At 64.0% G+C, this 57,671-nt stretch carries 45 protein-coding genes (2 of these 45 cut by a window edge); 22 read left to right on the top strand and 23 right to left on the bottom strand.

Annotated features, from left to right (window positions below):
* On the top strand, positions 1-579 hold the final stretch of the coding sequence (locus tag H6718_07165; GenBank protein MCB9585160.1) for a hypothetical protein. 753 nt of this gene lie to the left of the window's left edge; only the last 579 of its 1,332 coding nucleotides appear in the window; its start codon lies off the left edge, out of view; its stop codon occupies positions 577-579.
* Positions 580-674: 95 nt separating this feature from the next.
* Here the strand turns inward: H6718_07165 and H6718_07160 are convergent, their stop codons facing one another.
* From H6718_07160 to H6718_07150, 3 genes are read right to left on the bottom strand one after another with little or no spacing between them, the layout of a single operon-like run.
* Positions 675-1,865 (bottom strand): hypothetical protein, encoded by a 1,191-nt coding sequence (locus H6718_07160; GenBank protein ID MCB9585159.1) that lies wholly within the window; start codon positions 1,863-1,865, stop codon positions 675-677.
* Positions 1,866-1,913: 48 nt separating this feature from the next.
* Positions 1,914-2,912 (bottom strand): diguanylate cyclase, encoded by a 999-nt coding sequence (locus H6718_07155; GenBank protein MCB9585158.1) that lies wholly within the window; start codon positions 2,910-2,912, stop codon positions 1,914-1,916.
* Positions 2,909-3,295 carry an Hpt domain-containing protein gene (locus H6718_07150; protein MCB9585157.1) on the bottom strand — a complete coding sequence of 129 codons (387 nt, stop codon included), beginning with the start codon at positions 3,293-3,295 and terminating at the stop codon, positions 2,909-2,911. Before H6718_07150 ends, H6718_07155 begins: the two co-directional genes overlap by 4 nt.
* Positions 3,296-3,445: 150 nt before the next feature.
* Between H6718_07150 and H6718_07145 the strand changes: the two genes are divergently transcribed.
* From H6718_07145 to H6718_07135, 3 genes are read left to right on the top strand one after another with little or no spacing between them, the layout of a single operon-like run.
* Positions 3,446-4,792, top strand: a complete 1,347-nt coding sequence (locus H6718_07145; protein MCB9585156.1) for an AarF/ABC1/UbiB kinase family protein — start codon at positions 3,446-3,448, stop codon at positions 4,790-4,792.
* Positions 4,793-4,799: 7 nt separating this feature from the next.
* On the top strand, positions 4,800-6,341 hold the full coding sequence (locus H6718_07140; GenBank protein ID MCB9585155.1) for a hypothetical protein: 1,542 nt from the start codon (positions 4,800-4,802) through the stop codon (positions 6,339-6,341).
* Between the two features lie 39 nt (positions 6,342-6,380).
* On the top strand, positions 6,381-6,887 hold the full coding sequence (locus H6718_07135) for an asparaginase (protein ID MCB9585154.1): 507 nt from the start codon (positions 6,381-6,383) through the stop codon (positions 6,885-6,887).
* A 46-nt stretch (positions 6,888-6,933) separates the two neighbouring features.
* On the opposite strand, the gene H6718_07130 is transcribed toward H6718_07135, so the two are convergent.
* The 6 genes from H6718_07130 to H6718_07105 all read right to left on the bottom strand — a co-directional run bounded on the left by H6718_07130 (position 6,934) and on the right by H6718_07105 (position 12,672).
* Positions 6,934-7,944 (bottom strand): LLM class flavin-dependent oxidoreductase, encoded by a 1,011-nt coding sequence (locus H6718_07130; protein ID MCB9585153.1) that lies wholly within the window; start codon positions 7,942-7,944, stop codon positions 6,934-6,936.
* Between the two features lie 260 nt (positions 7,945-8,204).
* A complete protein-coding gene (locus H6718_07125; protein MCB9585152.1) occupies positions 8,205-8,624 on the bottom strand; it encodes a hypothetical protein in 420 nt (139 codons plus the stop codon).
* Positions 8,599-9,249 (bottom strand): hypothetical protein, encoded by a 651-nt coding sequence (locus H6718_07120; GenBank protein ID MCB9585151.1) that lies wholly within the window; start codon positions 9,247-9,249, stop codon positions 8,599-8,601. The genes H6718_07125 and H6718_07120 overlap by 26 nt, the downstream gene beginning before the upstream one ends.
* On the bottom strand, positions 9,246-10,481 hold the full coding sequence (locus H6718_07115; GenBank protein MCB9585150.1) for a hypothetical protein: 1,236 nt from the start codon (positions 10,479-10,481) through the stop codon (positions 9,246-9,248). The genes H6718_07120 and H6718_07115 overlap by 4 nt, the downstream gene beginning before the upstream one ends.
* Positions 10,478-11,728 (bottom strand): VWA domain-containing protein, encoded by a 1,251-nt coding sequence (locus tag H6718_07110; protein MCB9585149.1) that lies wholly within the window; start codon positions 11,726-11,728, stop codon positions 10,478-10,480. Before H6718_07110 ends, H6718_07115 begins: the two co-directional genes overlap by 4 nt.
* 5 nt (positions 11,729-11,733) lie before the next feature.
* On the bottom strand, positions 11,734-12,672 hold the full coding sequence (locus H6718_07105) for an HD domain-containing protein (protein MCB9585148.1): 939 nt from the start codon (positions 12,670-12,672) through the stop codon (positions 11,734-11,736).
* Between the two features lie 204 nt (positions 12,673-12,876).
* Here H6718_07105 and H6718_07100 point away from each other — a divergent pair, with 204 nt between their 5' ends.
* From H6718_07100 to H6718_07080, 5 genes are all read left to right on the top strand, one after another.
* The gene (locus H6718_07100) at positions 12,877-13,599 is read left to right on the top strand and encodes a hypothetical protein (GenBank protein MCB9585147.1); all 723 of its coding nucleotides are present in this window, start codon (positions 12,877-12,879) and stop codon (positions 13,597-13,599) included.
* Positions 13,600-13,755: 156 nt separating this feature from the next.
* Positions 13,756-18,228 (top strand): translocation/assembly module TamB domain-containing protein, encoded by a 4,473-nt coding sequence (locus H6718_07095; GenBank protein ID MCB9585146.1) that lies wholly within the window; start codon positions 13,756-13,758, stop codon positions 18,226-18,228.
* Positions 18,207-18,923, top strand: coding sequence for a TetR/AcrR family transcriptional regulator (locus H6718_07090; GenBank protein MCB9585145.1), 717 nt, complete (start codon positions 18,207-18,209; stop codon positions 18,921-18,923). Before H6718_07095 ends, H6718_07090 begins: the two co-directional genes overlap by 22 nt.
* Positions 18,924-19,076: 153 nt before the next feature.
* Complete coding sequence (locus H6718_07085) at positions 19,077-21,083, top strand: hypothetical protein (protein ID MCB9585144.1); 2,007 nt, start codon at positions 19,077-19,079, stop codon at positions 21,081-21,083.
* A 32-nt stretch (positions 21,084-21,115) separates the two neighbouring features.
* Positions 21,116-22,735: an FAD-binding oxidoreductase gene (locus H6718_07080; protein MCB9585143.1), complete on the top strand. Its 1,620-nt coding sequence runs from the start codon at positions 21,116-21,118 to the stop codon at positions 22,733-22,735.
* Between the two features lie 5 nt (positions 22,736-22,740).
* On the opposite strand, the gene H6718_07075 is transcribed toward H6718_07080, so the two are convergent.
* Entirely contained in the window at positions 22,741-23,004 is a 264-nt protein-coding gene (locus tag H6718_07075; protein MCB9585142.1) for a (2Fe-2S)-binding protein, read from the bottom strand.
* Between the two features lie 59 nt (positions 23,005-23,063).
* Positions 23,064-23,885: an acyl-CoA desaturase gene (locus H6718_07070; protein ID MCB9585141.1), complete on the bottom strand. Its 822-nt coding sequence runs from the start codon at positions 23,883-23,885 to the stop codon at positions 23,064-23,066.
* A 368-nt stretch (positions 23,886-24,253) separates the two neighbouring features.
* Here H6718_07070 and H6718_07065 point away from each other — a divergent pair, with 368 nt between their 5' ends.
* Complete coding sequence (locus tag H6718_07065; protein MCB9585140.1) at positions 24,254-25,135, top strand: hypothetical protein; 882 nt, start codon at positions 24,254-24,256, stop codon at positions 25,133-25,135.
* Positions 25,136-25,314: 179 nt separating this feature from the next.
* Here H6718_07065 and H6718_07060 read toward each other — a convergent pair whose 3' ends face one another.
* Positions 25,315-25,947, bottom strand: coding sequence for a hypothetical protein (locus H6718_07060; protein MCB9585139.1), 633 nt, complete (start codon positions 25,945-25,947; stop codon positions 25,315-25,317).
* 94 nt (positions 25,948-26,041) lie between these two features.
* On the opposite strand from H6718_07060, the gene H6718_07055 reads away from it, so the two are divergent.
* Complete coding sequence (locus H6718_07055; protein MCB9585138.1) at positions 26,042-26,707, top strand: TlpA family protein disulfide reductase; 666 nt, start codon at positions 26,042-26,044, stop codon at positions 26,705-26,707.
* A gap of 4 nt (positions 26,708-26,711) precedes the next feature.
* Here the strand turns inward: H6718_07055 and H6718_07050 are convergent, their stop codons facing one another.
* On the bottom strand, positions 26,712-27,668 hold the full coding sequence (locus tag H6718_07050) for an alpha/beta hydrolase (GenBank protein ID MCB9585137.1): 957 nt from the start codon (positions 27,666-27,668) through the stop codon (positions 26,712-26,714).
* Between H6718_07050 and ttcA the strand changes: the two genes are divergently transcribed.
* A complete protein-coding gene (ttcA, locus tag H6718_07045; protein MCB9585136.1) occupies positions 27,667-28,695 on the top strand; it encodes a tRNA 2-thiocytidine(32) synthetase TtcA in 1,029 nt (342 codons plus the stop codon). The genes H6718_07050 and ttcA overlap by 2 nt on opposite strands.
* Before the next feature lie 10 nt (positions 28,696-28,705).
* Here the strand turns inward: ttcA and H6718_07040 are convergent, their stop codons facing one another.
* Together H6718_07040 and H6718_07035 are read right to left on the bottom strand one after the other, a co-directional pair.
* Entirely contained in the window at positions 28,706-29,227 is a 522-nt protein-coding gene (locus H6718_07040) for a hypothetical protein (protein ID MCB9585135.1), read from the bottom strand.
* Between the two features lie 498 nt (positions 29,228-29,725).
* Positions 29,726-30,295 (bottom strand): hypothetical protein, encoded by a 570-nt coding sequence (locus tag H6718_07035; protein ID MCB9585134.1) that lies wholly within the window; start codon positions 30,293-30,295, stop codon positions 29,726-29,728.
* A 154-nt stretch (positions 30,296-30,449) separates the two neighbouring features.
* Between H6718_07035 and H6718_07030 the strand changes: the two genes are divergently transcribed.
* Positions 30,450-30,854 (top strand): hypothetical protein, encoded by a 405-nt coding sequence (locus H6718_07030; GenBank protein ID MCB9585133.1) that lies wholly within the window; start codon positions 30,450-30,452, stop codon positions 30,852-30,854.
* Positions 30,855-30,872: 18 nt separating this feature from the next.
* On the opposite strand, the gene H6718_07025 is transcribed toward H6718_07030, so the two are convergent.
* Genes H6718_07025 through H6718_07015 form a run of 3 tightly spaced genes read right to left on the bottom strand, consistent with a single transcriptional unit; the run spans position 30,873 to position 40,047 of the window.
* On the bottom strand, positions 30,873-33,146 hold the full coding sequence (locus H6718_07025) for an ATP-dependent Clp protease ATP-binding subunit (protein ID MCB9585132.1): 2,274 nt from the start codon (positions 33,144-33,146) through the stop codon (positions 30,873-30,875).
* Entirely contained in the window at positions 33,143-36,622 is a 3,480-nt protein-coding gene (locus tag H6718_07020; GenBank protein ID MCB9585131.1) for an ATP-dependent Clp protease ATP-binding subunit, read from the bottom strand. The genes H6718_07025 and H6718_07020 overlap by 4 nt, the downstream gene beginning before the upstream one ends.
* Positions 36,622-40,047, bottom strand: a complete 3,426-nt coding sequence (locus H6718_07015) for an ATP-dependent Clp protease ATP-binding subunit (protein ID MCB9585130.1) — start codon at positions 40,045-40,047, stop codon at positions 36,622-36,624. Before H6718_07015 ends, H6718_07020 begins: the two co-directional genes overlap by 1 nt.
* 57 nt (positions 40,048-40,104) lie before the next feature.
* Between H6718_07015 and H6718_07010 the strand changes: the two genes are divergently transcribed.
* Positions 40,105-41,175: a hypothetical protein gene (locus H6718_07010; GenBank protein ID MCB9585129.1), complete on the top strand. Its 1,071-nt coding sequence runs from the start codon at positions 40,105-40,107 to the stop codon at positions 41,173-41,175.
* Positions 41,176-41,265: 90 nt separating this feature from the next.
* On the opposite strand, the gene H6718_07005 is transcribed toward H6718_07010, so the two are convergent.
* Complete coding sequence (locus tag H6718_07005; protein ID MCB9585128.1) at positions 41,266-41,619, bottom strand: hypothetical protein; 354 nt, start codon at positions 41,617-41,619, stop codon at positions 41,266-41,268.
* A 1,182-nt stretch (positions 41,620-42,801) separates the two neighbouring features.
* Between H6718_07005 and H6718_07000 the strand changes: the two genes are divergently transcribed.
* From H6718_07000 to H6718_06990, 3 genes are all read left to right on the top strand, one after another.
* A complete protein-coding gene (locus H6718_07000) occupies positions 42,802-43,278 on the top strand; it encodes a winged helix-turn-helix transcriptional regulator (GenBank protein ID MCB9585127.1) in 477 nt (158 codons plus the stop codon).
* A gap of 162 nt (positions 43,279-43,440) precedes the next feature.
* On the top strand, positions 43,441-44,280 hold the full coding sequence (locus tag H6718_06995) for a hypothetical protein (GenBank protein ID MCB9585126.1): 840 nt from the start codon (positions 43,441-43,443) through the stop codon (positions 44,278-44,280).
* A 237-nt stretch (positions 44,281-44,517) separates the two neighbouring features.
* Positions 44,518-45,654 carry a hypothetical protein gene (locus H6718_06990; GenBank protein MCB9585125.1) on the top strand — a complete coding sequence of 379 codons (1,137 nt, stop codon included), beginning with the start codon at positions 44,518-44,520 and terminating at the stop codon, positions 45,652-45,654.
* 62 nt (positions 45,655-45,716) lie between these two features.
* Here the strand turns inward: H6718_06990 and H6718_06985 are convergent, their stop codons facing one another.
* From H6718_06985 to H6718_06975, 3 genes are all read right to left on the bottom strand, one after another.
* Complete coding sequence (locus tag H6718_06985; GenBank protein ID MCB9585124.1) at positions 45,717-47,231, bottom strand: radical SAM protein; 1,515 nt, start codon at positions 47,229-47,231, stop codon at positions 45,717-45,719.
* Between the two features lie 145 nt (positions 47,232-47,376).
* Entirely contained in the window at positions 47,377-48,459 is a 1,083-nt protein-coding gene (locus H6718_06980) for a hypothetical protein (GenBank protein MCB9585123.1), read from the bottom strand.
* Positions 48,459-49,211 (bottom strand): hypothetical protein, encoded by a 753-nt coding sequence (locus H6718_06975; GenBank protein MCB9585122.1) that lies wholly within the window; start codon positions 49,209-49,211, stop codon positions 48,459-48,461. Before H6718_06975 ends, H6718_06980 begins: the two co-directional genes overlap by 1 nt.
* Positions 49,212-49,404: 193 nt before the next feature.
* Here H6718_06975 and H6718_06970 point away from each other — a divergent pair, with 193 nt between their 5' ends.
* The 5 genes from H6718_06970 to H6718_06950 all read left to right on the top strand — a co-directional run bounded on the left by H6718_06970 (position 49,405) and on the right by H6718_06950 (position 57,242).
* Complete coding sequence (locus tag H6718_06970; GenBank protein ID MCB9585121.1) at positions 49,405-50,655, top strand: 2-isopropylmalate synthase; 1,251 nt, start codon at positions 49,405-49,407, stop codon at positions 50,653-50,655.
* Between the two features lie 428 nt (positions 50,656-51,083).
* On the top strand, positions 51,084-52,319 hold the full coding sequence (locus H6718_06965) for a glutamate dehydrogenase (protein ID MCB9585120.1): 1,236 nt from the start codon (positions 51,084-51,086) through the stop codon (positions 52,317-52,319).
* Between the two features lie 223 nt (positions 52,320-52,542).
* Complete coding sequence (locus H6718_06960; GenBank protein ID MCB9585119.1) at positions 52,543-53,562, top strand: hypothetical protein; 1,020 nt, start codon at positions 52,543-52,545, stop codon at positions 53,560-53,562.
* 70 nt (positions 53,563-53,632) lie between these two features.
* A complete protein-coding gene (locus H6718_06955) occupies positions 53,633-55,282 on the top strand; it encodes a hypothetical protein (GenBank protein ID MCB9585118.1) in 1,650 nt (549 codons plus the stop codon).
* Between the two features lie 163 nt (positions 55,283-55,445).
* Positions 55,446-57,242: a DUF4114 domain-containing protein gene (locus H6718_06950; GenBank protein ID MCB9585117.1), complete on the top strand. Its 1,797-nt coding sequence runs from the start codon at positions 55,446-55,448 to the stop codon at positions 57,240-57,242.
* Between the two features lie 17 nt (positions 57,243-57,259).
* Here H6718_06950 and H6718_06945 read toward each other — a convergent pair whose 3' ends face one another.
* On the bottom strand, positions 57,260-57,671 hold the 3' portion of the coding sequence (locus H6718_06945) for a hypothetical protein (protein MCB9585116.1). Its footprint extends 197 nt past the window's final position; only the last 412 of its 609 coding nucleotides appear in the window; its start codon lies beyond the right edge, outside the window — the gene reads right to left on this strand; it ends in the stop codon at positions 57,260-57,262.

Here is a 57,671-nt window from a genome sequence, read left to right as displayed (position 1 = left end):
TTCAGCTCAGTCGTCGCCTACCCGAATGGGGAGGCGCTCGTGGTCACGCAGGTCGTCGAGGATGAGGGGAACGTAAAGTACCTCGAAATCACCAAGCTCGACGCGGTCGGTCAGCAGGCTTGGAAGCAGAAATGGGACACGCCTGCCGAGCAGGGCGCCGCGGACGTCGTGCGTGACGGACAAGGGGGCGCCTACATCATGAACTTCGAAGGCAGGGCGCTGATCCGCCACCTGGATGCGCAGGGCGCCGTGCTGTGGGAACGCGACTTCGGGGACCAGCTAACCGGCTACGGAAAGCTGCTGGTGGACGACGCGGCGAGTCCGCTGCTGATAGGTCGTGGCCACACTTCTGAGGGCCCGGCGCTCTCGAACGCCATCTTTCTGCGCCTGGACGGCCAAGGTCAGGTGACGCGGCGGAGCGAGTTCGGCTCCGGCCGCGCGGACAGCGTCGCCGACGCCGTCTACACGGAGGCGGGCGACATCTTGCTCCTGATCCATGAATGGTCCACGGACGCTGAAATCAAGGACTACGAGCAGGGGCCCGAAGGGACCGTGTTGAAGGTCCACCTGGACGGCTGAGATCGTTGCGACGCAGTTCGTCGATGGTGAGTTGCCTTGGGATGTAGCGCGGTATTCTGCGCTGGCGGCGCTCACCCCCAAACCATGAGGAAACGCTATTGGCGGCTATGCGGGTGGGTTTTGAGCCACGGGAGCACGCGTTGTTCGAGGGCGTCTTGCAGCAGCACGAGTTGGGCGCAGTGGCCGCGCTCTTCGCTGCCGTGGTGGGCCCACAGGGTGAAGCCGCCTTGCTGGACGTAGGAGAAGCGGCCGAACTCGTCTGCGCCGGGGTCGAAGGGTTGACGCTCGAGGTCGAGGGCCTGAAGTAGGCGATCGGCAGTGACGCGGGTCGGCGCGTAGCCTTCCGTCGGGACTTCGGAGTGGGTGATGACGAGGCGCTTCTCGCCCGCCAACGCCTGCTTGGCGAAGGCGACCACCGGGCTCAAGTAGCGCGGTTCGACAGAGCTCGCGCTGCCGTCAGTCGGCTTGTCGAGCTTCCACCCTGCGTGTAGGCCGTCGAGGAGGATCAGCGCATCTATATCCGCAGAGAAACGCTTGAGCAGCGTTGGTACGGCGCCGACACCGGCGCTCCAGCCGCTGATGGTGAGCGTGCGAATGTGCGCCTTTTCCTTGCCGGAGTGCTTTTGCAAGGCCAATCGCAGGGAATGCTGCAGATCGAGGAACTTTTCTTCGTTGCTGAGGGGTTTGCTGTAGTCGCCGGTTAGCGTGCCGAGGTCGATGCCGACGTAGACCAGGCGATCCGAGAACGGCTGAACGATTTTCCGTGCGGGTTTATGACCGTGGAAGTGGATCAGTACGTCGTAGCCGAAGTCGGTGTCGTGGCCGCCTTCCTTTGGGATCCAGGCGCGGCCGAGCGAGAGCTCTCGCGGTTCTGCGAAATGATCCTCGGCAGTGGGGTCAAGCGGGCCGCAGCGGCCGACGCGTTGATCGAGGCGCTGGGCCGCTTTGGCGGGAGCTTCCTTCGCGGGAGCTTGTGAAGGCGGCGGTGCGGGCGCTTCCGCGACGGATGGAGTGGGTGCTTCTTGTGCTTTCGCGATGGAGCGCCCGCGGATACCGACCATTGCCGCGAGGATCACCACGCCCAGGCCAAGCACCAGCAGCGCGCGTCGGTACACCTCGGCGTCGCTCGCGAGGGGGACCTCGGAGGCGCTGGCTGGACGCTCGCTCGCCGGCTTTTGGGAGTCCGGCTGCGGCTCCTGATTCGGCTGCCGCTCCTGATCCGGCTCCTGATCCCGCTGTGGCTCCTGCTGCGGTGCCTCGCTGGTTTCCTCGTCGGGCTTGCTCACCTGAAGGAGGATGTATCTTCGCTTGGGCGCTGGTGCAAACGCGCGGCGTCAGGTGCCGGTGAGTCTCACGGGTGAACTGCGGGTGAGCGGGCCAGCGCTTGCGGGGCGCAGGGTGGCTCCGAGCTTGGGCCAGTCGGTCCCAATCACGATCTGGACGCGGTTGCGACCTTCGCGTTTCGCGCGATAGAGGGCGGAGTCTGCGGCCGCAAGCAATGCCTCGGGGATGCGATCAACCGTCTGCTCCGTGGAACACGCCCCGATGCTCGCGGTGACGCTCAGCGTGGTCTTGCCGGCGATGATGGGTTCGGAACGAATCGCGTTGAGCACCCGCACGGCCAAGAGTCTCGATTGTTCGGTGCTGCACTGGGGTAACAGCACCCCGAACTCCTCACCACCGAGGCGCCCAACGGCGTCATAGCTGCGCAGCACACCGCTCACGCGCTTCGCGACTTCTTTGAGCACCGCGTCCCCGGCGCCGTGACCATTGGTGTCGTTGATCTGCTTGAAGTGATCGAGATCGATCATCAGCACGCCCAGGGGCAGCCCTTCGCGCTCGCTGCGGGACAGCTCGCCTTTCATGCGCTCCAGGAACGCGGTCCGGTTCAGGAGGCCGGTCATGCCATCGTGCATGGCCTCGACCCGCAGCGCCTCGCGCGCCGCGACCAGCGCTTGTTGAAGCTCGATGATGCGCCGACCGACACGCAGCCGCACATTGAGTTCGTGGCGGTTGCACGGCTTGGTGAGGTAGTCGTCGGCGCCCGCTTCCAGGCCCGTAACCACGTCCTCAGAGCCATTCCGCGCGGTAATAAGCATCAGGTAGACGTATTCGTCGCTCTTGCGCGAGCGCACGTGGCGGCACACTTCGGGCCCGTCGACCTCAGGCATTTCCCAGTCGATGATCGCCAGGCGGAGCTCTGGGTCACTCTCCAAAGCTGCGATGGCTTCGCGCCCGTTGGTTGCCATCAAGACCTGGTAGCCCCAGTTGCGGAGCCACGCGCCGAGCATGGTGCGGGTGACCGGATCGTCGTCGGCGAGTAAGACCTTCATGCTCGTCCCTCGGCAGTCACGGCGGTCCCCAAGGTGGCGGCTAGTCGTTGGAGCTCGGCATAGCCCGCGGGCGCGAGCGCTTCAGCCTGTTCGATCTCACGGCGCTTGCCGGCTTCTTCGATGGCGCTCAGCGCCTGACGCGCCGGCTCCGCTCCCAGCTGGGCGCAGGCGCCCTTGATGGGATGAGCCGCCCGGCGCACGCGTTCCGGATCCCGAGAACCAATCGCCTGTTCCAGTTCACTCACGCGCCCCGGCAAGTCGTCCAGGAACAGCCGGACCAAGATCTGCAACATTTCCCTATCGCCCATGACCTGCTCCAGCAGCTCGTCGAGCACGACGGACGGCGTGGAGTGGTCCACGGGATTGAGACTGGGAGTGCCCATGTGAAGGGCTACGGCTGTGCGTGGAAGACCTGAAACCGCTTTCGCGCTTTCCCGACAATTCTGCGCACGGCAGACCACAAGAGCTGGGACTGGCGCATGGCCTGCTGATTGTGCGTTCGGTGTCCGCAGCTTCCGCTAACCTCGACGATCGTGTGGCGCTCCCTGCGTGTGCTGTGGCTGTTCTGGAGCATCTTCTTCTCCTACGGCTGGCAGTGGATCTTGAGCAAGCTGCCGCTCCCCACTGGGCTACGCCAGCGTGTCGAGGCGCGCTGGGAAGCAGTGCACCAAAAGAACGCCGCGCGACTGGCATCAGGCTTCACGCGGCTACGCGGGATCTTCATCAAGCTCGGTCAGGTGTTGAGCGTGCTGGGTGGCTTCTTGCCGCGAGCGTACGGGCGCGCTCTGGAGAAGCTGCAAGACGAAGTTCCGCCGCGACCCTTCAGTGAGGTGAAGGAGCGCCTGACCGAAGCGCTGGGGGACAACCCACTGGCGGAGTTCAAGAGCTTCTCAGAGGAGCCCCTGGCTGCGGCTTCGCTAGCTCAAGTCCACGAAGCGGTCACCAAGGACGGTCGGCGCGTGGCAGTGAAGCTGCTCTACCCGGGGATCCAGACGCTGATCCGCCGGGATCTAGCGACGATTCGCACGTTGCTACCGGTGATCCGGCGACTGATCCTGGTCTCACGCGTCGACCGTGTGCTCGATCAGCTATCCGCGATGCTGAACCGGGAAACGGACTACGCGAACGAGCGCAAGAACATCGCGCGCATGCACCAGGTCTTCGACGGCATGCCCAACGTGGTGATCCCTGAGGTGGTGGACGAGCTAAGCGCAGCCAGCGTGCTGACCATGAGCTTTGAAGTCGGCTCGAAGATCACGGACTTGAAGGCCTACGAGAGCATGCAGCTCGAGCCCAAGGCGGTGGCCTCGCTGCTGGTCGAGTGCTACTTCCGTATGCTATTTACCGCGCGGATATTTCACGCGGATCCTCATCCTGGCAACTTCCTGGTGCGGGTCCCTGAAGGTCAGGCGGCGCCGACGCTGGTGATCCTGGATCACGGCGCCGTGGAAGAGGTCACTGACGCGCTGGCCCAAGGCATGCAAACGGTGGTGCTCGGCGCGCTCACCCGCAGCGACGACCAGATCATCGATGGTCTGGAGAAGATGGGTTTCGTCGCTCCTGGCGGAGATCGCGAGCTGCTCGCCGGCGTCGCGAAGGAGTACCTGAAGGTGCTCGCCAACGTGCAAATCGACGACTTCTCGAAGCTCGATCGGGACACCGTGGAGAAGCTCGCTGGCTTCGACCAGACCCGCGGTCGCTTGCGGGAGATCATGCGCAACATCGAGTACCCAGAGGGCTACTTCTACGTGGAACGTACGCTGGTCCTGCTGTTCGGCTTGGTGGGGCAACTCGCACCAAAGGAGGGGTTGCCGGGTTTGATCGCGCCTTTCGCGTCTCAAGCCTTCCTTGCCATGGCGACCACGACGCCCCAGGCTTAACCGAGCCATGGGGTGGAGGCAGACTCTCGCGTGTGGTGCCTTCGTCAGCCTGGCGAGCTGCGCAGGTCCAGCTCGCGTGCCCGAGGCGACGGACCAGTGCCACTACCGCGTGACTCTGCGGGAGGGTACGGGTGCCGTCCTCGACGTCGATGCCCGTTGCAGTGGACCCGAGATCGCGAGCTTCGCGTTGGACTCCCCGGGCACCGCACCGTTCGTCCGCGTGTGGGAAGGCGACACGCTGCTGCGAGCGAAGGATCGCTCCTTCCAGCTGGAGCACGCCGGTCGCGACGTGCGCATTCGCTACGAAGTCGATCTCGGCGAGATGGGGGATGAGTATCAGGACTTCGACATCGCTCTGCACCAGTCGGATGCGGCGGGCGCCGCGGTGGTGTCTCCGGCCTCCACTTGGCTGTTGCTCCCAGAGCCGCTGCCTGCTGGGCTGCCGGTTCGTGTCAGCGTGTCGGTTCCCCAGGGAAGTAGATTTCGCACGGGGTTGACTCCCAACGGCGCGCGCTCGGACTCTGGAGCAGGAGAGTACGCGCTCTTGGCCCAGGAGATCCCGGTTGCTACGTACTCCGCCTTCGGTGACCTGAAGGTGGACACGCTGGAGTTTCCGCCGCCAATCAGCTGCGGTGGCGCGCGCCAGGCGGGGTGTGAACATGGCACCCTCGAGGTGGTCAGCCTGCCACGTCTCGAGCAGAGCCCGGAGGCTCATCGTGAATACTTGGCCTGGGTGCAACGCTCGGCCAGCTCTGTGAGCAAGTTCTGGCAGGGATTTCCTGTGCCGCACGCGGCCTTGTTTCTCATTCCCGTGCGGAACCGAGACGATGTGATCTTTGGCAAGGTGTTGCCCGCCAGCGCTCCGGCCATCGCGCTCCTGGTGGGGGAAGAAGCCACCCAAGCAGAGCTCGATGACGACTGGATCTTGGTCCACGAGCTATTTCATCTCGGCGTTCCCTCCTTCAGCGGTGAAGGCAAATGGTTCGACGAAGGGCTCGCCACCTACTACGAGCCGGTGATCCGCGCGCGCGTCGGTAACAAGAGCGAACAAGAGGTGTGGAACGAGTTTGCTCACCAGATGTGGAAGGGCCTCGATGCCATGCGCAGCACGGGGCTCGAGGGCACGCAAGACTACGACGCGGTTTACTGGGGCGGCGCTCTGGTCTGCCTGCTCGCTGACATCGAGGCGCGGCGTCAGAGCGCTGGTCGCTTTGGACTCGAGGACGGCTTGCGCGAAGTCTTGCGTCAGGGCGGCCAAGCTTCCGACGTCTGGGCATTGTCAGATGTGGTGAAGGTGGTGGACCGGCACCTTGGCGCGCCGATCTTGAAACGCCTCAATGCGCGCTATGCCACCCGTGGCAGCGCCGTCGATCTGCGGCGACTCCTGCGGGACTTGGGAGTTTCCCGCAGTCGCTCGGGCATTGCCTTGATCGACGCACCGGACGCCCAGCTCCGGCAGTGGCTGGTGTATCCGGAGCGCGCGGGGAGAGGCTCGCTATCCAAGGCGCCTGGAGGCGCAAGCGGGCTGAAGCTCTCCCCTGCGAGATAGCTCTTTCGAGGGACTGGCTCAGGCGCTAGTGAGGTGGCCATGCGCCGCATCGCCTTGATCTCCACCGGTGGCACCATCGAGAAGACCTATGACGAGCTGCGCGGCGTGCTCGAGAACAAAGTCAGCGTGCTCGACGTGATGCTCGGGTCGCTCGAGCTGCGCGGCGTGTCCATCTCCCGCGTGGCGCTGATGAACAAGGACAGCTTGGACATGCACGAGGCGGATCACGAGCTGATTCGGGACAGCGCGTGGAACCTCTGCAAGAGCCAGGACGGCGTGGTGATCGTCCACGGCACGGATCGCCTGGCCCACACGGGTGAGGTGCTGTGTCGCCCGGGCACGCCCCCGGTGCCGATCGTGCTGACCGGCGCGATGCGCCCGTATCAGCTGCGCTCGACGGACGCGCTACAAAACCTGACGGAAGCGCTGCTCGCGGTGCAGCTGGTCAAGCCAGGTGTCTACGTGGCGATGCACAACCAGGTGCATCAGTTCCCAGGGGTGATCAAAGACCGCGCCCTGGGAAGCTTCGTCAAACCTCAAGCTTGATTATCCCTGAGGAAATATCCTGAGGAAATATCTCAGGGAAAGCTACTCACGGAAAGCGGCGCGGCGCCATGGTGACGATGAACGCCTTCAGCGCCCAGCCCGGCAGGTTCGGCGGTAGGGTGATGATCGGCAAGTCCAAGCCGTAGTCGCGGCGGCGGCGCAGCTCACGCACGCAGTGCAGCGGATTGCCGCTCACGGTGAGCGCCTCGATCATCTCATCGGTCACGGCGTCTTCCGCTTGGCTGCGGGTGGCCTTGTCCTTGTAGAGCTCGGCGATGCGCTCGCACTCTTCGCCGTAGCCAAAGTTCGTGAGCAGCTCCTTGTAGTAGTCACCCATGCCGCCGACGTAGAAGGCGATCAGCTCGCGCGCCTTCTTTGCGGCTTGGCGCCCTGGCAGCGGGATCGCCGTGGTGAACGGCGCCGTCACGATGGTGTTTGGATTGCGTCCAGCCTTCTTGGCGCCTTCAGCGATCCACTTGCGACCTTCTTCGAGCTTTTCGTAGGGCCAAAACACCGGCATCCAGCCGTCGGCCATCTCACCAATGCTCTCGATCGCCTTGGGCTTCAGCGCAGCCACGTAGATCGGCACCGGCTTCTTCGGCGGCTTCACTTCCAGGGTGAACGGGCGGTAATTCCACAGCTTCGCGTCGGCCTCGTTCAAGGGCCGACCATCCAGCAGCGTGCGCACGACACGGATCACGTCCCGCACCTGGGTCAGCGGCTTCTCGAAGGGGCGACCGTGGAAGCCCTCCACGACGTTCTTGCCGCTGCTGCCCACACCCAGCATCAGGCGTCCGCCGCTGATCTCCTGCAGCGTCGCCGCCTGCATCGCGATCAACGCGGGGCTCCGGCTGTACACGTTGACGATGCCGGTGCCGAGCTTGATGCGCTTGGTGTTCAGCGCTATTTCCGTGAGGAGACTAAACACTTCGTAGCCCCACACCTCGGGCAGCCAGAAGGAATCGTACCCAAGCTTATCCGCGAGGATCGCTGCCTCGAGATAGGTCTTACGGTCGTAGTTCTTCCAGAACGCGAGCAGTCCAGTCGGCTGATGCATGGTCACTCTCAGTTCGTTCAGCCCCAGCAGGGCCTTGCTTGTTTGGGGGAGAGGCACGCCGCACAGTCAGCCGCGCTCCGCTCGAGTCACGTTGGAAGGTGGGGCGCACCGCGTGGTTGGGTGGCCCAGGCGTAATGACGCACCGCGGCGAGCGACGCAACTGGAACCACAAACCAGCCCATTTCAAGGCGTGTGCATACGAGCGGCTGCGCGTAGTCAGCATCGTGAGTGGAAGATCCACTCCAGACTCTGCGGGAGGACTACCGGCTGCGCAGCGGGGCCGTGAACGCCGTGGGTCCGGTCCAGAACAGCAGGTGATGGTCGTCGGTCAGATTAGCCTCGAGGGCGATGTGGTTCCCGATGCAGCTGAGGCGGTTCGGGAAGGGCGGGAGCGCCGTGCCCTGGAGCGTGTAGCGCGGGATGTCGACCACCTGAAAGCGCCACGCACCTTCTCGCACGGGGACCTGCCAGAAGCCGCTGTCATCGCTCACCGTTCCTGGTTCGGGGTTCGCGTGGAACACGCTTGCTTCGTCCTGGGCCCATACATTTCCATCGTCCGTGAGGCAGAAGTCACGTAAATCCTCAGGGAAACGTAGTTCCTCCCAGTGTCCGGTCGTGACATCAAGGTGAACCACGTCCTGATGCCGCCGGCCCTCACCCCGCCAGCTCTCTGCGACCATGTAGAACGATGTTGCAGAGCTTGGCCCCGCCCAGGATTTCTTGGTAGAGATCCGACTCGCAGTCGTCACCGATTTCCACGCGGGAACCATTTGAGAGCTGGAGCACTTCGTGCAGGTGGGCCAAGCGCGCTGGGCAGTTGGAGAGCTTGCTGGTTGCGGGAGCATAGCCGTCTGGTCGCTCCCTGGAGGGGGCGTAGGGATCGGATTCCGCTTGCAAGGGGATCCAGTGGCCGCGCTCGAAGCGAGCAACCGCGTAGTCTTCCCTGTTGCTTACTACGGCTACAAGTGCCGTAGGGAAATGACCACCGACAAACCCTTCAACGCTCTCCGCCGCGACCAACTCGTGCGCGACGCGTGCCCCGCCGGGAGCGAGAAGTAGGGGCGCGTTGTGAGTTCCGACAGACGGCGGAAGGGCTACCAACGCCGCGTTTTGGACTTGATCCACACGCAGGTCGTTCGCCAAATCCAGGATCAACCGCAGGCCTTCGCGGGGCGTTGGCTCCGCGTCGCGAAGCGTTTCGGTTGCCGGCGCCGCCTTGGGGGCTCGTGGAGAGATCGGGGGCTCGGGACCCGGCTGCGGGTGACAGCCCAGCGCAAGCAACGCCGCCACGACGGCTCGCCTCACTTCATCTCCTCGACACCTTCGGGCAGCTCATCGAGGAAGCCAGCGCGCATCACCCCTTGATGCTTTCCAGACCAGAAGACGAGACCGGTGGCTACCTCGAACAGCTTGGACTCTCCGGCGCGGGCAATCACCGCGATGTCCTCGCCCAGGCAGGCGACCTGCTCTGGGCGGGTGGTCGCGCCGGCGAAGTCGGGCAGCCTCAGCTCAATCCATTTCCCTGCGGAATAATTCCACAGCGACCCGCTGCCCGCAGCCCAGAGCTCGCCACCGCGCACGCTGCAGAGCGACGAGATCCCCTTCGGCACATCCGGGATATCCACCTTACGCTGCGCCTCGGTGTCCCAGTAGAAGATCTCCGCGTCGTCTCCATTGCGGTAGCCAAACACCAGCGTGCTACCCGCCATGCCGCCGCCGATGGGAGCGGAGCCCGCGGGTACTGGCAGCTCCTGGATCTGACTCTTCGCTCCCGCCTTTGCCCACAGCTCGATGGCGAAAGGTCCGTTGCTCGCCTCCGACTCGTCGCTGCAGCGCTTGCCGATGCTGGCTCGGGGACCCACTGGGACCTTCGGCGGAGCGCCCTGCACCTTGATCACCAGTTGCTCGCTCCACAGCACATCCGTGAGCTCGTAGTCACACTCGCTGCGGACCGCTGAGGGTGCGGGCTGCTTCTTGTACCCGGGAGGAGACCAGAGCGGAGAGCGCAGCAAGTTCAGCTTGGTGGCCATGGGGCGCCACTGCTTTCCGACCAAATGCGCGGCAGTGCTCTTGGTCTCGGGTTTGGTGGAGTCGCTGATGCGGGCGTAAATGTCGCTCGGGTAGCGCCCTTCGAAGCCCCACAAGCCCCGGGAAGTGTCTGCGTCGAACTCCTTGCCGCCAAGCAACGCATCGAAACGCTTCGCTGTCCCAGCGTGCAACAACAGCGGAGACGCCACGTCGTCGTCGTTGCCAGTCGCCAGAAACACCACCAGAGCGTTCTCCAACCGCAAGAAGCTCTGGGGAGATCCAATCCCCACCACGTCGAGGGGCGCCGCCGGGAGCAGCGCCTTTGGCGGATCCGCAGGCGGGCTCTCGAGAGGCTCCGGTTCTGGCGTGCTGGTCGGTTCTGGCGCCGCTGGCTGAACGGGATCGCTGCTCGGAGTGTTTCCGGGAGGTACTGCTGTTCCAGGCGTACCGCCGCACCCGCCGGCGCAGATCAAGCACAGCGCCCAGCCAGCAGCGCGAGCCGGACTCATTTCACGACCGTGTCGCAGCCGAGCAGGTACTCGACTTTGTCCACGCTCCCACTCTTCAGCTGATCGCACACGGCGGGGCAAGCGGTGATGCCCGTCGGCATGGAGGGATCCCCAGTGTAGTACCACCCGGCTTCGTTTCCGCACTGATTTGCGTCGGACACCCGCGGCACCTGGCTCTCCTGACCCCCAGAGTAGACGCTGAAGTTGATCTTGCCGTAGTCGAGGGTCTGCCCGGGAGGCCCTTCCGGTAGCAAGAAGTCGCAGCCCAAGGCTTCGATGCGCACGCTGCGGAGCGCGTCAGTCAGGTTTTGTGAGGCGTTGCTGCCGACATCGGCGAACACCACGCCGACGTCGGGTTCGGTACCAGCCGCGGCGATTTGCTGCAGCGGGCTGCTGTTGATGCCGACGCCAAGCACGAAGGTGGAGACGCTTGGCGACCCTGCCAGGCCATCTGCCGCGATCTGTGCGATGCTGTTTGCATCCGTGGGGAGACAGTCCGTGGGGTCCCCGTCCGTCGCCAGGATCACCGCCAGGTGGTGATCGGTGTGATCCGCACCCCAGCTGCGGAGGCTATCGATGGCCGCGAGCAAGGCGGCTGAAGTGGGTGTGTTCCCCGCGGGCGTGACGCCGGCAATGCTGCTGGTGATGCCGCTTGCGACGCTCGTCGCTGGGCCGATCGCCACGGTGGGCGCGTAGTCTACGGCCTCGCAGGAAACGTAGGGCGCGCTACCCAGGGCCGCGAAGCATTGATCGAAGCTACCGAGGTCCTGACACGGGCCGTACGCGCCACAGTCGTTGTCATCGACGCAAGAGCTCGGCGGACTGCCGCTCAAGAACTCCGGGAACAGCACCAGCCCGAGCTGCAGAGCCTCCGTATCCGTATCCGCAAGGAACGAAGTCAGCGCGCTGTTGAGCGCCTGCCAACGCGTCCCGCCGCCAGTGGCGACGTCCATGCTCTTCGAGCGGTCCACCACGAGCAGGCTGCCCAATGGCTTGTGCTCAGGTTTGACCGAGGTGCCTACGCACGCGGCGTCGAGATCGAAGTGGTTGTCGGGCACGTCAGCGTCGAGGAAGCCTGCGCTGCCCCCTTGGGCGCTGGACCCAGCACTGCCACCCTGACCCGAGCTACCACTAGCGCCACCCGTGCCAGCAGCGCCACCGGTTGCCGCGGGGTCGCCTTCGCTCGCGGAGCACGCGGCGTAGACAACCAGACTTGCGAAGATGCTCCCGAGTCGCCATGCCCTCATGCGGGCTATTTTAGACCGAAACGCTCCGGGTGCTCCGCTACGAACTGCACGTAGTAGCCCGACTCTTGATTTGCCTTGAGTTCGCCTGCCTCGCAGGCGGCCTCAAGGGCTCGCTTGATGTCGCCGAGCAAGCGCGAAGGCGGCAACTTGAAGTGGGTCATCAGCTCGTTGCCCACACCCTTCGGTAACGGCGGCACCCGCGCATCGAGCTCCGCGAGCTCCTTGATGCGCGTACCGAGCTCGTTGATCTTGGCGATGCCCTTCTTCTTCTTCAGTGCGCGCTTGGTGGTGATGTCGGCGCGGGAGAGGCAGAGCAAGTCGTCGAGGTTTTCGCCAATTTCCTTGTGGAAGCGGCGGACGGCGCTGTCAGTCCAGTGGCTGTCGTACTGACCGGCGCGCAGGTGATTCAGCACCAAGAAGCGGATCGAGTCGCGCAGCGTCTCCTCGCTGGAGAAGAAGCGCTGGCGCTTCTCGAGCTTGTCGAACATGCGGGCGCCCACCACCTCGTGCCCGAAGAAGTGCACCTCGCCGTTGTCTCCGAAGGACCGCGTGCGCACCTTGCCGATGTCGTGAAACAGCGCCGCCCAGCGGATGTTCAGGCGCGGCACGGCTTGAGTCACGACCTGCTTCGTGTGCTTCCACACGTCCTTGTGGCGCCACTCCCCATCACCAAAACCGACCATCGCTTGCACCTCGGGCAGCAAGCGGTCGAGCACGCCAGCGAGCAGCAGCGCGTCGAGGCCGAGGTCGGCGTGCTTTGCCACGATCATGCGATCGAGCAGCGGTCGAAGATCCGTGCCTTTGAGGCCCTCGAGGTCGAGGTCGCTGATGGCGACGACCTCGATGTTGGACTCACCGTCCTCAGCAAGCTCCACGGCTCGGGCCACCGCTTGGATGGCGCGTGTCTTGTTGCTCTGGTCGGGGGCTAGCGTCATTTGCGGCATCTGGGTCGCGAGTGGCGTGAGCGATGGGGTGAGCGGCGGAGCGCGCTCGGCGCCCGCAGTAATGCGGGGTTTCGCGAGAGTCCCTGGAACCACCCAGGGCAACGTCACGCGGGTCGCCGCGTCTAGCACAAAAATAGCGTAGCACCCCCCGATTCAGCACTCCGCGGGAGCAAACCTGGAGGCAATTCCCGTATCGTTTGTCCCATGGGATGGCGACTTGGCTGGGTTTGGGGGTTAGGAGCACTGCTGCTCGTCGGATGCTCGAGCGACGAAAGCGGCGGCTCTGGCGCGGGCGGTAGCGCCGGGCAGGCGGGCAGCAGTGGCGCTGGGGGCACGACTGGAGCGACTGGGGGCAGCGCTGGCAGCTCCGGCGCTGCGGGCGCCGCAGGCACGGCGGGCAGCGGCGGCACTGGAGGTGCCCCGCTGTGTGAACAGGCCAGCGTTTCTCTGCAAAACGACGGATTCAGCGAGATGGGACAGGTCTTCTTCCAGCAGGGCTTCGCCCAGGACGAATGCTGGGGCGTGACGTACGAGGTGGGTGCCCCCGGTTGCTCTTACGCCTTCGATAAGCTCGAAGTCGTGGTGGGTGGCGCCACTGATACGAAAATTTTCCGCGTAGAAATCTGGAGTGTCGATGACCAAGGCAAGCCGGACCAGCGCTTGAAGTCGTTGGACGCGCAAATCCAGGGTTCAGATTCGGCGATCAACCAGATCGATATTTCGGATCTATCGCTACCGCTCTTCCAGGATCCCGGGTTCGCCGTCGCGATGTGCTTCACCGAGCACTCGGGCCTCCCGGCGATTGGACGAGACGATGACGGCATCACGTCTGGGAAGAACTGGATCTTCGACGGCGCATGGAAAGACGCCGCCAGCCTGGGAGTTCAGGGAGACTGGATTCAGCGGGTGACGGTGACGCCCAAGTGAGGGTTTTGCGCTGGCCGGCGGTTCAGGCGGCTTCCGTCCCCCCACGCTGACTCGCGATCCGGCTTTTTTTGCTCGATTTACGTCCTCGAAGGCGGTTTCGCAGTAGCTTTCCCAGGGTTGGCGCTCGTGAGCGGTCGCCAGCGACCAAACCCCCCGATGTCCGACCGAAAGAGCCCCGCCCCCGCTGCGCCCGCTGAGCGTCGGCGTCGACGCGTCGGGCGTCGTGGATCGTGGGGAAAGCGCATCGCGCAGCTGTTCTGTGTGCTCTTCGCGTTGATCGGACTGCTCCCCGTGGTGCTCGGGATCTTGCTGCGTACCGATGCAGCCCGCACCCGACTCGCGGCGGAGACGGCGCGGGTGCTGGACGAGGAGCTCGGCGTCAAGGCGAGCTATGAGGTGCGGGTCGAGCTGCTGCCCTTGCGCCTCAGCCTCGAGAATGTGGTGGTGCCGGCGAACGACGGTGGCTCGCCGCTGCTGACGGCGCGCAGCGTGCGCGTGGCGCCTCGCTTGTTCGCGCTGATCTCCGGCAGGCTGGATGCGGGGGATATCGAGATCGAGTCCCCGCGCGGTCGCATCGTACTCCAGGATGGCAAGCTTCAGAACCTCGACTATCGGTTGCCAAAACCGAGCGGAAAATCGAAGCCGCTCGACCGAGCCCCGTTTGCTTCCATCGCGATCTCCGACGCGGCCGTCGATCTGAAGATCGACTCCGATACACGGGTCACGACTCAGGGCGTGGATGTTGATGTCTACGCCGAGGACCGCCTCGCCTTCGAGGTGGCTGTGCGCGCTGGGGAGACCCGAGTGGAGCGCGAGCGCGAGCGAGTCCTGCGCCACGCTCCCGATGCCAGCGGGGATGAGCCGGATCGCACGCAGGTCGAGCCGGCCTACGACGAGGATGTGGTGTGTCAGCTCGATCTGCGCGCCCGCTACGACGAGGGTGCGGTTTTGGTGCGCCGACTCGCCTTGCTTGGCGCGGCGGACGACGACGAACGCAAGGGGACGGCGGCGAGCTGTCGCATCGACGAGCTGACAAAGAACCCGAATCGCGTTGCCGTGCGGCTCAGCAGCGTGCGGGTGACGCCCCGCCCGGATGAGCTGCCGCTTCTTGATGGTCACCTCTTCGTGCGCGCGCCCATCGAACCGGTGAATCGCTACGCGGGGACTCACCTCAAGGGTTGGGTGGGTTTGAGCGGTGGCGTCAGGTTCGATGGTACCGGAAAGTTGCCTAGCTTCAGCGGCCGGCTCAAGGGCGGGAAGATCGGCATGGGTGGGTACTCCTTCGCAAAGTACCTCGACGCCCAGGTGGAGGTCGCCAAGGACGTAGTCGAGCTTCCGAAGATCAAGGTTGGCTACGCGAACGGCGACCTGGAGATCACGGATGTGCGCATCGAGCCGCTGGCGAAAGAGCCCCGAATCTCCATGGCCAAGCTCGACGGGAAGGGCATGAACTTCCCGGGGCTGATGCGTGATCTCGATGTCACCGAGAACACCGTTTGCCAGTGGGATCTCGACCGTACGCTGATCACCGACCTCAAGGGCACGCTCGCGCCGTTGAAGCTCGACGCTCAGATGTACACCGAGGCGAGCCGCTTCGAGATCTTCGACCGCGCGTACCATGATTCCGCGCGAAAACACATGATCGGTGTGCGCGCTCCGCAGGTGGTCCGTGCTCGCATCGGGGTTCGACCCAAGGCCTTCGAATTCTACGATGTGCGTGGGCAGTTCGGGCACAGCCGGCTGCTGGCGAGCGTCGTTTCCTTGGGCTTCAACAACCAGTTCAAGCTTGGTGTCTCTGAAGGCACGAAGATCGAGCTCGCGGATATCGGACCGCTGGTGGACATCCCGATCGCCGGCCTCGCCGAGCTAGACGCCAATATGGTCGGCACCTTTGGTGACCCCGTGCTCGAGGGTCATATGAAGGTGAAGGGCTTCGAGTTCGGTGGCTTCCCGTTGGGAGATATCGAGCGCGCCAACACGCGCTTTCGCCCGTTGGTGCTCGAGCTCTCGAACGTCCGCGGCAAGAAGGGCAGCAGCCACTTCGATGTCTCCAGCGCGAAGCTCGACTTCGATAGCGACGCCACGGTGTTGGTGGACGCGGAGGTTGCCAGCAGTGATCTCGACATTCGCGACTTCTTCGCGATGTGGCACTTCGACGAAGATCCGCGTTTCGCGCCGATCAAAGGTCGCGGTGCCGTGCAAGCGAGCGTGCACTTCGATTTCGGCGGGAAGTCCGACAAGTGCGGCGGTGGCTTCCTTCAAGTGCGGGGCGAGGGCCGATTCGGGGAGATGGAACTCTTCGAAGAGCACTACGACAAGGGGAGCGCCAGCTTCGACTTCCGTTGGCTGGACCGCGACGCGAGCTACCTTGGGTTCGAGCTCGACCTGCCTAGCTTCAGTTTGAGCAAGGGTGGCGGAGTGTTTCTCGGTGCTTTGTCCATGCAGCGCGGAGGGATCTTGCGCGGCCATGGGGTGGGAACGCGTGTTCCGCTGCCGGCGTTTCAGTCCATGGGTTCGCTTGCGGACTACGTCTCCGGCTACGCCAGCGCGACGGCGGAGGTCTACGGAACCGTGGACCAGCTGAGCTTCGACGCCAGCGTGGTGCTCAGCGGCATGCACGTGGGGACGTCAAAGTTGCCAGCATCTACCCTCGACGTAGCGCTGCGCCCGGTTGAGAAGAAAAAGCCGGTGGTCGTCGGTCGTACGCGCTGTGGCGCGCCAATCACCGCGCCATTCAACCGAGCGCGCTGGGAACAAGACGAGGCGGATGGCATTTTCCACGTGGATGGAGAGCTGTTCGGGGGTCAAGTCAAGTTGAGCGACTTGCAGGTGACCCGTCAAAGGTCGAAGACCGCGAAGGGTAGCGTTACCCTGCAGGATCTCGACGTGGGTGCTTTCGCGGAGATCTCGCCGACGCTGGCGCTCGCGAACGCGCCGAAGGGACGCCTGAGCGCAACCATTGACATAGCCGAGCTGCCCTTGGATCGACCGCGCGATGCTCGCGCTACCGTGCAGCTTAAGGGCCTGGACATGAGCCGCGGTGGTGCCCAGGTCGAGTTGGTGGACGCGAAGCCCATCGTGATCAAGGACCAGAGCGTCAGCGCTGGACACCTCGCGCTTGGCCTCCGGAGCCTGGGCACTGCCCAAGCTGTGTTCGATTTGTCGGGCGGCGTGACTCAGCTTGGCAGCGACCCCAAAGTCGATTTTCGTATGGAATTGCGCCCGCTCGATCTCTCGACGCTTGCCCGCGCGCTGCCGAGCGTCGATCGCGCGAAGGGCCAAGTGCAGGGCAACCTGTCGATCAAAGGACCGCTCAAGCAGCTCAGCTACTCGGGTGGTTTCCAGCTCACTGGCGGCGAGTTGGCCCTGGCTGGTGTTGGCAATACGTTGTCGGATGTCGAATTCGAGATCAGCGTGGATTCAGACCAAATCGCGGTGCGGCGCGGCAGTGCGAAGGTCGGCAGTGGCACCGTGAAGATCACCGGTGATGCGCGTCTTAGCGGGACCGAGCTTGGAAAGGCGCGCTTTGTGATCACTGCCGATGACATCAGCTTGCCGCTGACTTCCGGCGTCGAAACAACTGCCGATGCGCTCCTAATCGCCAGTTGGGATCCTCAGGCCCAAGGGCCTGGAGGCGAGGCGGCGCTGCCGCGCGTGACCGGCGACGTGACGATTCAGTCATTCCGCTATACGCGACCGGTGACCATGGCCGTGGACATCTCCACGCTGGCATCGAGAGGAAAGCGTACTGAGTTCGACGCCTATGATCCGGTAGATGATCGAGTCGAGTTCGACATCACCGTCAAGGCGAGCCGCGCCCTCACATTGAGCAACAACCTGATCGACGCGGAGCTCGTAGTTGGCCGACAAGGGCTCTTGCTCTCGGGTACGAACCAGCGCTTTGGGATGCGCGGATCGCTCAAGCTGAAGCCGGGAGGGCGCATTCGACTGCGGCAGAGCGAGTTCGAAATTCAGCAAGGATCCGTGCGTTTTGATGACCTTACGCGGATCGCTCCCCGTGTCGATGTCACTGCTAGCACTGAGTATCGTCGGTACTCCGACGCAGCTGCAGCGACCAGCGGCAGCGCTGAAGGCAGCGCTGGTGGGAGCAGCGCGGCGAGTGCCACGGGCGGAAGATGGAACATCACGCTCCACGCCTATGGCGACACCGAGCAGCTCAAGATCGATCTCACGAGCAATCCTGCGCTCTCCCAGGACGACATCGTACTCTTGCTGACCATCGGCCTAACGCGAGCCGAACTCGACCAAGCACAGTCGGCTAGTGTCGGTGAAAGTGTTGCGTTGGAAGCGCTGGGCACACTCACTGGCGCGGACCAAGCGGTAACCAAAGCCGTGCCAGTTATCGACGAGTTCAACTTCGGTAGCAGCTACTCATCCCGTACAGGCCGTACTGAGCCAACGGTTACCATCGGAAAAAGACTTGCTGATCGCATCCGAGCGAACGTTACCAGCGGCATATCGGACTCACGTGAGGTACGCTCTAACCTAGAGTGGCGGCTCAATCGCAGAGTGAGCGTGGAGGGCTCGTACGACAACGTGAACGACCTGGGGAGCTCAAGTCTGGGCAATCTGGGTGCAGACCTGCGGTGGCGTCTCGAGTTCCAGTAAACGAAACCGACGAAGAGGAGGCTCCCGACTCTTCGGTTACGGAAGTGCCAGAGGACCGTGCGCCTCGACGGCTTACCCGTGCGGAAAAGAAGGAGCGTACACGTAGTCAGTTGATCCAGGCAGCGGCTGAGCTCGCGCGCACTGGTGGGGTGGCTGCCGTTACAACAACTGCAGTCACTGCACGGGTTGGCGTGACGCAACCGGCCTTCTACGTCCACTTCAAGAATGTGGATGAGATATTGGCCGTCGCCGCAGAAGAAATTTCTAACCGCATCACCCAAATTCTGCGCGAAGTTCGCGCGGCGGGTCGTGAACGCGGTCCCATCGAGAACAGCGAGAACACGGTGCGCCAGAGCCTGGAGGCGCTGATCTCTGAGCCTGCGATGATCGATATCTTCCTGCGCTACCGTAGGGATACGACCTCAGCGCTGGGCAACGCGATCATGGCGTGTGAAGCGCGTGCGCGGCGTGAGCTGGCTGAGGACTTGGCTCAAGGCGCTGCCAAGGTCGGCTTCGATATGACGAAGTTGCCACCGCTCACACTCGTCGCCGACACCTTCGTCTCGCTCTTCATTGGTGCTCTGGAGAGCATTCGTGACGAGCGCGCCGAGCTCGAGGACGCGGTGAAGATGCTGCAGTCGGTGATTCGCGGGACCGTTGGGTACTCGCTGATGCGTCAGAGCCAGGCCGGCTAGTCCAGCCGGGGCCCCACGTCGTGTGCGGGGCTCCTGCTGGAGGTCCCTTCCCCGCGCGCGTGATCTCTACCCCGAGGGTGCTGGAGCGTTCCATCCAGCGCCTGCTTCGCGTCTCCGCTCCCGAGCGGCCAGCCGGTCTGTTACCATCCGCTGATGGCTTCGCGGATTGGGGGACTGGGGTTAGTGATCGCCGGCCTGGGGTTGGCTGGATGTGGGGGCGACGAGTCGAGTGCAGGTGGTGCGCAGCCTCCGGCTTGGGAACCCGGATCCAGCAATGTCTTGTACGGGCCGCTCGGAGAGAGCGACACCGAGCTCTTTCCCTCGAACCGCTACTCCCACCCTGATGCCGCCAGCGCCACGGGTCTTCGGGTGGAGATCAGCCCGCGAACCGTCGTGAGCTCGAGCCAGTTGTACGGTTTCCAGACCAGCGTCGACGAGCTGAACGAGCTCGACGGTTTCAGCCCGGTGGGCGGTGTGATCGCGAAGTTCGACGGACCCATCGACTACGCCGGCTACCAGGCGGAAGTCGAAGGCGAGAAGATCCACGGCGAGATCTCCGACGCTGCGAGGTTCAGCTCGGGTGGGTCCCCTTTGTACCTGGTGGACCTCACCCCCGAATCCCCTGACTACGGCAAGCCGCTTGGCCTCGTCCCTTACTACTTTGCCCAGCCCGGGGACGACTATTGGCAGTTCGACGACTACACGTTGATCGCCCACCCTGCGGTGCCACTAAATCCCCGCGGAACCTATCTCTTCCTGGTGACCGATGAGCAAAAGGCGGCGGACGGCACGCCGATTGGGCGCTCGGAGTTCATGCACGAGACGCTCACCGGACAGGTGAGTGGTGACTACGAGGCGCAGCTAAGCGACGCGTTGGATACCGCGCTGCCGCTCTTGGAGCTCTCCCGTGAAGAAATCAGCGCGGCGACACTGTTCACCGTGGGCGACGTGCAGCGCGGAATGATCGACTTGGCGCAGGCGCGGCGCCAGGCACCGCTGCCCGAAGCGCAGGACAGCTGGAGTGTGAACGACGAAGACACAAACCGAGTGCGCTTCGTGAACCACTACCCCTCGCCTGAGTACCGCAAGCCAAAGCCCGACGGAAAATGGGAGTTTGATGCGCAGGGCGTCGCGAAGAAGCAGAAGGACGAGTCGCTGGAAGTCTTCTTGAGCTTCTCCAACAAGGCGGTGAGTGGGCCGCGACCGGTGGTGATCTACGGGCATGGACTCGGAGGCGACAAGGACGGCGTGTGGGGGACGTCGGAACGTCTCGACCCGGTATCGGAGAGGGGCGTCGCGGTGTTCGGTATTGACTCGCCTGAGCATGGTTCGCGACACGAGGGTGAGACGACTCTGATCAGCAGCGTGTATGGCTTCTTCGGGATTGACGAAGCGACCAATGAGTTCGACATCGCGCGAGCGCGGGACAACTTCCGCCAGATGGCGGCCGATCAGCTTGAGCTGGTGCGCTTCATTCAGAGCCTGTCGGAGCTAGACGTGCTGCCCGTGGGCGCTCCTGATGGTGTGCCGGACCTCGACACATCGAACATCCTCTACATTGGCCATAGCTTCGGGTCGGTGCAAGGAGCGACCATCGCTAGCATTGCACCAGAAATCCGCGCGGTAACTTGGAACGTCGGTGGGGCGGGACTCATGATGTTGCTGCGCGACTCGAAGACCTTCAACATCGTGGTCAAGGGCATCGCCGGGGACGGCATTCCGTTCGGATCCGTGGCGAGCTTCATGGCGATGACTCAGAGCATCGTCGACCCCGGTGACCCGCTGAACTTCGCCCACTACGTGACCCAGGAGGCGCTACCTGGCGTCGTGGGTTGGGCGCCGCGCGACGTGCTCCTGCAAGAGGTGAACGACGACGGCATCGTTCCAAACTCCACCAGCGATGCGTTGGCACGCGCCGCGGGTCTGGAACTGTTGCACGAAGTGCGCCCCGTGCCTGGTATCCGTGCGGTAAATGCACCGGTTAGTGGCAACCTCGCCGGTGGCGCCACGGGGATCATGACGCAGTTCGATCGCGTCGAAGGGGATACCAAGGTCGCCGAGCACGGTGGGCTGATTTTCACGCCAGAGGCGCAAGATCAGTACGTGCGCTTCTTTCAGAGTGTGCTCGCGGGGAAGAGCGAAGTGACTTCTCCCTACTGAGCGTTGCGCGCGCCCATGGTAGCCTCGGGTGGATGAGCCCAAAGCGCAAGTTCTGGGGTTGGGGGATCGAGGGTGAGGGACCGCCACCTGAGCGACTCGCGATGGTTGAAGCGGGGCTCAGCCATTGGCTCAACATGGGCAAGCTGGAGATCACCGAACCACCTCAGCTGTCGGATATCGATCTGCCTGCGCCGCGCTTTCAGCTGCCAGCGACCCTGAAGGAGCTTGGGCACAGCGACGACTACGAACGCTTGAGCCACTGCTACGGCAAGTCGTATCGGGACATCGCGCGGGCTTTCGCACGGAAGTTTGAGCACCCACCGGATGTGGTCGCGTACCCGAAGGACGAGGCCGACGTGGTGCGGCTCCTGGACTTCTGCACTCAGGAACGCGTTGCTGTGATTCCGTACGGAGGTGGGTCCTCCGTCTGCGGTGGTGTGGAGGCGAAGTTCGAAGGTGACTACCGGGGCGCCCTGAGTCTGGATCTGACCAAGCTCGACCAAGTGCTCAAAGTCGACCGCGACTCGCGCGCGGCGCAGATTCAAGGCGGCGTGCTGGGGCCGGCGCTCGAGGCGCAGCTCAAGCCCCACGGGCTCACCTTGCGTCACTACCCTCAGAGCTTCGAGTTCTCGTCACTGGGCGGCTGGATCGCCACCCGCGCGGGGGGCCACTTTGCGACCCAATTCACGCACATCGATGACTTCGTCGAGAGCCTGAGAGTGGTCACTCCTCGAGGTACTCTCGAGACACGACGCTTGCCGGGTTCCGGCGCGGGCCCGAGCCCCGATCGTCTGTTCATCGGCTCTGAGGGCGCGCTGGGAGTCATCACGAGCGCTTGGATGCGCGTCCAAGATCGTCCGCGTTTCCGCGCGAATGCGGCTGTTCGTTTCGCTGACTTCGCGAGCGGTGCGCGGGCCCTCAAGGCGCTGGTTCAGTCAGGCCTGTACCCGGCGAACTGCCGACTGCTAGATCCGATGGAAGCGCTGATGAATCAGGCCGACGGCAGCGGAGAGGCGCTGCTCTTGGTTGCGTTCGAGTCGGCAGATCATAGCCTCGAAGCCTGGATACGCCGCGCGGTCGAGCTGGTGCGTGACCACGGCGGCCGCATCGACGACGACAAGGTTCGACTGAGCGAGACCAAGCCAGAGGACGACGCTAAGCGGGAAGGCGCCCAGGCGGCGTGGCGTGACGCGTTTCTACGTGCGCCTTATCTCCGTGATGCGCTGATCGCGCGTGGAGTCTTCACCGAGACCTTTGAGACGGCGGTGACGTGGGACCGCTTTGATGAGCTGTATCACGCGGTCAGTGACGCTGCGCGGAAAGCAACCGCCGAGACTGGTGGCGAAGGAGTGTGCACCTGCCGCGTCACGCACGCGTACCCAGACGGCGCGGCGCCCTACTTCACGGTCGTTGCACCAGCTCGGCGCGGCTCTGAGCTCCAGCAGTGGGACGTCGTCAAGGCAGCCATGACCGACGCGATGCTGGAGCACGGCGGCACCGTGACTCATCACCACGCGGTCGGGCGAGACTTCATGCCCTGGTACCTCAAACAGCAGCCGCCGCTGTTTGGCGACGCCCTGAGTGCCGCCAAGCGTAGCCTGGACCCCGCTCTCGTGATGAACCCCAGCGTCCTGGTGCCTACCCAAGCATAGCCGGGCTACAAGTCGTCGGGGTCGAGCGCTGCGAGCTCCCCAAACGCTAGAGGTCGCATCGGTGGTCGAGGCGTGATGCCGTGGCCGGGGTCCCCGCCTCTTGCCGCGAGGATGCGCGCGCAGGGCACCAAGCACCACTTGCCTTGGCACCAGCCAGTGCCAAAGCCGGTGTAGCGCTTGAGGGACTCAATGTCGTCGTGCCCGAGTTCGATGGCGTGCTCGAGCTCGGCGACGGTTACGTCTTCACAGCGACAGACCAGGCTCTTCACGAGGAGAAGCTTGGGGCCCGCGAGCGGGGAATTCAAGGGCGCCCGCCTCGCGGCGGTAACTACTCGGCGGGCTCTGGCGCCGGCAACTCGAGGTCTTCCTTCACGTGGGTCGCCTCGCGCTCCTCACGTGAATTCAGCAGGCGCTCGTCGCGCAGCCTGAGGATCCCGAGCTTGGCGAAGACGCGGATGGCCCACCAGGTGGGGTCGATTTCGAACCAGCGCACCGCGAAGTTCGGCCGCATGCCGTACTTGTGGTGATTGTTCTGGAACAGCTCACCCAGGGTGACGAAGTCGAAGATCAGCGTGTTGCGCGAGGCGTCCTTGCTGTCGAAGTTGCGGTAGCCCGCCCAGTGCCCGAACCAGTTGACGATGGCGCCGTGCACAGGGCCCATCAGGTAGTGGATGGGCAACAGCAAGAAGTGCCACCACTGGGTCGCAAACGCGAAGTAGAAGGCGGTGTACGCGGTGCCCCAGCAGAGGCTCGTCAGCCAGCGGCCAGCGATGCGGTCGATCAACGGCCAATCGGGATAGCCGCCGTCGAAGCGCTCTTCCACGGGGAAAGTCCCCAAGTTGATTGAGCGGTAGATGTCCCGGGTGTGGTTCATCATCGACACCGGGTTGTTGAAGATCACCGGCGAGTGCGGGTCCTTCTCGGTGTCGGAGTACGCATGGTGCATGCGATGCAGAATCGCGTATCCGCGCGGATTCAGATAGGAGCTACCTTGGAAGACGAAGGTGCAAAAGTGGAAAAACCGCTCCCAGCCCTTGGACAGGGTGAACATGCGGTGCGCGCCGTAGCGGTGGAGGAAGAACGTCTGAAAGAAGACGCTCAGCATCCAGTGCCCGACGAAGAAGAGGACGATGGCGACGGGGAGTTCCATTCTAATTTCCACTACCTAGGGGACCGACACCCCTGCGCCGTCAGCCGCGAGTCACGTTTTCGTCATGCCGCAGGAGGGACGGACATGCGTTCAGCGCGCGACAGTCCGGACCTCGCGGTGGGTGGTAGAAGGTGGGTGTAAAGCCTCGAGATCAAGCTGCTTTCCGGGTGCTGGCCGAACCGATGTTTGGTAAAAAATAAGGTAGGACGGTTAGCCGGCCACTCCCCCAGCGATTCGCGCCCGAGAGGCGCGAACAAGTAACAGTTCCTTGGTTCGTGCCCTGAACCGCGCCGACATTGATTTTGCGCGCCACGGGTGCGCATGGCGCTTCATGTGCCGCCTCCCTAACTTCGATTGGAGCAAGACTCATGACCACTCGTACTCTGGCGATTCTGTTTGCCGCTGGCCTGCTCGGCGCGTGTGGCGGAAGCTCTGGTTCGGATCTGTTTGGCGATAGCGGCGCGGGTGGGGGCAACAGTGGCGGCACCGGCGCGACCTCTTCGGGCGGGTCCTCGAGCGGTGGCAGCTCCACGACAGGTGGCTCTTCTGGAGATGCAGGCGCTGGCAACACCGGCAACTCTGGCGGTGACGGTGGCGTGGGCGGCACGGGCCCCATCGCCGGCTCAGGCGGAGTTGGCGCTTCCGGAGGTGCGCCGACAGGCGGCACCGGGGGCGCGACGGGCGGCGTTGGAAACAGCGGCGGCGAAGCGGGCAGCCCAACAGGCGGCTCCAGTGGAAGTAGCACCACCGGCGGAACCGCCGGCAGCAGCACCACCGGCGGCACCGGCGGCATGGCGGGGAGCGGCGGCACGGCTGGCATGTCAGGCAGCGGTGGCACCGGCGGTGGCACCGTCATGGGCGACCCCGGTGTGGTCACTTGCAACGGCAGCGCTTGCCGTGTGGATCAGGGCAACAAGTGCTGCGTGCCCTGGTACGGATCGAACCCGACGGGCAGTTGCATCGACGAGGACGCTGACTGCGACGGCAACTTCGCATCCGACAACAAGAACGACATCACGTGTAACGGCCCCGAGGACTGCGACGCCGGCGAACACTGCTGCGGTGAGACGACTCAGATCGGCTTCCCCGGCAACCAGCGCACCGTCTACGATCGCTTGAGCTGCAAGAGTTCTTGCGGCAACGGCGAAGTCGTCGTGTGCGGCGACTTCCCGGGGGAATGTGGACCCAATCAGGTTTGCGCTCAGAGCAGCCTGCTCGAGAGCGGCTACAAGGTCTGCCGTAACCCCTGACCACTAGCAGGATGCTGAAAAACTCCGCTTTTCAGCATCCGGCGTGCTTATCCGCGCGGATCTTCGGACCACGCTCTCGCAAAACCCCATAGAAGTGAGGGTTTTGCGAGAGCGAGATCTGGTCGAATTGTGCGCGGGCACGGTTGTTGTTGATTGGCAGGGTGTTTTTCAACACCCTGCTAGAAGCCGAAGCCCAAGCTGACGCCCGCAAACGGCAAGAGCTCGGGCTTCGGCGTGACTAGCTCATCTGCATGGGGCAGGTAGGCGGCACCAAGCTCAGCCGCGCCGACCAGCTCCACGCCGTGCTCGAGCGGGTAGAGTAGCCGCAGCTGGAGCACGCCCTCCGCACCAGCGGTTTCCGCGCGGCTAGAACCTGTGTCGCTGAAGCGGAAGCCCGGTTCGTCACTGGCAACTTGAAGCTCCGTCATGCCTACGCCGATGGCCGGTTCCAGCGTCACGCCTCTCGGGTCGTCAGCGGGCTGCCACTGCAGGACGTTCCACTTCACGCGGAGATGCATCAGATCGCTCCCCGACTCGTGGAGGAGCCCTGCGCCAGTGCCGCAGGCTTCGAGGGACAAGAACCTGAAAGGCGTCGTTTCCGCGCAGATATCTGGGTGGCCGGACTCTGCGGTTGCGCTCGACGAGCCCAAGCGCAGGTTCAGGTAGTTTCGGGCGGGGGCTTGTGCTGGGGGAGGGCTCGCTCCGGAGTCGACTTGGGCAGCCGCCTGGCTGGAGCACACGGCCACCGCGGCGCCGATCAGGGCCGAAATACCCCCAACTTGCTGCGTCCTTACGCCGCGCCACTGAGCCATCGCCGCTCTTTTAGCGCGGTGAGCCCGGGGCACCTAACCCCCAAACCAAACCTCGCTCCGCTTTGGCGCTTCTCGTGCTACACCCTGCGACGGAATGAAGCCCGCACAGCTCGCACAGCTCGTGTTCATCCTGATCGCGGCGCTCGGTGTGTACTCGTTTGGAGCCACCGCGCGGGACGGCGAACAGCGCAAGCTCTGCACGCCCATGTGTGCGCTGGGGCCCGACTACTCGGCTCGCAATCGCTCGGCGCCGGATTTCGAACTACCGCTGGTCAGCGGCGGCAAGGGTCGACTCTCGGACTACCGGGGCAAGGTCGTGATCCTCAACTTCTGGAGCAAGACCTGCCGGCCTTGCCTCGAGGAACTGCCGAGCCTCGCCGAGCTAGCGAACATCCTGCGTAGCCGTGGCAAGAACGTAGTGCTCTTGACCCTGTCCACTGACGAGAGCGTGGACGACGCCAAGGCGACCCTGGAGTCGGTGCTGCCTGACGGCGTGCCGTTCCCCGTGTTCGTCGACTCCGGCGCCGATATGGTGCTCGACAAGTACGGCACCAAGCTCTACCCGGAGACCTGGTTCATCGACCCGAAGGGTGTGATTCGGGCGCGCGTCGACGGCGCGCGTGACTGGAGCCAGCCCATCGCCGTGGAGTTTGCGGAGAGCTTGGTTCATCCCCAGGCGTGCACCCTCGAGTTCGAGAACGGGAAGCCCCGCGGCGCTCAAGCGGCGATCTGCAACGACCTCGGGCTGCTCACTCAGTAGTTTCTCAGCGAGCTTCCGGCTCCGCGAGGAAATCAAAGAGCAATTCCAACGTTCGCTCCGGCGCGTCCACATGGGAGAAGTGGCTCGCGTCCTTCAGCACCTCGTAGCGAGCGTCCGGCAGCAGACGCTTGAGCGCGGCACCGTTCTTCGGGCTGACCATGGGATCGCGATCTGCATAGAGCAGCATCAGCGGGATCGGGAACGCCTGATTGCGATCCTTGCGCAGCTGGAGGCGCGCGAGCAGCTCCTTGAATCCCTGGGGATCCACCGTGCGTGCCAAGTACTGAATGAAGGCCTTCACTCCGCCTTCCGTGGCCAGCGGGGCGCCATACTCGCGTGCCTCTTCCAGGCTCTTTAGGCTCTCGTCGTAGTAGTGAACGTTCTTGTGCGCCCAGCGCTGAGGGTCATGGCGAATCACCCTAGCGAGTACGCGCTGGCTACCAGGGATGCTGAGCGCTCGCTTCAAAGCGTAGAGCCGCGGCTCCGGTCGCGCTGGGGAGTGCACGTTGACCAGGCGGGAGAACAACTTTGGGTCCGCCAGCACGGCGCGCATGCACAGGTAGCCACCGAGTGAGTTGCCCACCGCCGCGCAGCCCTCGATCTCGAGCGCCTGAACCAGCTCGCGGATCCAGTCGCTGAGCGACTCTGGGGAGTAGAGATCGGGATCCTTCGGGTTGAGCACCATATCGGTGCGGCCCGCGCCTGGCAGATCGGGGGCATACACCGTGAAGCGCTCTGCCAGCGCGGACACCACGTAGCGCCACGAGTAGGAGCTGGTCATCAGTCCATGAATCAGCAAGAGCGGTGGGCCGCTGCCGAGCTTCTTCAGGTAGACGTGGTGGCTCCCGAAGCGCCGGGATTCGAGCTCGAGGCGCTGGGACGGCAACTCGAAGTAGTCGTGGGGGCGACGGGGCCGCTCCGGGAGCTCGTCGTACCGACCTTGTTTGAACGGCTGGACCATGGGCGCCCGACGAGCCTCCGGGATCTCCCTGCAAAAGACTAGGCCCTTCCGGGGTGCACGCGGGGCAGCGCGTGATAGCTTGGCGCCGATCGTGAAGCCGCATAGCTCAACACCAGCCAAGAACGCCGGCGCCCGCTTGCGGCGTCTGGAAAAGCGCCTGCTCGGGCAGCTCGCGCAGACGAGCGAAGCGTTCAAGCTGCTCGAGCCGAACGATCGGGTGATGGTCGCGGTGAGCGGCGGCAAGGACTCGATGAGTCTGCTCAGCTTGCTCGGCCAGATCCGCGCGCGTGCGCCGTTTCCGCTGGAGCTGATCGCGGTGAACCTCGATCAAGGTCACCCCGGCTTCCCTGCCGAGGTGCTCCCGAACTACTTCGAGGCCCAGGGCTTCGACTACAAGATTATCCGCGAGGATACGTACTCCATCGTCAAGTCCAAGATCCCGGAAGGGCGCACCTACTGCTCGCTGTGCTCCCGGCTGCGTCGCGGCATTCTCTACAATGTCGCTCAAGAGCTTGGCTGCACGAAGATCGCTCTAGGCCACCATCGCGAAGACACCATCGAGACGCTGCTCTTGAATCTGCTCTACAGCGGGCAGATCAAGGCGATGCCCCCGCGTCTGCAGTCCGATGACGGGCGCAACGTGGTGATTCGTCCGCTGCTCGAGTGCGCCGAAGCGGACATCGCTGAATACGCCGCCTTGATGCAGTTCCCCATCGTGCCGTGTGATTTGTGCGGGTCTCAGGACAACCTCAAGCGCCAACGCATCAAGCGTCTGATCGATGAGCTTGCGGCAGAGAACCCCAACGTGCGCGGAAACCTGCTGGCCGCACTGGGCAACGTGCGAGTCACTCACCTGCTCGACCGCGCCTTGAGCGGCGATACGGCGCCCGCAGGGCGGGACGCCTGGCTGGATGCTTCCGATGATGGACAAGCATCAGAGCTTGGGTTGGGGGAGAGGAGCGCCTTCGACGCGCCCGCAGGCTCTCCGGATCAACCGTTGATCCCCCTCAGCGCTTTAAGGCGCTGAGCCGCGTCGTTCACGCGCAGCGCTGTTCGCGGTCTTGCCCACTCTGGGCGGTGGTCCACTGGCAGAGGATGGTGGTCGTCGAGCCCTCGCGGTTCACGAACACGTCCTCCATCAAGGTCCACGCCTGGCTGCAGTTGCGTCGTAGCACCGCTTGCACCGCCGCTGCCCAGGCCTCGGCGCCGTACTCACTCTGGTTCAGGCCTCGGGCCGTGAGATGCAGTCGACCGGCAACCCGGCGGAGCGGCTCGAAGCGGACTTCGTAGTCATGGGTTAACTCGCTGATCAGATCGAGGATGCGGATCAACACGCGCTTTGGGTCTGGCTCCGAGCTTGGATCGACCAGGAAGTCAGCAGCGTAGGCGCCCATCTCACGCGCGCCGCTGATGCCTTCGATGGCACCGAATGCGGCCACCAGCTCAGTGCACAGCTTGGCGTCGACCCACTCCGGAACGTCAGCCTCGAGCAACGCCGCTCGCGCGCGCGGCGAGAGTCGCCTTTGGAACGCCTCCAGGCGCTGAGCGGTGTGATGCATCAGCTCGGTCTGGTCATCCCAGTCGTTTGTAGTTTGGCGGCACTGTGGCGCCAATCCCCGGTCTTGTAGGAAGGCCCGAAAGGCCCACAAGACTCTCCCCCTTAGCATTGCCATAGTGACTTCCATAGAGCACAGGCTGTGCCATGAGCCCCGCGACGAGTTTCCGCACGTTTACGGATTTGGCCCTTTCAGCCCTGAAATATCCCTCTCAAGTTCGGGCTGTCGCGGCGTCGTCTCGAACCTCGGGCTGCTGTTGACTGTAGCCTGCAGCATCGCCACACCTCAGGTGGCCTGACCAATTTGGAGTGTTCACAGTGACTGAATAACCATACGGATAAGCGAGTCATGGGGCGCGTAGCGTGCTGCGCGGTGCCGGCGTTTCCCTTGACCCTTCCCCACGCTGCAACCGGGTAACCGTGTGTTTCAGTCAGAGCACAAAACGCAGCAGGCCCCGCGCTTTCGTGCGGGGCCCAGGCTTGGTTCAGTTTGCTACTCGTATCAAGCGGCGAAGATGCGCTGGCTGTCAGGCGCTGCAGCGGTGGCGCGCTTCCAGTCACACAGGACGCTCAGGGTAGAGCCCCCTCGGTCCTCGAAGAGGTCTTCCGTCAGCGTCCACGCGCGCTGGCAGTTGCGTTGCAGCACGCGTTCGATCGCTGCTCCCCACGCTTCCGCGGCGAGCTCACTTTGCCGCGCGGCAACGGAACGGATGTAGATGCGGCCAGCGACTCGACGCAGCGGCTCGAAATGCACCTGAAAGCCCGAAGTGAGCTCCGATACGAGCTTCGCGCAGCGCTCGAGAGCCTGCTCCATATCGGGTTCTTGGCGGGTATCCACCAGCAAGTCCGCAATGTAGGCGCCGAGATCGCGCACGAGGCGCATGCCCCCAACGTCGAACACCGCGGCGATCGCCTCGTTGAAGCTCTCGACGTCGACCCATGAGGGCAAATCATCGCTAGCCAACAGAGTGCGGTTTCTATCCGACAGCCTTGTGAGCACTGACTCGAGGTACCCGCGCTCCATCAAGAACGCGCGGTACGCCCACAGCACCCTCCCCCTCAACCTTGCCATACCCTGCGTAGAGCACGACGTATGCCAGCAACCGCTCAACTGGTTTACGCGTACTTACGCCCGATCAGGCTTTGCACGAGTGAAACAGCGCTGCTCACATGAAAGATGCCGCAACTCTCCGTGCGCTCGCTTCAAGTTGCGGTATGGGGGACGCATGCGCCGCAGAAACATGGCGGTTGTCGCGGCTTTAGTGGGGAGTGGGTTGTGCGTCTCTTGCCAGGGCAAGTCCGCACCTTGGCCTGAAGGTTCCCCAAGAACCGAGGATGAACAGCTCGCCCAGGACGTGTGGAAAAACCGCTGTGCGGAGTGCCATGGCCAGTTCGGCCATGGCGATGGACCGACAGCTCACACACTCAAAGTGAAGCCTCGCAACTTCACCGACCCTGAATGGCAGAAGGGCGAAAAGGACGACGAGCTGGAGGCTGTGATCCTCTTGGGCGGGTCCGCGATGGGCTACTCGTCGGAGATGCCGCCGAACCCTGACTTGAACAAGCACCCGAACGTCGCGCCGTTGTTGGTGAAGAAGATCCGCTCGTTGGATCGCTCTCGGCCGCGCTGAGTTCGCGCCTGTACAGCCCTAGCGAGCCTGCACACGGAGCTCGAGGCTGTCTGCGCTACGCTCGAAATGCGCTGTGAAAGCGCTGGCTTGGGGCTCGCGCGCCAAGTGCGCAGCGAGGGGCGTGACCACAAGCTCCTCGATCACGCGCTTGAGCGGCCGCGCGCCGTACTTCGGATCGTAGCCCAGGCTGCTCAGGAGTTGCTTGGCTTCGCTGGTCAGAGCTAGCCGCACCCCACGGTTCTTGATCCCAGTGCGACTTTCCACATGTGAAAGCTCGAGGTCGACGATGCGTGACAAGTCCGACTCATCCAGGTGACGGAAGCTCACCACCTGATCGATGCGGTTGAAGAACTCCGGTCTGAAGAAGTCCCGCGCTGCGCTCTGGAAATCGCCGGTCGCGTCCCTGCTCTGGTTGAAGCCGCCCACGCGTTGCACACCCGCCCCGAGGTTCGAGGTCATCAGCACCATGCAGCTGCGAAAGTCGACGAGGCGACCCAGTGCGTCGCTCAAGCGTCCCTCGCCAAGCACCGCCAGCAGCAAATCGAAGGTCTCTGAGTGCGCCTTCTCGATCTCGTCCAGTAGCACGAGGCTCAGCGGCTGGCGGCGCACCTGTTCCGCGAGGCTCCGCACGCCCCTGCCCACCTGGATCAAGCGACTGGCGGAGCCTGGGAAGCTGAACTCACCCATGTCGAAGCGCACCAGTCGATCGGCGTCGCCGAACATCAACTCGGCGAGGCGCTTGGATAGCTCCGTCTTACCCACACCCGTCGGGCCCACCAGGAGCAGGCTGCCCAAAGGGCGCTCGGGATCGTTCAACTTCGCCTTCAAGCGCGCCACGACGCGCGCTGCTGCTGCGCAAGCCTCGGGTTGGCCGATCACGGTCCTGTCGAGCTCGGCGGAGATCTCTTGCGTCGTGGCGGAGTAGGCGTCGCTGATCAACCGCACCGGCAGTCCCGAGTACTCGCTGAATAGCCGGCTCATCTGCTCTGGGCCCACTGCCGTCGTTTGCGCGCCCTCCTGCGCCAGAGGCTGTTTGGCGAGCCAGGCGATGAAGGCGAAGGCCTTGCCAGGAAACTCAGAATCCCTGCGGAAAGCGTCCAGGTGCTCGATCAGACGTCGCCTCGCCGCCGGCTCACTCGAAAGCCCAGTGCGACCAATGCCGACCTCCACCAGTGACATCAACTCGAGCCCGTCCGGGGGCTCCACGCGCAACACTTTGAGGCGATTGATCAGCGCAGGGGCCGTCAGCTTCGCGGCCGCGTACTCTTCTGGGGTCGCCTCGAAGATCAGCGGTAGCTGTCCGCGCAACGCGACGGGTGCGAGCATCTGAGCGATGCTGCTGCCATCGATGGACCGTTGGACGATCTCCGCGAGGGAGCCCAAGTACAGCCAGGCGTGCTCGTCCGTCAGTTCGGAGATGAGCTTGTACACGCGCTCTTGCCACATCCCCAGGTACATCATTCCCGCGAGGAGACGGTCCATGCTCGTCTCCAGCAGGCGAGGGGCCACGAGCTCTGCGCGCTTTCGCTGCAACGCGGCGAAGGCCAGGCGCTTGACGAGTGTGGTCTTCCCGCTGCCCGGTGCACCGATCACCACAACGGAGGGCAGCTTCTTCAGGCCCACGATCCGCGTCAGCTCTTGATCGAGGGGATGAGCGCCGAGGGGCTGCGTCAGGCGCCGCCTGGCCGCCTCTTCTACCCACTCCGTGCACACCTTGCTCGCGACGTTTTCCTCGTCTTCGCTGGCTTCTGAGCCGGCGCGTCGCGACCCGCGGAGGATCGTTGCTGGCTCCCAGTTGAGCACGTACTCCTCGTGCGCTGCCCTGAACTCGTAGGCCCACGCCGCCTTCTCACCGACTAGTGCTGTCGCGACCGCACGTCGGATGACGTCAGGGGCTAGCCCCAGCTCTTCCACCAGGAACCACCAGCGATACCTTGGCAATACCACGCGGAAAGCACCGGTCGATAGCTTGCTCCACGCGTAGCAAAGCTCGATTGGGATGCTTCGCTTGCCGACCACCGCTTGCTTGTCGACGAAGGTCGCTGGGTGCACCTCGACGCGGATGCGGTTGACCGCGAAGTCGTCCTCCCAGAGGTAGCGTTGCAGGTCGTCGCCCGCGGTGAGGCGTCCCAGCATCTGTTGCTCGACCTGGTCCAGCACCTCTTGGTTGGTGTGCCCGAACGCCGCTGGCGGCGGTTGGTCGAACAGCAGCTCCTGTTTGCGCATGACGAAGCCGACGCGCCCGCCGTCTTCGTGTCGCACCATGTAGACCCGCAAGGACTTGTCGCTCACGACGCCTCACCTTCCTGGGTGCTGGTGCCTACGCCGAGCCACAGGCAGCGCCGGATGGCGTCCTCGAGGCTGCGCGTGGAGATCTCTTCCACGTAACCCAAACGGTAGTCCTCCACGAGTAGCGGTCCTCGTTCAGGCTCGTCGCTGCCGAGGGGCGGGTCGTAGGTCAACCGGCGCACCATTGGCAAGAGCTTGAGGGGATTCTCCGGGATCGGGACCAAGCCTTCGTCCAGGGCGCGCTCGAAGCGTAGGATTTGTTCGAGGTGTGCTTCGATCAGTGCACCACAGGGCACATCGGTCTCGGAGCGCGTCACCACCACCCGGACCAGCTCCGAACCGAAGGCGGTGGTGGTCCAGGCATGTGTGCCCGTTTCCCCAAAGAAACGATCGTAGACGAGCGGCCCGACGATCTTCAGCACCAGGTGCTCGATCTTGCTCCCGGAGCTCTCCATCAGCTCCGCAAGGACCTGCGGTTTGTCTCCGTAGCGCACACGACCGTCGCTCAGGCGCGCACTGAACTCCGCGAGCTCCCCGAAGCCAGATCCAAACGCACGAGTCAACGCAAGCAGCAGACCGCCACCGCGACCCTGATGCTCCAAGCGTCGGCGTTCACGGCCGATCTGGGAGAGCTCGATGAGCACTCGGTGTCGTGATGAGTCTTCGAGTCTCGCGAGTGCTTCGCCAAGGAAGCGCACTCTAGCGTGGAGCTCGAAGAGCTCGTGCTGAGCACCACGCGCGCTGAAGCTGCTGCGAATATCGTGGTGTCCGCGGGGCACACGGATGCGCTGATCCCTACCGTGCGGCGTTCGTTGGCCTTGCGCTTGGTCTCCATCCGGGCGCTTGTCGGAGCGTCGACCCACCATGCGCTCGAGGCGGTCATGCAGCTCGACCAGCTCCGTGCGCAACGCGTCGGTGTGGAAGAGGGCGTCGCTGGCTTCCCCTTCGAAAGCCGCGCCTGCTGCTTGGGTCGTGAGCTGGGCGATCTTCTTCGCTAGCTGACTCAGGGCGCCGCCTGCGAGTAGCTCGTCCAGGAGCGCCAACGACTTCGGTAGCTCAGCGGCGAGCTCGCTGACGCTGGCGCTCAAGAGCCTAGCCATCGGCGGCTCCTGCCCCGGGTTCTCCGCTTCCTCCAGTTTTTCGCCGAGGAGCCGATAGCTCCCATCGGCGAAGTAGACGCGAAACACGCGCAGCTTGGCCCGCCCACCGGAAGCGAGGGCGTCGGTGAGCAGGCTGGTGACTTCCCGCTCCAAGAAGCGCTTCACTCCTCGCGCGCCGTCCCGGGCTTCGAACGCAGCGTCGACCACCTGGCGTAGAGCGCCCTTGTGGACGAAGACGAAGCAGTCGTTGTCGGTCAGGCCCCGACGCGCGAGCAACTTGGAGACCTCGGCCTCGACGATGCTCTCGGCGACCTCGCGCGTCAAAGGCGCAAAAGGCACCACCCGATCGATGCGGTTGAAGAGCTCCGGCGGGAAGAACTCGCGTACCGCCTTCGATATATCCCCGAGGATACGTTGGCTAGCATCGCCAAAGCCCACCGGCGCGCGTGAACTTGCCCCGAGGTTCGAGGTCATCAAGATGACCGAGCGGCTGAAGTCCGCGGTGGCTCCCGAGGCGTCCGTCAGCCGTCCCGCATCGAAGACCTGGAGCAGCAGGTACAGCGCCGAGCTGTGCGCCTTTTCGATTTCATCCAGTAGGACCACGCTGAACGGCTGCGCCTGCAGCGGCGCTGTGAGCATGCCCCGGGGTGAGTAGCGATCCCCAATCAAGCGCGCTGCTGCGTCAGGGCCGGAGAACTCACCCATGTCGAGGCGTACGAGGCGCGCGTCGTCTCGGTACAGGTACTGGGTGATCGCCTTGGCGAGCTCCGTCTTGCCGGTACCGGTTGGCCCGGTCAGGAGGTAGACACCGTAAGGTCGACTGCTGTCGGTCAAACCCGCGCGGATACGCAGAATGAGATCACTCGCCGCGCGGATGCCCTCCGGTTGTCCCATCACGCGTTGGCTGAGTCGTTCGGCGACTTGCTCTGCGTCTAGCGCGGCGGTTGCTTCGAACAGCGCTACCGGTAGGCCTGTGAGCCCGGACAAATGTTCCAGCACCTGTTCGTTGCCAACACGCTCGACCTGCTTTTGCTCTGGATCGCTCGCGCCGCGAATCACGCTGTCCAGCGGGTCCATCACCCTGCCCGGCAGCTCCGAGCCTCGGAGCAGCGCGGAGCCGAGCTCGACCAGGCTGCGTAGAGCGAACGGATCCACCCGCACCTTTTCGCTGTGCCCCAGGCTGCGACTCTCTTGGAAGGCGAGCATCAACGTCTTTCCGGGGTCACACGCCGGGAGGTTCAGCCGGGTGAATGCGTCGGCGAAGCTCGGCGCGTCGTACTCCAGCCGCTCGAGCTGGCTAGGGGTGCACTCCGACACGATGGTGAGTTGCTTGCGCGCGAGCGGACCTACGAAGAAGTCCGCCAGGCTGCGGTTCGATCCGCGATGGCGGCCAATCTGGCCAAACGCGTGGATGTCCTCCACGTAGAGCACCACCTTGTGGTCAGCGCAGTCCTGCAGCACTTGAACCGCGCGTTCCTCCCAATCTCCAATATGACTCATGCCCGCGATCAAGCGTTGCCCGGACATTTTCCACACGTGGAAAACGCGGTCTAGATTGCGATGCGTGGGATAGTCATCGGCTTCGAGTAGGTCATGCACAAGCTGGATGATTGCCCGAGTCTTGCCGACGCCTGAGTCTCCGACGACCAACACGCTGTGCTTTTTTGGGCCACAAACTAGATGTGCCAGGTCGTCCTGTAGAGGTCTGTGGGAGGTGGGGCCGGGGGTGAGGCCCGAATGTTGTGCAGTCAAATCCTCTGCGATGCGATGGAGCACGCGCATGCCGCGCTTCACCTTGGGCTTGCCAGAGCGTTCTTCATCGAACTCGAGGTCTGCCCACACGTTCGTGGTGCGCTTGAGCTTGGCGAAGGGGCTCTTCGGCTCCGCGTTGAACGCCACGTTGGACAGCCGATCTTTGCCGTTCGTGGCGAGCTTGCCGAGTTCGTGCTGCTTCACGTCGGCCCACGCCTTGCCGAAGTAGCGCGTCGCAAGCGCTTCCAGCGGCTCATCGTCACGCACGGGAAACCACTTGTGCGGCAGCCTGGGGTGATACGCGATGATGAGCTCTCGCTCTTCACCCACCCAGCGCGGTTCGAGGATCAACGGGAAGATGCCGCTCAAGCTCACCTTGCTGGTGTTGACCTTGAGGTTGAGCTCCAAGTGTACGCGCTGGAGCTTGGTGCCACGCTTGCTGTCGAAGCGCTCGAGCTCCAGCGGCTCGGTCCCTTGGATCACGCTCTTCAGCTGCTTGATCAGGTTCGCCTCAGCCTTGACCAGGTTTGCGCCGTTGCTCTCCACCATCAGGCCGCCAAGCCCTACGCAGGTGAGAAGAAGGCCGTGAGACTCGCGTTGCTGATAGACCGGTATCGAGAAGTGCATCAGCCCACCCCCGTGGTTGCGATCAGATCGTCGATCTCACCACCGCCCGAGAGCTGGTGGACGAGGATGCTGAAGGCCACTTCGTCGAACACCTGCCAGTAGTTCGAGCCGGCGTAGCTGAAGTCGGGCAGAGGGGGCAGCAAGCTGACGTATTCCTCGCTCAGCTGATGCGACCTCACCCGCACTTCTTTCATCAGCACCTCCGGTCGCGGCAATTCCGGGGGGCGCATCCGCGAGTGCTGCCAGGCGGTTTTCTCTGGGGAAACACGCGCTCCCATGCGCACCACCTGCAGACTACGGGTGCGATCTTGCACACTGTGGTTGCCAAAGCTCTGAAGCCCAGCTTCCAACGCGAGCAGCGCGCCGGCGAAGCGTCCCTTCACCGCAAGCAGTAGTGTCGCCGACTTGCGCGTGCCCCCCAGGAGCTCCTCCAGCCAGCTGACGGGCTGGGGATCGGACCAGAAGCTGCCCTCTGGCCAGCCAGGGGAGGGCGCCTTCATGCTGCTTGGGGGATGCACGGAGACCTGCCAACCTCGCTGGCGGCAGGTTTCGGGGAATCCGCGCCACCAGCGATCGAGCGCGCGACTGCTGTCCAGCTCGCGCAACATCAGCAAGATTTCGTCACGGCCCTCGAGGCGCGCGAGTAACGCGGGCACCACGCCTCGTTTGAGGTTTAGTTCCGCGCGGAGACCATCCTCCCGCAGGCTATTGGCCGCGTCGCGGTCTGGCGTGTCGGAGACCACGAGCGAGGAGAATGCCAGCTCTTCGAGTGCCTCGAGCTCCTCCAGGGGGCCGTGCACCGCCGCCCAAATCTGCTCCAGATCCCCTAGCTCTTTGCGCAGGCGCTCCTGCTGCGCGCCCATCAGCTTCTGGCGCCTCCCGCCTTGAACGCGGGTCATCTGGCTCAGCTCGGTGCGCAGGTACTCGATGCGCGACTTGAGGTCGTCGATGGGATCGAAGTCGAGCCAGCTGCGGCCACGCTCAGCTGCCTCACTGATCTGACTGAAAGCGGACAGCTCGCTCTTCGCTGCCTTGCGGCCGCCTCGGCGTACGAGCTCGAAGACTAGTGTCTCCGTTTGGCTCCGTTTGAAGACGTTGGGCTGCGCTTCTTCTATTGGTAGGCGCACGTGGACCTGGCTGCCCTTTGCTTCGGCTCCCATGAGGCTCAACAAGCCAGCGACTGGCGCCAACATTCGATCCTCTAGCTCTCGCCTCAGGGCGCGTGCGCCGTAGCTAGCAGAGTAGCCGCCCTCTGCCAGCAGTGACCGCGCACCAGGAGAGAGGCTCAGCTCTACGCCGCGCTCGAGGAACCCGCGGCGCCGCGAGGCGCTGTCCAGGAGCAGCTCCAGCACGGTCTCGATCTCTTGTTGGCTCAAGGCGCTGAAGGGCACCACGCGGTCGAGCCGGTTGATGAATTCTGGGCGGAAATGTTCTCGGATGGCCCTTTGGTAGCTCCCCTGTGCGTCGCTGTCTCCTCGCAACAGACCCAGCCCTTGCCGCGAGTGCGTCACACCCAGGTTGCTGGTCATGATGATCAAGCTGTTGTGGAAATACGTTGTGCGGCCGTTCGCATCACTCAGGCGCGCCTCCCCCAAAACCCCAAGCAAGAGGTCGAAGACTGCTGGTCCGGCTTTTTCGATTTCGTCGAAGAGCAGCACGCAGAATGGCTGACGTCGCACTTCTCTGGTGAGCAGCCCTTCTTGGCTTTCCGTACCGTGAATCAAGCGCTCCGCCGCGAGTGAGTCGCGGTACTCGCTCATGTCGAAGCGAAGCAAGCGATCCGGAGAGCCGAACAGGAAGCTCGCCAGGCTGCGCGCGAGCTCCGTTTTGCCCACGCCGGTGGGTCCGACGAAGAGTAGGTTCGCGAGCGGTCTGCCGCTTGGCTGAAGGTTCGCCTTGACCACGCTGATGGCCTCGGCAACAGCGCGCACTGCAGGCTTCTGTCCGATCAACTTGGAGCCGAGTCGCTGCTCTACGAACTCGACCTCTAGGGGCAGGTCCTCTCGCAGCAGCGTTTCGGGGATCCCCGTCTGGCGAGAGAGCCAACGCTGAACGTCGCTTGCGTCCAGTAGCTGGTCCTCCGAGGTCACCCGAGCATGGGAATCCAAGAGCTGCTCGTAGAAGCGGATCGCCTTGCCAGGTAACGCGCGATACGGCTGATAGCGCTCGACCAGCTGCACCAGCGTCTTCGCTACGTCTTCCCTTAGCCTGACTCGCTGCTCCGTAGAGTTTTGGATCCTTGAGGCAACAATCGCTGTCGTTTGCTCGACGCTCAGCGGCGTCACGCGCACGCGATGAAAGGCGTTGAAGAAGCTCACGCCGCGCGGCTCGAGCACGTCCAACGTCTCCGCCGTGATCCGGCCCACCACGCGCACCTTTGCGTTTTGCAGGGCGCGCAACATGGCGCTCGGGATGTCCACATGACCTTCACTGTGATCACCGAACAAATCCGCCAAGTCATCGAAGTAGAGGATCGCGTCCAGGCGCTCGGCGGCTTCCAGCACGCGCGCCAAGCGGGCCTGCCACTGTCCGCGGGAACTCATCCCGGCGATGAGCTGCGCCGCGCTAGTGGAATAGACGCGCACCTCGTGACCTGCTGCCGCACGAGCGGCATACCAATCGTCCAGCAGTGCCCCCCTTCCAGAAAGCTCGTCGCCGACCAAGAGCACGCTCGTCCGCTGAGATGCTTCAAGCAGCGCCGCGAGCTGTCGCTGTTCACGCTCCCGGAACGCGATGGGCTGGCGTAGCGCGACGCCGTCCATGGCTGCGTGGCGCAGAGCTTGGCGTGAGTCTGCCCACAGCTCCCCTACCGACGCCAGTACCTCGATTGCCTGTTTCCTCTGTTCGCGATCAGAGAGCAGCGCACGCCGTCGAGCAACCGAGCCACCTGGTGCGTTGGCGTTGCGTTCGATTTCCACGTGGATCGTCTCTAGGCTGCAGCCGAGCGCTGGGGGAAACAGCGAGAGCGCATCCATCGGGTTCGGATCAAGCGCTGCGATGACTCGCTCGATCTCCTTCTGGACGACCTCTCGCAGGTCCTCGCCGCGGGCCACGAATACCGTGTGGTGCGGCGAGACGATGTCGACCCAGATTCCGCGAGGATCTGGAATCGTCACTCCGTAGATATCGACCTGGCAGGGAATGCGCGACGCTCGCGGCAAGTCACTGCGCTCGAGGTCGATAGGGATGACCACCAGCTCACAACCCTCGGGCATCGCAAAGCTGCTGAGGGTGGCGGCGTCCTGCTCCATCAGGAAGCGTCCGAGGAAGAGCTCCTGCTCCTCCAGCACGCGCTCGCGGATGCCGATGCTCGCCAGTTGGGGCGCGCTCACTGGGTGTGCGATCACCCGGCCGTTTTGCAGCTCGCGGAGCACCAATAGGGTGCGCAGACGAGTGATCTCGGTTTGGCTCGATTCGTTCCCCACGCCTTATCTAATACGCGATTGAGCCTGGCGGCTGTATCTCGCAGTACGCTTGACTGCATGTTCCGGGTCAAGCGACTCGTGGGCGCAAGCCTGTTGCTCTGTCTGTACGTCTCGGGGTGCGGCCGAGAGCCCGCGACGGTGCAGAGGCGGGCGCCGATCCGTGTGGCTCCGGACGTGCCTCCAGCCGCGCCGAGCGTTCGAGCAGACGCGCCCGATCCGCTGAATGACCTGCGCCCTGGCTACCGGGAGAGAATCCAGCTGCGGGCAACGCTTGCCGTAGCGGGGCGACTGACCTTCGAGCGCGGCGGGGATGCGGTGGTGGAGGCTGAGCGTGCGATCGACGTCCCGTTCGAGTTGGTCGTGATCGAGCAAACGCCCCGTGAACTACGAGTGGCCCTGGAGGACTCCGGAGCGGTCGTGCTCGCCTACGTTCCTCGCAGCGATTTGGCGCAGCGACTAACGGCGGAGACGCGTTTGCTTCTCGATCCCTTGCCAAAGCCCGATCGGCAGGTCGGGATCTTTCTGCGACCGGGTGCTCCGATCGAAATCTTGGCGCGCACTCCGCGGCATTTCCGTGCACGTTTCCGTGACTCCGACCTGGACTGTCAGGGCTACTTGAAGAAGAGCGCTCTCGGCGACGTGTATCAACCGGTGCTGCCAACGCTCGGCGAAAGCGAGCTCGATGCCAACAGCCAACTCCTGCTCGAGCCCGACGGCGCACCGCTGCCGTGCGCCCTGAGTGCGGGCAAGCGCCTGGTGACTGAACTCCGCAGAGCGGGGGACCACACCCTGGTCGAGTACGCGTCGTCCCATTTGAAGTTGGTGGGTTGGGTGAGGACCGCCGAATTGCACAACGCCTCTAGTGAAGGCTTCGTCAAGCTTGCGAGCCAGGGAGGGTTCGGGAGCGGTGTATCGGACCTCCGCGTCGTTACGTTGCGTAGCGGGGCATTGCTTCGCGACGCAAAGGGGACCGTGATCGGTCGCAGCCTTCGCGACGCTCAGCTTCCACTCGTCTCGCGCCAAGCTCAATCCAGCGCGCTTCAGCTGAACCTTCAACCCTGGGGGAAGGTGAGCGTCTGGGTCGACACTCAAGACACTAGCGACGGTTCCCCAGCAGGCGCGAACTAGCAATACGTCGCGCCCGAGAGGCGCGAACCAACAACACAGCGCGCCCGGGAGGCGCGAACTAGCAGTACTTCCTCGCGGGAACGCCGGTTCCTACGCCTTGAGTTGTGCCTCGATGCGGGAGTCGAGCTCGTCGGAGCGTTCTAGTGCTTCGGCGACCTTCTCCAAGTACTCCCGCTCCTCGTCCACGACCTTGCCGTCGACGCACGCGGCTTCGATCAAGAGCCCAAAGGCCTCCTCTCGCACCGCTTCCGGGAGTGTCAGAATCGCGGCCGAGGCTTCGGTCGAGTCGATGATGGGGAAAATGACCTCACGTTCCTCGAGCGGAATCGAGAACTTCTCCAACATGCGGTTGATGAAAACGTCCTCGTTGTCATCCAAGTCGTCGTCTGAAACGACGATGCCGGCGATCAATTGACAGACTCGGCGGCGCTGCGATTCGTCCATGCATCCTCCCTTGGCGCCGAGCATAGCAAGGGTCGTCCAGGTGCGCCTGAGCTTCCGTTGGTTTCAACCTTACCCGGCGGATCTCCTCAGGTTGGTCTGCCATTCTGGCTGCAGCCACGTGCGGAGTAAGGCGGGGTGAGGCGGATTGGGGGCAAGGCATGACAGATGAGTCCGCCTCGGCGTTAGCGCTCGCTGGTACCAGACGTTGCCCCTTGGTTGTCTCGCGTAAGCGCGCGGAAACTCCTACTGCGCCGTACCCGGTACGTCCCGTGCAGAGTAGAAACGCCGAGCACTTCGAGCGGGCGCCTGCGCCGGCTTGGTCATCGACGCTGAGACCTGGAAGTCGAGCTTCCGTAGTTTGGCGAGGTAGGATCTTCGTTGGATGCGCACACCCTGGCGGATCGTTGCTTGGTGGGTCGCATTCACTATGTCAGTGGACACCTGCCGCAAAAAGTGTTCCCACGTCGAGATACAACTCGGGCCGGGAGGCGCGAACAAGTTACAACTCGGGCTGAGCGCATCATCCGGGGAGCGCTACCAGACTGCGAGTGGCCCCCAGACGCGAACGGGTGCATTCCTCGCGCATGCCGACGCGGCGGCGAGAGCGCACGAATCCAGCCATTTTCGCACTTGCCGCGGCCTTCTCTGGTTCCTATCTAGCGGCGTTCGATCGACTAGAGCGAACGTTCTTGAGCAGTGTTGTCGTGTGTTTCTACGTTCGGAAACTAGAGACCGAGCCGCCAGTTCGTCATCAAACGCGTCCGTTCGTTCGAAGTCCGCTTGGTCCGAAGCTCGGCGTGCAGGGTAAGAGCAAAGCGGCCTTGAACGATCGGGAATGCCGAACGAACCCGGCCCAGGAAAGTGCGAAGGAAGCGCAGAACAGCGCTGTTTGTCGCTGCGCCTTCAAAGGTCATGCACGTTGTTCAAGCTGTGAAGCCTGCGCGTTCACGATGACCGCAGCACGTCCACGATGACGGCGTGCACAAAGACGGACTGCACTGGTTTGGCCACGTTCACCACACGCGAGTCTATCGCTTGCGCAGCTGCAACACCGCGCCTGCAACACCGCGCTCATACGCTGACGCGACCTAGGCATCCGCCGACGGCTCTCGAGTTGTTTCCGCGTGTCAAGAAGGCTTTTCCGATTGCTTGGTGAGCAACTGCCGACTAGCGTTCCTCGTGGTGCCTCGTTCCCCCTCTGATCGACGCCGCACCAAGGAGCCTCGTCACGGCAACCTTGGTCGGCTGCTCCTCGTGGCGAGTCGAGACTTTCAACGTCGCTCGATGTTGAAGCTCGCGGCCTACGGCTACGATGATTTGAAGCCTTCGCACAGCGCGCTGTTCTCCAACTTGGGTGTCGAGGGTGCGCGCCTGGTGGACGTCGCCGCTAAAGCAGGCATCACCAAACAGTCCATGGCAGCCATCGCAGACGAGCTGGAGGTGCTTGGCTACATCGAGCGCCTACCAGACCCAAGCGACGGACGCGCACGCATCATCCGGCTCTCGAAGCGCGGCTGGGAGTGCGTTGCGAAGTGGGACAACATGCTCGAAGAGATCGTTGACGAGTATGGCGCCAGCATTGGCGCGGCCCGCGTGGAGCGCCTGACCAAGGACCTCGCGAAGTTGGTCGCCACGTTGGCGGAGGACGAAGACGAGTAGCTCGTTCTCCACTCGTCAGGACCCTGCTGACGAGAAAAGCTGCGAACCGAAAGCCGAATATGCCTCCACCGGGTCTCTTGTGGGCACGGCGTTGGCAGCCGACGTCAAAGGCGAATGCGACTGGCCTTGACCGAGTCGTCCTGCCGCCGGACGGTTGAGGCAATGCGAGCTGAGCCCAGGGTTCGGGAGCCCGGCGGTATTTTCCGCAACGGCGTGAGTTGGCTGGTGCTGCTCTTGATTCCTACAGGCGGCTGCTTTCCCTACGTGCTGCCGCCATCGCAGCTGAGCATCGGCACTGGCGCCACCAATGGATACGTTGCCAACTCGGAGGTCAAGGAACCCGCGGCCCGTCCCGCCCACTACAACCTGCGTGGCGGGTTTCATCCTCTCGGCGCGATCGAAGGCATGGCGGATCGCCCGGTGGATGTGGGTGTTGGCTACCAGCTCGAACGTGCGCGCCCCGATGACGGTGAGTCGCGCTTCGTTCACGGTCCCTATCTCGAGCTCGACGGTTACGCCATTCCCGCGAAGAAAACCGGTGCGTCCGTTCGAGTGGGTGCGCGCGGCACCTTTGATCTACTGCTAGCCAACTACGACTACGATCGCCATGTCGGCGCCGGAGGCATGCTCGCGGCCTTGGTCGAATTCGTGGACTATGGTCAGTCGGAGTTCTCGTCGGATGACGGAGAAACCTCCACCGCTGGCATCACCGCGGGTGAACTCTCGATAGGCGGTTTCCTCGGGGCATCGTATCGGAACCTCGGTTCCCAGTCCTACTGGGGTGCGGTGATTGGTGTCACGGTGCGCCTGCCGTTCGTGGCGGGAGTGGCGTGTTGCTATACTGGCTCCGATAGTTCTGACTCGGACGACAGCTACTCGAGCGGCGGTTCGGGCAGCGGAGGCGGTAGTGGGAGCGGCAGTGGCGGCGGCTCGGGCGGCGGCGGGCGTACGCCGGCCCAACCCTCTCCCGGTCGCACTCCGGCACATCCAACTCGAAATTAGTTCCGCGGGGCAACGTGTGGTTAGGCTCGCTACAGTGTAGGAAAAGCCGCTACCTGTGGGCGTCGCCCCGTACCCCGGTGAGTGTCGCTGCTGGCGCGGAAAGAGGCCGGATTTGCTTTTAATATCGGGTGCTTACAAAAGGATATCGACCGTTCGGTTGAACTACTTCGCGCGACCCATAAACTGAACGCCCCACGGGTATGGAATGCGCTTCCCCGGCGCCGCTTAGGAGAGATCATGCGTCTGATTCAACTCACTGGTCTGGCTGTTGCTATCGGTCTGGTCGTCGTCGGCTGTGGTTCTTCCTCCGATAGTACCGAGGGCTCAGGCGGTACGAGCAACGCGGGTACGGGTAACGGGGGCAGCGGCAACGGGGGCAGCGCTCAGGGCGGCAACGGCGGCACTGGCGGCAGCACCGGTGGCACGAGTAGTGGTGGCAGTGCGGGGGTCGGGGGGAACCCTTTCCAAGGGGAAACGTTCGAGGTCAGCATTGGGCCGATCCCGGTGGCTTCCGGCGACGAGAACACGCAGTGCATCGTCACCCGCCTCGGCAACCCGAATCCGATTCACGTTGGCGCTATCCACAACGTGATCAGCAGCTCGTCTCACCACATGATCGTGTACCGCACCGCGGACACTGAAGAGCGGCTCACGCCGTTCGACTGCACTCCGTTCGTGGAGACGCTCGATCCCACCAAGGGTGCTCCGCTGATGGTCACCCAGAAGAAGGACGACGAGCTCCGTCTGCCAGAAGGCGTCGCGTTCACCCTCGAGGCGAACCAGATGATCCGCATCGAGCTCCACTACATCAACACCACGCCGACCCCGGTTGACGTGACCGCCAAGTCCATGTTCCACACGATGGACGACTCGCAGTTCCAGAACGAGGCAGACTTCCTCTTCATCGGCAGCCCTGACATCAACGTTCCCGCTCACGGAACGCAGAAGCTCGGTCCGATGTTCTTCAAGATGCCGTCGCAGTTCGCCGACTCGAACTTCTTCGCGATCACGGGGCACACCCATCAGTACGGGACGAACATGACCGTCGACTCCGTCGCCAGCTCTTCGGACACGGGCACTCCGGTCTATGACGTCCCGAACTGGTCCTGGGAGGAGCCCGAGACGGTAACCTACGATCCGCCCTTCCAGGTGCCCCAAGGCGGCGGCTTTAACTTCAGCTGCGAGTGGGACAACACCAGCAACTCGAACGTTGGCTTTGGCGAGAGCGCGAACCAGGAGATGTGCTTCTTCTGGAGCTACTACTACCCGAGCAAGGGCGCGAAGGTTTGCTTCGTGAGCGAACAGTACAACGTCACCGAGTGCTGCCCCGGCGGCGCCCTGTGCGGGCTGATCGAGCAGTACCTCGGTCTCTGAGGCGCGCAGCAACCACGGTGTATGCCGCTCGTAGCGATACGGGCGGCGTACTGCGTTTGTCTCTAGTTGCCGGTCAAGGGAAGCCGCTTCCCCGCGGCAAGGCCACCCGGTTTTGGATTCGGGACATGGCCTAGCTGTTTGAAGTGCTTGCGGTAGTCCGCGTAGCGACCGCCATCTCGCACCGCGGCGGCGAGCGCCAGGCCCTCCGCGCTACCTCCCTGGGCCAACACATACTCCACCCAAGCCCACTTCGAGCTCGTGGCGCGGACGTCGGCCCTGCCCTTCAGTCCACGTCGCAAACGCTCGAGGCGCGCGCCAACGACGTCCACCCCAGCGAACGGCTGACGGTCCAATGGGGTGTTCCGCTTGGCGCAAAACGGCGCGATACCGAGGGCGATCGGGATCTGCTTGGAGAGCTCGCTGACGAAGCCGACGCACTCGTCGATGTCTTCATCGGTTTCGCCTGGCAGCCCGATCATCAGATACAGCTTCAGCCGGTCGTAACCGTATTTGCGCGCGCGCTGCGCGGCGTTCTCGTAGTGCTTTTCGCGACCGCGGCGCTCGATCATCTCACGCAGGCGCTCACTTGGGCCGTCGAGCGCTGTGGTGAGTGTGCGGTAGCCCGCGCGACGCAAGCACTCCACGAACTCGTCTTTCAGGCGATCCGGGCGCAAGCTGCTGAGCCCCACTTCGCAACCGCGATCTGCGAGGCTGTTCACGATGTCCACGATGCGCGGGTGATCGCTGACTGCCGCGCCGACGAGACCAACGCGCTTCGCGTCTTCTGGAATCGTCTCCAGGATCACCTCTTGAGGTACCAGCCGCATGCCGCCGTTGGTCGAACGGCGCATCACGCAGTACTGGCAGCTCCGAGAGCAGCCGCGTTCGGTCTCGATCAGGAACATATTCGAGAGCTCGGTGTGCGGCGTGCGGATCGCGCTGTGGGCGGGAAGCAGGGCGTTGCTGCAAGCGGCGATGGTGCCGAGCGTCTCACCGTGTTGCTCAGCGACGCTGATGTTCGGGTGCTTGGCTAGCTCAGCCCTCGCTGTCTGGTGATCGGGCGCGCTGGCGATGGTCTGCACCGCCCAGGCTACGACCTCCTCAGCTTCGCCCATGATGATCGCGTCGGCGAAAGGCAGGAGCGGTGTGGGGTTCGAGAAAGTGAGAGGACCGCCGCACAAGATGAACGGGTGATGCCGCTCGCGCTCCCTCCAGGTCAGCGGGATCTTCGCGGCATCCAACATGCGAACGAGACCCGCCAATTCGAGCTCGTAGGCGACGCTGAACGCCAAGACGTGAAAGTCCGTTGGGGGGCGCAGGCTCTCGTAGCTGACGGAGACTTCTACCTCGGAAACCCCGGTGCGATCCCCGCCGTCCGGCAGGAACAGGCGCTCGCACATCACCTCGGGCGTGTCCTGGAGCGCGCGGTAGATGCGCTGGTAGCCCAGGGAGCTCATGCCCACGTGGTACGGCGATGGGTAGGACAAACCGACGCGGATCGGCGCCTCCTTGGCAATTCGACCGACTTCGGCGTCGAGGCGCTCGCGGATCAGCTGGCGTGTGGCGTTGGAAATCAAGCGGCCACACTATAGCGCGCGTTTGTCGGCGCACCTCCGATTGCTGCCCGCCGCCTCAGATACGCCGCGTGCTGTGGGGCAAAGCGGGCTCAGGCTGCGGCGCACCGGTATCCTGCCGCTGCGCCCCCGCCCAGCCTGCTGCGGCCTACTTCGTGCCGTGGCAGAACTTGCAGCCGAAATCCGAGTTTGCGTACATCCGGTCGAAGACCGGCTCGCTCTCGCCGACGTCCTTCAGTTCCTTGATGAAGTCGTCAATAGTTTCCGTACGGTTATCGACGAAGTCCTTGTACGGCCAGGAGTCGTAGTCCGGGGCTTGGCGAGCGGACTCGAAGTACGCTAGCGCCTCCTCTTTGCGCCCGACGCGGGCGAAGCCTTCGCCCATGTGGTAGCGCATGCCAGCCACCGCGTAGGGTGCCTTCCAGGTGTTGTGCTCACACCACTCGACGCCTTCACACACCCACGACTCAGCGAGCTCCACGGTCTTCTGGGGGATCCCGGTGTCCAGCGGCAGACCAATCGTCGTGCCGGTCAATGAGGGGATGTTGCCCAGCGGACAAAGCTCGACGTTCTTCAGCGCTTCTTCGAACAGCTTCTGCGCGGCGACGTAGTCCTTGGTGACCACGGCGATGGCGATGCGCATGGTGTCGCGCCAGGTCGGTGCGATGGGGTGCTCCGGCCACAACTCCAAGGTCTTGTCGAAGTCAGGTTCGACGGTCAACACCTTGTTCATGTCGCCGTTCTCCATGGCCATCGCCATGGCGAGCTGTCCCCTGCGGAAATAGAGGTTCGATACCTCTTGCTTGTCACCGCTCGGTTCGTACTTCGCAATCAGCGTGTTCAATGTCTCGTATGCCTGCGGCCGCTGATCGTAGTCGGCGCGCAGCGTGTACCAGAAGCGCTGCTCCGCGCAGCGGTAGGAGGTGGACTCGTCGAGTCCCGAGCAGTCCAACGGGTACTCGTCGAAGCCGATATCTGCGCCAGCGAGCCCGCCACACTGGGCTGCGCCGCTCGAGCCGCCGGCGCCAGCTACATTCAGGCCGCCGACTCCCGCGTTGCCTTCGCCGCCGACTCCAGCACTGCCGCCGCTGTTCGCCGAGCCACCGGCGGGTCCGGCGTTCTTCGCCGGCGAGCCATCGCCCTCGCTGCCACAAGCCATCGCGAGGCTCAGCGCGGCCATGCAGGCGACGACCAGCGCTCCCTCACCCCCAAGAATTCGAGAGCGGGCCATCAGAATGGGATCTCCGCGTTGAGCACCAGGTCGAGCTCGGTCACTCCGGGCGCCGCCAACGTCACCGTGATCGGTGAGAGACCATCGAAGGCAATCAGGTCGGGTTTTTTGGGGGAGGGGTCATCCGGGGTGACATTGCCGTCGTCGTCCATGAACGCGACCACGTAGCGTGGCTCGTTCGACAGCGGGATATTATCCACGCGGTAATTCACGCCGGTGCCGTCCTGGCTCAAGTCGGCGTCCATGATCAGGGTGTTCGCCAACGCCTCTGCGTTCATGTTGGTCACCGGGTTGTCCGAAAAGACCGCGATGTAGACGTTGCCGACACCATCGAGTCCGCTCGGGATGCGTGCGGTGCGGCCGATCTGCCCTGCAAGGGATGCGGTGCCCGCCACTGCGCCTCCGCTACCACCTGTTGCGCTACTACCAGCTGCGCTGCCACCGCTACCGCTCATCCCACCTGACCCGCCGGCAGTAGCGGCTCCGCCGGCGTTGGAGGCTCCGCTGGCGTTGGAGGCTCCGCCTTGAGCGGCTCCGCCTTGAGCGGCTCCGCCTTGAGCGGCTCCGCCTTGAGCGGCTCCGCCTTGAGCGGCTCCGCCACTCGGCGCGCCCGCCGTGCCAGCTGTCCCCGTCGGGTCAGCGTTGTCTTCCCCTGAGCACGCGCCGCCAAACAGCGCGATGCCCGCCAGCAATCCGATCCAACCAAGCCTGTGCATGGCGGCGAGGGTGCCGATGGAAGTGATAAGTTGCAAGTTCAACTTTCATATAACGGAGGCCCTCGCGATTCTTTAGGTCTAAAACAAGTGGCTCCAACTCCAGCGTCCGCACTTGAGTGCAGGCTTACGCGTTGCGCCATCCGAACCGGCTGAGATGCCGGTCGAGCAGTGGCGGCGCGTTACACTTGGCGCGGGACTTCCAGTCGCCCACGTGTCCTATACTTGGGACATGGGTGCTTCGAACCCCGGCGAGCCGGAACTGATCTACGACTGGAACGAGATCGCGCGCAAAGGTCGCGTGATCCCCAAGGGCGTCGAGTTCTTCGATGAGACTCTACGGGACGGGCTGCAGAACCCGTCAGTCGTGGACCCGGAGATCGAGGACAAGCTGAAGCTGATCCACCTGATGGATAAGCTGGGCATCCACGAAGCCGACATTGGACTGCCCGGAAGCTCTCGCCGCGCGTTCGACGATTGCCTGCGGATTTGCCAGGAAATCACCAACAACAAGCTCTCAATCAAAGTGGCGTGCGCCGGGCGCACCGTGGCCTCGGACATCACGCCCATGGTGGAGCTGTCCCAGCGGGCTGGCATCCCGGTCGAAGTCTATGCCTTCGTGGGCTCGAGCCCCATCCGCGCCTTGGCGGAAGAGTGGGACCTGGATCGCATCAAGCGTTTCACCGCGGAAGCGATTGACGTCGGGGTGAAGAACGGCCTCGAGGTCTGCTACGTCACCGAGGACACGACCCGCAGCCGCCCCGAGGTGCTCGGGGAGCTGTTCAAAGTCGCCGTAGACCACGGCGCGAGCGGCCTCTGCCTGTGTGACACGGTTGGTCACGCGACTCCCGACGGGGTGCGCAACCTGATCACCTTCACCCGCTCGCTGGTTGCTGCGATGGGCTGCGAGGTGCGCATCGACTGGCATGGGCACAACGACCGCGGATTGGGCCTGGTGAACGCCATCCTCGCGCTCGAAGTCGGCGCCGATCGCGTGCACGGCACAGCGCTCGGGATTGGTGAGCGCGTTGGCAACGCGCAGATGGAGCTGATCCTGCTCAACCTCAAGCTGCTCGGGCTGCTAGAGAGCCAGGATCTCAGCCACCTGCTCGAGTACTGCCAGCTCGCCGCCAAGGCGGTGGGCTGGGACGTGCCGATCAACTATCCGCTCGTCGGAGATGACGCTTTCCGTACGGCAACTGGCGTCCACGCCGCGGCCATCATCAAGGCCAAACAGAAAGGCGACGACTGGCTGGCAGATCGCATCTACTCCGGCGTCCCCGCGGGCATTTTCGGCCGGCAGCAGGAGATCTGCATCGGCTATATGTCCGGCGCCTCCAACGTGAACTACTGGCTGCGGCAGCGTGACATCGAGCCCAACGACGAGCTGGTGAAAGGCATCCTCGCTCGCGCAAAGGAGTCGAAGCACATCTTGCGCGATTCCGAGGTGATGGAGCTCGTGGAGCAGCACCGTCAGGGCTAGTCGGTTCAAGCTCACTGGCCTCAGTCGGCACTGGCCAAATCCAAACGGCAGTCGGCCCACGTTGCGGCAAAGCCAGGCTGCCTCGGCAGACCAAGAACGCTGAGAGCGTGTTCACGTCGAGACGTCAGCGGTCCGCCAGAACGTATCCGCGCGCGGAACCACTCAGTGTGGGGCTCGCCCCAACGCATCCAGAGCGAGCGGTTGCAAAGCCTTGCTCACCTGGCGCTGCGCCGCGTCGAAAGCGGCCTAGGCGTGCGGCGTGCGCGTTGCTGAAACACGCTCTCGCTTTGTTCTCAAACCCGTTACCCTGCAGCCAGGTGCCGTGCGCCGCGCTTCACCTCACGAGGTGAGTGACTCCTCGGTCGTGCCTACGGGCGGGGAAGTTTAGAGGGGAGCGCGCTCGGCTAAGTGACGGAAAGAGGGAGAACATGACGCCGTACCAGACAACCAACCATTTCCTCGAGCAAGGCTTCGAAATCCTCAAGCTCGACCCGCGCTACAAGACGTTGTTGGTCACCCCGAGTCGTGAGCTGCGCGTGGAGCTGGTGATCGAGATGGATGATGGTTCCATAGGGAACTACATCGGCTACCGCGTTCAGCACGACAACTCCCGTGGCCCGTTCAAGGGCGGCTTGCGCTATCACCCAGAGGTCGACATCGACGAGGTGCGTTCGCTGGCGTCGCTGATGACGTGGAAGACGGCGCTGATCGGCGTGCCATACGGCGGCGCCAAGGGCGGCATCCAGGTGGATCCACACAAGCTTAGCCAACGAGAGCTGGAGCGCCTCACTCGCCGCTTCACCGACCAGATCGCGGAGTTCATCGGGCCCGATACGGATATCCCCGCGCCGGACATGAACACCAACGGCCGCGTGATGAGCTGGATTTTCGACCAGTACAGCCGTCGCTACGGCTTCAACCCTGGAGTGGTCACCGGAAAGCCGGTCGATCTCCACGGCAGCCTGGGTCGTGAAGCGGCCACAGGTCGCGGCTGCCTCTACGCGATCCGCGAAGTGCTCGGTGCCGCAGGGAAAAACGTTTCTGGTACGAGCTTCGTCGTGCAGGGCTTCGGAAACGTGGGGAGCTTTTTCTGCCGCTTGGCCCACGAGGCGGGCGGGAAGATCATCGCGACGAGCGATGTGCGTGGCGGCATCTTCAACGCGGGCGGCCTCGACATCCCGAAGCTCGTGGAGCACGTCGCCAAGACGGGCAGCGTCGTCGAGTTTCCTGACAGCGAGCCGATTTCCAACGCGGACTTGCTCACGGCGCAGTGCGATGTGTTGGTACCCGCCGCGCTCGGCCACGTGCTGACTTCGGACAACGCCTCCAAGGTGAGCGCGAAGTACATCCTCGAGGCTGCAAACGGTCCGTGCACCGCCGAGGCGGACGGCGTGTTCAACCAGCGGGGTATCGTGTGTATCCCGGACATCTTCGCCAACGCAGGCGGCGTGACGGTGAGCTACTTCGAATGGGTTCAGAACACCCAACACCTGAAGTGGGGTGAGGATGAAGTGAACCGCCGCCTCGAGGAGCACATGGTGTCCGCGTACAAGTCCCTGGCCAAGGCGATGAAGAGCTACGGCGACTGCTCCATGCGCGCGGCGGCGTTCGCGCTGGCGATTCAGCGCGTCAAAGAGGCGACCGATATGCGCGGCCTCGGCTGAGTCTGAGGCGGGTCGACGCTGGGAGGTGTGTGAACGCCGCGTGCCCCGGCACCCAATCGAGCCTGGACGTCGCCGGCGTTCCAGGCTCTTTCGCTGCTGGGGCCTCATTTTCAGCTCGCTCAGTCGTCAGAGGACGCCCGCTGGGCGGGAGCTACACTTTGCCAATCCGCCTCCGAAGGGAGAGGGCCGTCACACTTCGGAGCGCTGTCCCGACGCTCAAGACATGTCACTCGGATCCGCTCGTCCTCCGTCCTGTGTGCTCCTCTGCCTGCTGCTAGCCGCCTGCTCCCGTGAATCGACGAACCCCCGGGCTGAAGCGCCGCCCCAGGCTCCGAGCAACACGGCCTCCCTGGCCAGCCACAGCAGCGGCGAATCCGGCGACTTCGCGCCGCCCTCGACGAGGCTCAGCAAGGGCGGGACTAGTGGAAAGGCTCCCCGCAGAGCAGCCAAGCCCAAGCCGAATCTCACTCCGTATCCCTGGATGTCCGAGCACTCGGAGCTCACCGTCCGCGATGACCTGGCGGTTCGCGTGCCGGCTCCTGCAGGCTTTGCTCGGGTCGAGCTGGCGGAAGGCAGCTTTGGTGCGTGGCTGCGCCACCTGCCCATGTTGCCGTACGGAACACCTGTTCGTAGCTACGCCGGCGGACGCCTGAGAGATGGCGAGAGTGACATCGTGACCGGGGTCGTGGCGCTGGACGTGGGCGACGCGGATCTGCAGCAATGTGCTGACGCGGTGATGCGGCTACACGGAGAGTGGCGTTGGTCTCAAGGGGGGCGAGACCAATCTTACCGCGCGGCAAGCGGCACCCCTCTCGACTATCGGCGCTGGGCTCAGGGTCAGCGCATCGTGGCCAAGGGCGCGAGCATCAGCTGGGCGGCGACTGGCAAGGCGAAGGATGACCACCAGAGCTTCCGCAAGTTCATGGACGCCGTGTTTGCCTGGAGCAACACCGTGGCGCTGTCTCGCATGGGCAAGCACGTGGAGTACGCCGAGCTCAGGCCAGGGGACTTCTTTGTGCAGCCGGGCAATCCCGGACACACGGTGCTGGTGCTCGACCTCGTGCGTGGCTCTGACGGGAGCCAACGTGTGCTGCTCGGTCAGAGCTACATGCCTGCCCAGAACTTTCATGTGCTGAAGAGCCCCGACGGGCCGTGGTTCAGGCTGTCTGCCGATGCGGACGTGAAGACCCCGCTCTGGCCGCGGCCCTTCAAGTGGGAGCAACTGCGCCGGCTCGATGGCTAGCCGGCGTTGAAAACAGCCCACCCAGCAGCCGGCTAGAGCTGCCGCTCCAGTGTCGTGCTACTAGCTGCCGGTGTCGCAGGATGCGGGGCGCCCCAAGGCGCGAGTGAGATCGAAGACCTCGGGAACGTGGGGCGGCCGCAAGGCGCAGGCCCCGACGGCAGCTCCCGGTAACCAGTCCGACGCCAAATCCGAGCGGAAGCGTGCGAAACCCGCGCGCAAGTCCGAGCAAGCCGGCAAGTCGGCTCCGCGCGCTGCGAAGCCCGGCCAGTCCGACGCCAAGCCCGGCCAGTCCGATGCCAAGCCCGGCAAGCGCGCTGCGAAGCCAGGCAACCGCGCGAAACCGGGCAAACGCGCTGGCGCCGCACGCGACGCGAAGCCCCGCAACAAAAAGTCAGCGGATGGTCGGCCGCACCGACCACCGGCTCCCTCCGGCAAGCCGCGTCGTTCCCGCGGCAAGGGCGGCTTTGCGGGAATCGACGAAGAGGTCCTTGAAGAGCTGGCGAAGCAAGTCGCTCCCCCTCCGCTAGAGCGCCGACCGCTGAGCCACGTGGGTGGTGAGGTCGAGCTATGGGGCGCAGAAGCGCTCGGCCCCGCGTTGCAGGCCGCGCTCCAGGTGAGTTCCGATGAGAGCGTGGTGCGTGCCCATGTGCACGGCTTTCACAGTTATCCCGCGCGTCTCCACCCGGTGACCGCGCGCGAGCTCGTGCGGCGGCTGACGGCGCCCAAAGGGCGAGTGCTCGATCCGTTCTGCGGTAGTGGCACCGTAGCCGTCGAGTGCCGGCTTGCCGGTCGCTCGATGGGGGGCTCCGATGCGAACCCCTTCGCGATCGAACTGGCAAAGCTAAAAACCGCAGGGAAATTGCCCGGGCTCGGGATGCTTGCCGCGCAGGTGGCCGAACAGGCGGATGAACGCAGGGAGGCGAAGGCGGGACCGACGAAGCGCTATGGTCAGGTCGATCGGGAGTTGTTCGACGTCCACGTGTTGCTCGAGCTGGACGGCCTGAAATCGAGCATCGAGAAGTTGCCTCGCTCCCCAGAGCGACAGGCCTTGATGTTGGTCTTGACGTCGCTTTTGACCAAGGTCAGCCGCAGCCCTGGAGATACGCGGAAACAGACGATGCAGCGGCGCCTCGCGTCTGGGTTCACGATCCGCAGCTTCGTGGCGAAGGCTGAGGAGCTCGAGCGGCGACTGGCTGACTTCGAAGCGCTATTGCCCAAACAGGCACCTCGAGCGCACCTCGAGGTGTGCGACGCGAGAGCGCTCGACTACGTCAAGCCGAGTTCCGTGAACTTGGTGCTCACCTCTCCGCCGTACCCTGGCGTGTACGACTACGTGAAGCATCACGAGACACGCATGCGCTGGCTCGGCCTTGACGTGGAAGGATTTTCCCGCTCGGAAATTGGAGCGCAGCGCCGGCTCGCGGGGCAGGACTTCGCTCGCGCAGCGGGGCGCTGGGACAAGGAGCTCCTGCCCTGCCTGAAAGCGATGAAGCGCGCCCTTGCCCCCAAGGGACACATCATCTTGGTGATCGCGGATACGGTGCTTGGTGGGCGCGCATGGCTCGCCGACCGCGCGCTCAAGGATCTATCGCCGCGCGCCGGGCTCGAGCTGATTGCAGTGGCCTCTCAGGCGCGCCCGCTGTTCCTGCCAAGCGCTCGCGCGGCGTTTCAGGGAAAGCCCCGGCGAGAGCACCTGCTGGTGTTGGCTCATAAGAGTTAGCCAGGCGAGACGAATTCCCCTCCAGCTGCCGGAGAGCCAATTTCTCGTGGCTGGCAGACGCGAAGGAGCGCCAATTTCCGCAATGTTTCAGGTAACTCAATTTTGAGTTACGCTTCTGGTGCGTCCGGATGACGGGTCTGAGAGCGAAGCGGGGAGGATTGATATGCGCACCAGGAGAGCAATCGAGAAGCTTTGCCGTGGGGTAATAAACGCTGGGTTGCCGCGCGCTGCGCGAGCGGTCGTTGGCGCTGCGACGGCGTGTGGCGCGCTGGCGACGAGCAACGGCGCGCTGGCGCTGACCCAGCCAGGCGGGGCTCCGATCCCCAGCCCAATGGGCTGTGACTCCGGACGGCCTACGGGGCTAGCGGCGGTCCTCGCGTGCGTGTGCGAGGAGCCAAACGTATGCAACATCGGGGACCCTTGCCCTGACGCCTCGAGCTGTAGCGACGGCAAGCACGGCACTTGTGAGACGACGCTGTATCACTCGTTCAACGACAACACGTGTGTCCCGTCCAACTTGAGCGGACTCGATCCCGCTGCGGAGGCGTCCACCGAGCCCCAGACGTTTCGCCCAGATTGTCCTCTGACGTTCACGTTGCTTTCGCGCGGAACCGCTCTCTTCCGGGACGCCTTCGGTTGGTACAACGTCACCGGCCAGAAGCCGGAGTTTGCGGACTTGCACCCGATGCTCGACTGCAGCACGACGCCGGGGGATGACGTCGTGCTCGATCTCTCCTCGGAGCCCGCCTACGCCGGTGGCGAGATTGGCTTCTTTCTCGTCACGCCTGAGAGCACCAGCGCTCAGGGCAGCTGCCAAGCTGGAGACTGTTGTGCAACGGTCGGCCGCGCCATGCAGGGCAACGGTCAGGTGTTCTTTTCGGAGCGCCAGTACAACCCTGATTTTCAGGGCAGTAGTTCGCTCATCCACCTGATTGTCCTGCAGAGCCAGCTCTGGCCGAGCAAGTTCTACTTCGCCTGGGAAGACATCTACGGCGGTAGCAATAATGACTTCACCGATTTCGTAGCGGGCGTCAGCGGCATCCAGTGCTCAGGTGGTGGGCTGCCGTGCAGCGCCAACGGAGAGGGCGCCTGCTCTCAGGGTATCACCCGCTGTCATGGCGCCGATCTCAGCTGCGACGCCTTGTTCGACCCTCAGGGAGAGCAATGCAACGGCATCGACGATGACTGTAATGGGGAGGTGGACGACAACGCCAGTTGTCCACCAAACGAGGTCTGTCAGTATGGGAAGTGCTCTCCAAGCTGCAGCAGCGGTGAGTTTCCGTGCGGGACCGGAAAAGAGTGTGAGAAGAGCAGCGGCCTATGTGTGGATGCTGGCTGTGTAGATAAGGACTGCCAGCAAGGTGAGGTGTGTAGCCAGGGCGAGTGCCGCGCGTCGTGTGCCGGCGTCGCTTGCCCATCGGGCCAAGACTGCATCGCCGACCGCTGTGTCGACCTCTGCGATCAGGTCAGCTGCGGCGTGGGCCAGCAGTGTCGTCGGGGACAGTGCTTCGATGGTTGCAACCAGTGCGGCGGTATCAGTTGTGAGTTGCCTTTGCGGTGCGACGGAGACACCGGCGCTTGTCTGGATCCATCTTGCGACCCGGCGTGCGCCGCGGGCACACGCTGCGACCAAGGGAGCTGCGTCGACGCCTGCATGGGCGTGAGCTGCCCGCCTGGTCAGAGCTGCAGCGGCGGCCAGTGCCATGGGCCTGGCGAAGGCGGGAGCGGAGGGACCACCGGCTTCGGCGGCAGCGGGGGTGCTTTTGGCGGAAGCGCTGGCAGCCCCGCGGTGGGCGGGACTGCAGGCACAGGCGCTAGCGGAAGCCGCCCAGCGAGCACAACCAACACCGCACGCTGTGTGTGTGGCCTGGGACGCCCGGAGGGCGATTCGCACAGCATTGCGTGGCTTGGCGCCCTCGGCGCGCTCGCGCTGGTCGCCCGTCGACGCCGGCAGCACTAGCCACAGGCAGCAACTGGCTAGCGCCAGCTGCAGTGCACCTGGTGGGAGCGCTCGTCGCGGCGCGTGAGCTCTGCCGTTGCCTGGCGTGCGCCTGCTGCGTCGAGTGCCGCACGGAAAGCCTCGGCGAAGCCGCGCTGCATCAGCTCGGGGTAGAGGTTGGGCGGTTGCGTCACCTCTAGCTCGGCTTGGCCCTGGGAGATGGTGGCGTTCAGCACGATGCCCCGGAAGTATTGGGAGAAGGCGAGGGTCAGCGTGCGTACGAGAATGTGCGGCGGCGCGAGCTTGTAGAAAAGCTTGTACATTGGCGTGGCGGCGAACTCGCGGTTCAGCTCGTAGTTCCACGCCAGGTACGCATTCTCGTTTCCGCGGAAGTCGTGATCGAGGAGCGCGGCGACCCATGCATTGACGCGCACGATGGGCACCCACTCG

The organism is Polyangiaceae bacterium (assembly GCA_020633205.1).
In the GTDB taxonomy this organism is placed as follows: Bacteria; Myxococcota_A; Polyangia; order Polyangiales; family Polyangiaceae; genus JAHBVY01.
This window is presented reverse-complemented; position numbering and strand designations above follow the sequence as displayed.

What these genes read in the sequence shown, in the direction of transcription:
- H6718_07140 (MCB9585155.1), top strand. Translation starts at nt 4,800, where the DNA reads ATGGGGTGGAGGCAGACTCTCGCGTGTGGTGCCTTCGTCAGCCTGGCG.
- H6718_07060 (MCB9585139.1), bottom strand. Translation starts at nt 25,947, where the DNA reads ATGGCTCAGTGGCGCGGCGTAAGGACGCAGCAAGTTGGGGGTATTTCG.
- H6718_06995 (MCB9585126.1), top strand. Translation starts at nt 43,441, where the DNA reads ATGCGAGCTGAGCCCAGGGTTCGGGAGCCCGGCGGTATTTTCCGCAAC.
- H6718_06970 (MCB9585121.1), top strand. Translation starts at nt 49,405, where the DNA reads ATGGGTGCTTCGAACCCCGGCGAGCCGGAACTGATCTACGACTGGAAC.
- H6718_07065 (MCB9585140.1), top strand. Translation starts at nt 24,254, where the DNA reads ATGACCACTCGTACTCTGGCGATTCTGTTTGCCGCTGGCCTGCTCGGC.
- H6718_07040 (MCB9585135.1), bottom strand. Translation starts at nt 29,227, where the DNA reads ATGCATCACACCGCTCAGCGCCTGGAGGCGTTCCAAAGGCGACTCTCG.
- H6718_07125 (MCB9585152.1), bottom strand. Translation starts at nt 8,624, where the DNA reads ATGGTCGCAGAGAGCTGGCGGGGTGAGGGCCGGCGGCATCAGGACGTG.
- H6718_07010 (MCB9585129.1), top strand. Translation starts at nt 40,105, where the DNA reads ATGTTCCGGGTCAAGCGACTCGTGGGCGCAAGCCTGTTGCTCTGTCTG.
- H6718_07020 (MCB9585131.1), bottom strand. Translation starts at nt 36,622, where the DNA reads ATGCACTTCTCGATACCGGTCTATCAGCAACGCGAGTCTCACGGCCTT.
- H6718_07110 (MCB9585149.1), bottom strand. Translation starts at nt 11,728, where the DNA reads ATGAGGGCATGGCGACTCGGGAGCATCTTCGCAAGTCTGGTTGTCTAC.
- H6718_06990 (MCB9585125.1), top strand. Translation starts at nt 44,518, where the DNA reads ATGCGTCTGATTCAACTCACTGGTCTGGCTGTTGCTATCGGTCTGGTC.
- H6718_07100 (MCB9585147.1), top strand. Translation starts at nt 12,877, where the DNA reads ATGGGATGGCGACTTGGCTGGGTTTGGGGGTTAGGAGCACTGCTGCTC.
- H6718_07035 (MCB9585134.1), bottom strand. Translation starts at nt 30,295, where the DNA reads ATGGCAAGGTTGAGGGGGAGGGTGCTGTGGGCGTACCGCGCGTTCTTG.
- H6718_07095 (MCB9585146.1), top strand. Translation starts at nt 13,756, where the DNA reads ATGTCCGACCGAAAGAGCCCCGCCCCCGCTGCGCCCGCTGAGCGTCGG.
- H6718_07130 (MCB9585153.1), bottom strand. Translation starts at nt 7,944, where the DNA reads ATGCATCAGCCGACTGGACTGCTCGCGTTCTGGAAGAACTACGACCGT.
- H6718_07005 (MCB9585128.1), bottom strand. Translation starts at nt 41,619, where the DNA reads ATGGACGAATCGCAGCGCCGCCGAGTCTGTCAATTGATCGCCGGCATC.
- H6718_06960 (MCB9585119.1), top strand. Translation starts at nt 52,543, where the DNA reads ATGTCACTCGGATCCGCTCGTCCTCCGTCCTGTGTGCTCCTCTGCCTG.
- H6718_06980 (MCB9585123.1), bottom strand. Translation starts at nt 48,459, where the DNA reads ATGGCCCGCTCTCGAATTCTTGGGGGTGAGGGAGCGCTGGTCGTCGCC.
- H6718_07105 (MCB9585148.1), bottom strand. Translation starts at nt 12,672, where the DNA reads ATGCCGCAAATGACGCTAGCCCCCGACCAGAGCAACAAGACACGCGCC.
- H6718_06965 (MCB9585120.1), top strand. Translation starts at nt 51,084, where the DNA reads ATGACGCCGTACCAGACAACCAACCATTTCCTCGAGCAAGGCTTCGAA.
- H6718_07055 (MCB9585138.1), top strand. Translation starts at nt 26,042, where the DNA reads ATGAAGCCCGCACAGCTCGCACAGCTCGTGTTCATCCTGATCGCGGCG.
- H6718_07155 (MCB9585158.1), bottom strand. Translation starts at nt 2,912, where the DNA reads ATGAAGGTCTTACTCGCCGACGACGATCCGGTCACCCGCACCATGCTC.
- H6718_07085 (MCB9585144.1), top strand. Translation starts at nt 19,077, where the DNA reads ATGGCTTCGCGGATTGGGGGACTGGGGTTAGTGATCGCCGGCCTGGGG.
- H6718_07030 (MCB9585133.1), top strand. Translation starts at nt 30,450, where the DNA reads ATGCGCCGCAGAAACATGGCGGTTGTCGCGGCTTTAGTGGGGAGTGGG.
- H6718_07135 (MCB9585154.1), top strand. Translation starts at nt 6,381, where the DNA reads ATGCGCCGCATCGCCTTGATCTCCACCGGTGGCACCATCGAGAAGACC.
- H6718_07150 (MCB9585157.1), bottom strand. Translation starts at nt 3,295, where the DNA reads ATGGGCACTCCCAGTCTCAATCCCGTGGACCACTCCACGCCGTCCGTC.
- H6718_07050 (MCB9585137.1), bottom strand. Translation starts at nt 27,668, where the DNA reads ATGGTCCAGCCGTTCAAACAAGGTCGGTACGACGAGCTCCCGGAGCGG.
- H6718_07070 (MCB9585141.1), bottom strand. Translation starts at nt 23,885, where the DNA reads ATGGAACTCCCCGTCGCCATCGTCCTCTTCTTCGTCGGGCACTGGATG.
- H6718_06950 (MCB9585117.1), top strand. Translation starts at nt 55,446, where the DNA reads ATGCGCACCAGGAGAGCAATCGAGAAGCTTTGCCGTGGGGTAATAAAC.
- ttcA (MCB9585136.1), top strand. Translation starts at nt 27,667, where the DNA reads ATGGGCGCCCGACGAGCCTCCGGGATCTCCCTGCAAAAGACTAGGCCC.
- H6718_07080 (MCB9585143.1), top strand. Translation starts at nt 21,116, where the DNA reads ATGAGCCCAAAGCGCAAGTTCTGGGGTTGGGGGATCGAGGGTGAGGGA.
- H6718_07115 (MCB9585150.1), bottom strand. Translation starts at nt 10,481, where the DNA reads ATGAGTCCGGCTCGCGCTGCTGGCTGGGCGCTGTGCTTGATCTGCGCC.